Raw genomic sequence first — 57671 nt, forward strand, 5'->3', positions numbered from 1 at the left:
GAAGCTAAGACTGACTGCGCCGATGGTACTGCACTCGGGAGGGTGTGGGAGAGTAGGACACCGCCGGACACCTTTTAGAAGGGCCTCAGATTGTGCACCAGTGATGGTGTCACGATCTGGGGCCTTTCGCATACCCGGAATCAATCCGTTTCTCATAGTGGACGTGGGCCCAGCGGCCCAGGTGACGCGCCGTGGCCGGGCGGATTTCCAGCCTCACCCGAGCCCGTCCGCTAAGCTTATTTCCAGGAACAGACGACGGAACACAGATGGAAGCGGGCCGCCTATGGGAGCGATGATGAGCGTGCTCCTTGGCCTCGCACTCGTCGCTCTCCTTGCGCATCCCCTCGTCCGGCGCTTCAGCCGAGACGCATTCTTCGGCTTCGCCGCCGTGCTCGCCGCGGCCTTTGTCGCGCTGCTCGTGATCTCGCTCCCGGTATTCCAGGGCGCAGTCATCGTGGAGTCGCTGCCGTGGGTCCCGCAGCTCGACCTCACGCTCACGCTCCGACTCGACGTCCTCTCGGCGTTGTTTGCGCTCCTCGTGACCGGCGCCGGCGCGCTGGTGCTCCTGTACTGCTCCCGCTACTTTGACGAGGGGGAGGCCGGCCTGCCGCGCTTCGCCGCGGTCTTCATGGGCTTCGCGACCTCCATGCTCGGGCTGGTGCTCGCCGACGACGTCTACCTGCTCTTCATCTTCTGGGAAGCGACGACGATCTTCTCCTTCCTGCTCATCGGTCACGTGACACGACTGCGCACCTCCAACGCTGCGGCGCTGCAGGCGCTGATCGTCACGACGCTGGGCGGCCTGGCCATGCTCGTCGGATTCGTGCTCCTCAGCCACAACGCGGGCTCCTCGCTGCTGTCCGACATCGTCGCGACGCCGATCAGCGGTCCGGTCGCCACGACGGCGGTGTACCTGGTGCTCGCCGGCGCGCTCTCGAAGTCCGCGATCTTCCCGTTCCACTTCTGGCTGCCCGGCGCGATGGCGGCACCCACGCCCGTGAGCGCGTACCTGCACGCCGCGGCCATGGTGAAGGCCGGCGTCTACCTGATCGCGCGGATCATGCCCGGCTTCGGGGACGTCGTCGGCGTGCGCGAGACGCTCGTGATCCTGGGCGCGGTGACGATGCTCAACGGCGGCATCCGCGCGCTCAAGCAGTTCGACATCAAGCTGATCGTTGCACACGGGACGGTGAGCCAGTTGGGGCTGCTCGTCATGGTCTTCGGGGTGGGGGACCCGCGGGCCTCGTTCGCTGGACTGGTGCTGTTGTTTGCGCACGCCCTCGCGAAGGCCCCGCTGTTCCTCGCCGTTGGCGTGATCGACCACGCGACCGGCACGCGTGACTTGCGACGGTTGAGCGGTGTCGGGCGAGAGTTCCCGCTGTTGACGGTCATCACGGCGGTGGCCGCCGCGTCGATGTCCGGGCTGCCGCCATTCCTCGGCTTCGTGGCCAAGGAGGCCGCGTTCACCGAGCTCCTCGAGATTCGCGAAACGTTGCCGATCGCCGGCCTCGCCTTCTGGGTCGCCGCGATCGGCAGTGCCTTGACCGTGGCCTACATGGTCCGCTTCCTGTGGGGCGCATTCGCCCGAAAGCCCGGGGTCGCTGACTGCGGGATCGGCCACCGCCCGCGGTTCGTGTCGCTCGCGGTCCCCGGCGTGTTCGTGGCGCTCACGCTCCTGGGCGGCCTGTTCGCGCCGGCGCTCGATCCGCTGTTCCAGGCGACGATCACGGGCACCGCGACGCCCGAGCATCTCGCGCTGTGGCACGGCGTCACGGTGGCGCTCGGCGCCTCGATCGCCGTGATCGTCTCCGGGGTCATCCTCGGTGCGCTGATTTCGCGCCCGAGCTTCACCTTCGCGACGGTTCCAGACCGCTTCTCCGCGTCTCACGCCTACTGGGTGGTGACGCACCGCGTCGACACGCTCGCGGTGCGCGTGACCTCGCTCACGCAGCGCGGTTCGCTGCCGTTCTATCTTGCGGTGATCCTCATCGTGCTGGTGCTCGCCGTGGGCGGGACGCTGCTCGCCACGTCGGAGTGGCCCGGCCAGTGGGAGATCGTGAGCTCGCCGGTCCAGATCCCGATCGCGATTGTCATGATCGTGGCGGCGATCGCCTCGCTGCGGGCGCGGACCCGGTTCCAGTCGGTGGTGCTCGTCGGCCTGACTGGGTACGGCATGGCCGCCATCTTCGCGATGCACGGTGCGCCGGATCTCGCGCTCACGCAGGCGCTCGTGGAGACGGTCACCATGATCGCGTTCGTGCTCGTGATCCGCCGCCTGCCGCAGCGGATCGGCTCCCCGCCCTCGAAGCGCGTGCGCTGGGTGCGCGTCCTCATCGGCGTCTCCGTGGGTCTCGTGCTGGGCGCGGTGGCAGTGATCGCGCTCGGATCCCGGATCGCGGAGCCGATCTCCCTGCAGATTCCCGAGATGGCCTACCTGGGCGGCCACGGCTCGAACGCGGTGAACGTGATGCTCGTGGACATTCGCGGGTGGGACACGATGGGCGAGCTCTCGGTGATCCTCGCCGCGGCTACCGGCGTCGCCTCGTTGGTGTTCCTGAACACGCGTGCGGACCTCCGCCCGAAGCTGAGCCGTCGCGACGCGCGCTCGCAAGCTCAGCAGCACCTGCAGCAGGTTGCGGATCCGAATCACCCCGCGAGCCGTGTGTCCTGGCTTCTCGCCGGACGGCAGCTGAACCCGGCCCGACGCTCGATCATCCTCGAGGTTGTCGTGCGGCTGATCTTCCACGCGCTGATCATCCTCTCCGTGTACTTGCTGCTCACCGGGCACAACACCCCGGGCGGCGGCTTCGCGGCGGGACTTGTCGCGGGCCTGGCGCTCGTGGCCCGGTACCTCGCCGGCGGTCGGCACGAGCTCGGCGCCACGGTTCCGCTCGATGCGGGTCGGATCCTCGGGACCGGGCTGGGCCTCGCCGTGACGATGGCGCTGCTGCCGATGTTCTTTGGCCAGGCGGCGCTCGCCTCGGCCTGGGTCGACGTCGACCTGGGTCCCTTCGGCACGCTCCCGCTGGTCACGTCCACGCTGTTCGACATCGGCGTGTACCTGGTGGTCTTCGGCCTGATCCTCGACGTGCTGCGCAGCCTGGGCGCCGAGATCGACGAACACGAGGAGGCCGAGGCAACCGCGTTTGAGGAAGAGGTGAACCGCTCATGACGATGCCCCTGGTTCTGGTCGCCGTCATGGTGGTGCTGTACGCCTGCGGGGTGTACCTGATGCTCGACCGCACGCTGACCCGGCTCTTGCTCGGCTTCCTCCTCGTGGGGAATGCGACAAACCTGCTGATTTTCCTCATGTCGGGCTCATTCGGCAACGCCCCGCTGTACGGGGAGAGCTCGGCCGAAGACATGAGCGACCCGTTGCCGCAGGCGTTTGTGCTGACCGCAATCGTGATCACCTTCGGGGTGAGCGCGTTCCTGCTCGCGCTGATCTATCGCTCGTGGCGCCTGGCCGCGGGCCGCGACGACACGGTCAAGGACGGCGATCCGGATCTCGACTTCGCGGATGCCGACGAGCTGAGCTCGGACGAGGTCACGGAGGAAGGCCTCGCCGGGACTCCCGACTACACGGACGACGACGACATCCCGGACGGGCCCGACGGCACCGAGGTGCCGCTCGGCCCCACCGGCGCGGGGCACGCCGTCGGTGCCGCCGAGGCGAACCCCTCCGGACACTACCGCGTCGCCGACTTCACCGAGTTGCCCAGCGCAGGGGAGGACCGCCGATGATTGCGCTGGTCCCCCTGGTTGTGCTCATCCCGCTCGCGGGCGCCGCGTTGGCGCTCGCCGTGCCCGGGCACCGGCGGTTGCAGCAGGGAATCACCCTGTGCGCGCTGATCGCGGTGCTGGTGATCAGCGGCGTGCTCATGTGGGCGGTCGATTCCCAGGGCTTCCTCGTCATGGAGGTGGGCGGGTGGGCCGCGCCGTTCGGGATCGCGCTCGTCGTGGACCGCGTGTCGGCGTTGATGCTCACGGTGTCTTCGATCGTGCTCCTCGGCGTGTTCCTGTTCTCGAGCGGGCAGGGCATCGCTGACGGCGACCGCGATACTCCCGTTTCGATTTACTACCCGACCTACCTCGTCCTCGGAGCGGGCGTCTTCAACGCCTTCATCGCGGGCGACCTGTTCAACCTGTACGTCGGCTTCGAGATTCTCCTCGTGGCGAGCTACGTGCTGATCACCCTCGGCGGGACCGCGCAGCGGATCCGTGCCGGGGTGACGTATGTGATCGTTTCGCTCGTGTCCTCCGTGTTGTTCCTGGCGGCGATCGGCATGATCTACGGGGCGACGGGCACCGTGAACATGGCGCAGCTCACGGTCCGGATCGCGGAGTTGCCGAGCGAGGTGCAGCTCATCCTGAACCTGCTGCTCCTGATCGCGTTCGGGATCAAGGCGGCCGTGTTCCCATTGTCGTTCTGGCTGCCCGATTCATACCCCACGGCCCCGGCCCCCGTGACCGCGGTGTTCGCGGGCCTGCTGACGAAGGTCGGCGTGTACGCGATTATCCGCAGCCAGACGATGCTGTTCCCCACCTCCAGCGTCGACACGGTGTTGATGGTGGTCGCGGGCCTCACGCTGATCGTCGGCATCCTGGGCGCGGTGTCGCAGCTCGACATCAAGCGCTTGCTCTCGTTCACGCTGATCAGCCATATCGGCTACATGATCTTCGGCATCGGCATGGCCAACGCCGCCGGATTCGGCGCGACGATCTTCTACATCGCGCACCACATTATTGTGCAGACGACGCTGTTCCTCGCGGTGGGGCTCATGGAGCGCCACGCGGGGACGACCTCGCTTTCGGGCCTCGGCGGCATGCTGCGCACCGCTCCGGTGATCGCGGTACTGTTCTTTATCCCGATGCTGAACCTCGGCGGGATCCCGCCGTTCTCGGGATTCATCGGCAAGCTGGGCCTGTTTACGGTAGCGGCGGACCTCGCGACCCCCGCCGCATACTGGCTCATGGGCATCGGCGCGCTGGTCTCGCTGCTCACGCTCTACGCGCTCGCCCGCGCGTGGGTGTTTGCGTTCTGGCGGCCCAAGAAGCGCGCCGACGCCGCCGCCGAAACGCGGAGCACGCGGAAGCCGAGCACCGAAGCCCTGGTCCTGCGCCAGCGGGAGGAAGCGCTGTTCGAACAGCTGCACGACGCCCCCGACGCGGTCCCGCAGCAGGAACAGAAGGAGATCCCGCGCCTCATGATCGCGGCGACCGCCGGCATGGTGGTCGTGAGCGTCGCACTGACCGTGTTCGCCGGGCCGCTCTACGCGTACGCTGATCGTGCGGGCGAAAACATGGCCGAGCCCGGACGCCTCGTGAACACGATCCTGGGGGAGACCCCGGGGCAGCTCGGCGGCGGCAGCGGCACGACACGACCGGACGGGGAGGGAACTCATGACTGAACCCGGGTCTGAGCCGACGGCCACGCCCCCCGCGCCGCGTGCGGGACGCCGGCTCGAGTGGGGCGTGCGACTCCACGAGTTGCCGTTGCTCGTGGGACTTGTGCTGCTCTGGATGATGCTGTGGCACGAGGTCTCCCTGCTGTCGCTCGTCAGCGGCGTGGTGCTCGCGATCGTCGTGATGCGCGTCTTCTACCTGCCGCCCGTGGAGCTCGCCGGACGCTTCAACCCCTGGTACGCCCTGCGGTACTTCGCCTACTTCCTGTGGCACCTCGCCCTCGCCTCCTGGCAGGTCGCGTGGCTCGCGGTCCGGCCGGGGCCGAGCCCACCGACGTCAATCATCGCCGTGCGCCTGGTGACCCGCAACGACTTCATTCTCACGGCGGTGGGACTCACGATCTCGCTGATCCCGGGCTCCCTCGTGGCCGAGGTGGACCGTTTCGAATCCACGCTGTACCTCCACGTGCTGAACACGCCCACGCAACGCTCGATCACGCAGATGCGCCGCGACGTGCGGCACATCGAGCGCCTGCTGCTGCTTGCGCTCGGATCACGGCAAGAGATTGAGGCACTGGCATGAGCGCGGTGATGGTGTGGCTGCTGATCGCGGCGGGCGTGGGCCTGACGCTCACGGCGCTCGCGGCGATCGTCCGGATCGTGCGCGGACCCACGATTCTCGACCGGATGATCGCGTCGGATGTGCTGCTCACGACGCTGATGCTTGCCGTCGGCACCGACATGGTGGTGCGCGGACACACCGATTCCATTCCCCTGATGACCGTGATCGCGGCGACCGCGACGTTTGCCACGATCGTGGTGGCGCGGTTCGTGAAGCGCCGCACCGAGCAACCGGTGCGCGAGGCGCCCCCCGAGGAGGCCGGCTATGTCTGATGTGACACTGTGGGAACAGATCCTCGATCTCGCGGCCGTGATCTGCGTGTTCCTCGCCGCGGTCCTCTCGGTCGCGGCCGGGATCGGGCTGCTGCGGTTCTCCGACGCGCTGAGCCGCCTCCACGCGGCGACCAAACCGCAGATCTTCGGGCTGTTGCTCATCATCGCTGCCATCGCGCTGGATCAGCGATCGTTCGCCACGCTGCTCGCGCTCGTGCCGGTGTTCGTGTTCCAGTCCCTGACGGCGCCGGTCGCGGCGCACATGGTGGGCCGCGCCGCGTATCGTACGCGGCAGCTCGACGAGAACTCCCTGGTCGTCGATGAGCTCGGTCCCGCCATCGAGCGCAGCGATACCCTCTACGGGTAACGCCGCGCTCGGGCGGCCGGGCGGCCCGGGAGCCAGGGCGGCCCGGCTACCCGGGCGGCACCCCCACCGGACTACAACTCGGCGACGATTTCCGCGGCGCGGTCGTTCTGGCCGGTGGCCCGCAGCACGTCGATGAGCTCGCCAGCCGCGAGTGCGCGATCTGCGCGGTTGCGGGCCAGGGTGAAACCCTCGAACGCGGATTCCAGCGCCCACACCGCGTCCGCGGCGGCGCCGAGCCCGCGGTGCACGCGACCCGCAAGCCAGAACGCGTGTGCGGCATCGCTCACCCGCCCGAGCTGCGCGTACGCCGCCCCGGCGCTCAGCGCCTCCGCGACGGCTTCGCGCTGGCGCGCCGCGGACGCCTCGGCGTCGACGCTGGCCTCCGCCGCGAGCGCCCGCGCGAGCGTGTCGCGGAGATGCGCCTGCCGGAGCCGCCACTCGGCGAGGCGGCGCTCGGCGAGGTCCGCGCTGAGCCCGCCGGTGTCGGGCTCCGGGTCCTCCGCGAGCGCCTGCCGGATCGCCGCGATGAGCCCGGCAGCGTCGGCCATCCGCACCGCGATCGGGGCCCAGGCCGTCAGCACGGCAACCAGAAGTTCGGACTCGGCGTGGTCGAGCTGGAGGCGCGCGACCGCGGCCGCGAAGTGGCCGTGCGCGCTGGCGTCTTCCTGATCGAGCACGGCGCACTGCGCGGCCTCCGCGTAGGCGGCCCCGGCGCGCGCGATCCAGCCCTCGGCTTCCAGCCGCTCGGCGGCGGTCACATACGCCCGGCTCGCGCCGTCGTAGGCGCGATAGGCGGCCAGCTGCTCGGCAGCCGCCCACAGCGCGTCCCCGCTCGAGGCACCTGCGGCCGAGGCTGATCCCTCGGCGGCCTCGCGGCCCTCGGCCGACTCGACCGGAGGCGTCGGGGTGGCGGGGGTCCCGCTCGGTGCCGCGCCGGCGGTCTCGGCCTCGCCGGGCAGGGCGACTGAGGTGCGGCTCGCGGCGGCCGCCCGCGCGAGCTTCCTCGCGTACATGTCCGTCCCGTTTCGCGCGTCGAGCGGGGCCGCGAGCACGCGTGCGCGATCCTGCACCCACCGGTGGAGCTCGCCGACCGTGTGCCACTCGGGCTCGGCGAAGCCCGTCGGCTCCGCGGCCCGGTCGAGGTTCGCGGACAGCCCGGCGAGCACGCCGAGCAGGAACCGGAGCTGCATGGCGGGGCTCCCGCTGGCCCGCAATGCGCCGGGATAGTCGCTGCGGAGCACGCGCAGGGCCTGGTCGAGGCGACCGCCGCGGGCGAGCATCTCGAAGCCCTGCCCACGCGCCGCCGGGAAGTCGGTCGTGCCACCGTCATCGCCGGCGAGGGCGCGTTTGTGGCTGCGCAGCGCGAGCTCGGGGTCCCCGGCCATGAGCGCGGCGAGGCCGAGGCCGTAGTGCGTCCGGGCCGGCTCGAGATTGCACCGGTCGTCCTGTGTGCGCCCCAGCGCGACCGCCTCGTCGTAGCGTTCGGTGTCCACGAAGAAGTCCACCTGTTGGCCGATCGTGCACGCGCGGCAGTCCTCATACTCGTCGCGCAGCCCCGTCACCCAGGCGAGGCGTCGCGCTTCGGCGTCGGCCTGACCCGCGTGCCACGCCCAGCGGAAACGGCTCATGCGGACTGAGGACAGCCCGTGCCCGGCGAGCTCGAAGCGGCGCTCCATATCGGCGAGGAACGCCTCCGCCTGGGCGGCGCTGATCTGCGGGAACTCGGGGAGGTCGCCGGCGACCCACTTGAACTCCCAGAACAGGTTCCGTTCGTCTCCCGCATCGAAGAGCTCGGGGCTCTCGTCCCAGAGCCGGAGGGCGCGGGCGAAGACGACAAAGGACTTCGCGCCCTCATCCGCGAAGGAGTAGGCCTCCACGAGGTCGAGCAGCGCCTCGGCGAGGAGTTCGCGGGGGCCGTCGCTGTCGATCCGTCGGGTGACGGCCTCGCTCGCGGCGATCCGGGCGGTGCCGTACGGCATGCGCCGGATCGCGATCAGTTCGCTGCGGTCAGCTGCGCTCATGCGGGGTTCTCCTGTGCGGGATGGTCGGGGGCGGTGCGGCCGAGCGCGGTGTCGAGGAGGACGCCGAGCGCGTCCGTGAGGGCGGCGGATTCGTTCGCACGGAGGCCGTCGCCGGCCAGCATGACGGCGGAGAGATAGAGCGAGCGCAGGCCCGCGTCGAAGACGTCGCCCGCGGGGGCACTGAGCAGTCGTCGCGCCACGGAGGAGTCGTCGTTGAGGACCAGGGTGCGGCTGCGATGCTCACGATCCTCGGCAAATGCATCGAGCAGGCCGCCCCAGAGATCCGGGCTGGCCGCACGCTCGCGGTCGCGCTCGCGCCGATGCTCGCCTTCCGCGTCACGGAGCAGGATCGCGGGGACCGTGCTGGGGGAGAAGGTGCGCACGATCACCTCGCAGTCCTCGGCGTCCAGGAGGGCGCGGGCGCGCTGCACGGCGTCGGCGAGCTGCCATTCGCGGTCCATGCTGAGGATCCCCAACGCGTGGACCAGATCGGCGCTCTGCAGCTCCCGCACGCGCCAGTCGGGCCGTGCCTCGAGCTGCGACAGCAGGTCCGCGTCATAGACGTACCCCGCATTGAGCACCACGATATCTTGCGCGCGGGCGACCGCGGCGACCCGGCGGTACGCCTCCGTGGTGGTGGTGTAGACGACCTCGCCGCGCTCGCGCAGCTCGGCAAGCGTGCGGGGGCCGTCGGTGGTCTCAAACGGCAGGATCGCTGCCGCGAGGTCGAGCATCTCGGGGTCGGTGAGCGCGAGGCCGCGGAGGGCCAGGTGATGCGTTGCGATGACCTGGTGCGCGAGCCGGGACCCGCTCGCGAGCTCCGCGTGTGCCCAGCCGCGCAGCTGCGCCCCGATCGCCTCGCGGACGCCGAGCAGCACCTCGTCGTCGTGGAGCTGCTCTCGCGACGCGGTGGGGGAGAGCGCCTCGGTGTCGAGCACCGCGCGGACAAAAAACGCCCATTCGGGGAGCACCCGGTCCACGCGCGGCCCGAGCAGCATGCGCTTCGTGTAGACGCGGTGCCCGCCACCGCCCGGGGCGACGGCCAGCGGGAGGATGAAGGCCACCCCGCTCACCCCCGCGACCGGCAGCTCCAGGTCGATGTGCCCGAGCGGCGTGAAGCCGAAGGTCAGCTCGCAGTACTCCGCGAGGGCGCGCGCCCGCGCCTTCGGGGACGCGTGTGCGATCCGCCAGGGCAGCTCGGGCTCGGAGATCCGCTGCCAGAGCTCCTCCCCGCCCAGTTCCGTGCGCACCGCGATGTCGAAGGGGAGCAGCGAGCCGTAGTCACGGGTCAGCGTCAGAACCGTGTCGTGGGCAAGCCAGTGGCCGGTGTCGCGCCGCGCGGCGAGCCGCACCGTCGTGCCGATCGGGATCTCGGGAGACTCGGGAAGCTCCGTGACGCGGAATGTGCCGTTCGCGTGCCCCTCCCACAGAATGGGACGTGCCCCGGGTGTGGCGGATCGCGACGTCACGGCGATCCGATCCGCCACCATGAAGGCGGCGAGCATTCCGATGCCGAACTGCCCGATGAACTCCGCGCGTCCCGCGCCAAAGTCGGCGTCTCGCTTCGAGGACCGGCCGATGGTGGCGAGCAGCTCCCGCGCCTCCGCGGCGGTGAGCCCCACACCCGTGTCGGTGACCTCGAGCGTCGGGGTGCCGTCCGCGTCGTGTCCCGGGGTGAGCCGGATCTGATCGGGTGCCTCCGGGTCACGTTCGCGGCGGGCGGTCACCGCGTCGATGGCGTTTTGGATGAGCTCGCGGATATACACCTGCGGGCCCGAGTAGAGATGGCGGGAGAGCAGGTCGACCATCCCGGTGAGGTCGACCTGGAAACGTTCAGTCACAGTGTCCAGATTATTCGGCGGGCTTTGCCTGTGCCCACGCTTCGGGGAATGCCTCGTTCAGCTGCTCGTAGAAGGACATGCCGGTGTTGATCGCGCAGATCAGCTGCTGCGAGAGCTGGCCGTCCGTGATGCCCTGCTCGTAGTCCACATTGTGTTCCGTGTGAATGCGGACCATGCCCTCGTCGTCGCGGCGGGCGTACGTCTTGGGCCACAGCTTTTCGGCATTCCAGGTGTTGCAGAACTCCACGGCCTGCAGGAAATCCGTGCCCGGGAGCTGTCCGCGCCAGCTCCCGCGAATGCAGAGCAGCTCGTTCTCTTCACCGTTGGTGAAGAAGAAGAACGAGCCGTACTCCCATCCACCGCCGATGTCCCCGTCGGAGTCGACGCTGTACGACCAGCCCTCGCGCTCCAGTCCAGCCTTGATGCGCTCCTTCGAGAGCGGCGCGAGTCCGTCCGCACCGCCGGCCGTCGGCGCGCTGTCTTTCGTGAAGAATCCCATGTGACCCGTGTCCTCTCAATTGGCAAGTCTCCACAGCAGAATGCCACACGGAGGCCGCGTGCGCCCACCGCTCCGCGCGCTTCCGCAGGAAACTCCGCGACACTCCGGGGAGAACCGCGGGAACGCGTGTGTGCGGTGGCGGCCCGGAGCGGGCGGCCACCGCACACACGGGGGACTCAGGCGTCGACGAGGTAGCGGCTGTAGGCGGGCACCGTGAGGAAGGTGGGGAAGTCGTCCCCGAGCGCGACGTCGGTGAAGAGCTCCGCGGCATCGTCGTAGCGATCCCCGTCGAAGCGCTCGAAGCCGGCCACGGCCTCGCGGAGCAGCTCCGCGACCCACTGGCGCGTGATGCGCGTGCCCTCGGCGGTGGACTGATCCTGGTGGATCCACTGCCAGATCTGCGAGCGGCTGATCTCCGCGGTCGCGGCATCCTCCATCAGGTTGTCGATGGCGACCGCGCCGTTGCCGCGCAGCCACGCCTCGATGTACCGCAGCCCGATCGAGACGTTGTCGCGCACGCCAGCCTCGGTGATGTCGCGGCCGATGTGGACGTCGAGCAGCTGAGCGGCGGTGACCTCCACGTCATCGCGCTGACGCGCCACCTGGTTCGGTCGCTCCCCGAGTACGGCGTCGAACTCGGCCTGCGCCACCGGGATCAAATCCGGGTGCGCCACCCAGGTGCCGTCGAAGCCGTCGCCGGCCTCGCGCTGCTTGTCGGCGCGCACCTTCTCCTCGGCCCGCGCGGTGACCTCGGCATCGCGACGATTCGGGATGAACGCGCTCATGCCGCCGATGGCGTGCGCCCCGCGCTTGTGGCAGGTCTTAACGAGCAGCTCGGTGTAGGCGCGCATGAACGGAACCGTCATCGTGACCTCGCTGCGATCCGGCAGCACGAAGCGGGCGCCGCGACCGCGGTAGTTCTTGATGATCGAGAAGATGTAGTCCCAGCGGCCCGCGTTGAGCCCCGCGATGTGGTCCCGCATCACATACAGGATCTCTTCCATCTCGAACGCGGCCGGCAGCGTCTCGATGAGCACCGTTGCGCGGATCGTGCCGTGGGGGAGCCCCAGCTCCTGCTCGGTGAACGTGAAAATGTCGTCCCAGAGCTTCGCCTCTTCGCTCGATTCGAGCTTCGCGATGTAGAAGTAGGGGCCGCGGCCGCGGGCGACGAGCTCGCGCGCGTTGTGGAAGGCGTAGAGACCGAAATCGACGAGGCTGCCCGAGGCGGCCCCGGCCTGACCCTGTGCGTCGACGAAACGCATGTGCTTCTCCACGAGGTGCCAGCCCCGGGGCCGCATCACGATCGTCGGAGTCTGCGCCGCGGTGACGCGGTATTCCTTGCCCTCCGGGCTCGTGTACTCGAGCTGTTCCCGGATCGCATCGAACAGCGACAGCTGTCCGCCGATCACGTTGTGCCAGGTCGGGCTCGTGGCGTCCTCCTGATCGGCGAGCCACACGCGCGCCCCCGAGTTCATGGCGTTGATCGTCATCTTCGGGTCGGTGGGTCCGGTGATTTCCACGCGGCGGTCCTCCAGTCCGGGACCGGCACCCGCGACCTGCCAGCTCGCGTCCTCGCGAATCTGGCGGGTGTCCTCGCGGAACTTCGGATCGCGGCCGTTTCCGATCTCGTAGCGGCGACGCTGCCGGTCCGCGAGGCGCTCGTGGCGCGTGCTCGCGAAACGGTGGTGCAGCTCGGTGAGGAAGGCGAGCGCCTCGGCGGTGAGGATCTCCTCGCTCCGGGAGAACGGGCGGCCGGTGACCTCGATGCGGGGGCCGAAGAACTGGGGGGTGGCGGTCTGCGACTGCTGCGGGGCCGCCTGCGTGGTGGTCATGGTGTGTCCTTTGTGTGAGGTTGAGGAAGCCGGGTGACGGTGCGGTCGGCCACGACTTCGGGGTGTAGTTCCATTTTGGGGGCCGTTGCGGGCCGGGTTTCGGGGTTTCCGGGGGTGAAGTTCTGCATTTTTTCTGCTTGAGGGAAGAATCGCGGTCTGGCATGATGAGTGCATGACACTCCTCGCCCCCGGCACCGCATCCGGAACCGGCTCGTCCCGCCCCGCCGATGCCGAACCCGAAGACGGCGGCGACGCGCTCACCCTCGGGCGTCGCGTGCGCGAGCAGCGGATGCACCGCGGCCTCACGCTCGAACAGCTCGCCGCCGCGGTTGACCGCGCGCCCTCGCAGCTCTCCGCCATCGAAAACGGCAAGCGCGAACCCCGCCTGCCACTGCTGCGCGCGCTTGCCGCCGCGCTCCAGGTCAGTGTCGATGACCTGCTGCTCGACGAGGCACCGAGCGAGCGTGCCGCGCTCGAGATCGCGGTGGAGCGCGCGCAGCGCGGCACCGTGTTCGGCTCGCTCGGGATCCAGCCGATCCGGGTCTCGAAGGCGACGAGCGATGACACGCTGAAGGCGATCCTCGGGCTACATCAGGAGGTCGAGCGCCTGCATCGGGAGCGGGCAGCGACCCCGGAGGAGGCCCGGCGGGCCAACACGGAGCTGCGTGGCGAGATGCGCGTGGCGGGGAACTACTATCCGGAGCTCGAGCGCTCCGCCGCCCAGCTCCTCGATAGCGTGGGCTACACGGGCGGCCCGGTCTCGCAGCAGACGATCGCGAGCGTCGCGGAGAAGCTGGGATTCAGCCTGCACTATGTCTCGAACATGCCGCACTCGACGCGTTCGGTGATCGACCGCCGCAACGGCCGCATCTATCTCGGGACGAACCTCCCCTCGCGCGACGCCCGGGCCCCGATCCTGCGGGCCCTTGCGAGCCTCGTGTGCGGCCACGAAGAGCCGCGCAACTACGCCGACTTCCTCCGCCAGCGGGTCGAGGCGAACTACCTTGCCGGTGCGGTGCTGCTGCCCGAGGCCGCCGCCGTGGAGCACCTCGCGGAGGCCAAGAAGCAACGCCAGATCTCGATGGAGGATCTGCGCGACGCGTTCGGGGTGTCATACGAGATGGCGGCGCACCGATTCACGAACCTCGCGACGGAGCGGCTCGGGCTCCAGGTGCACTTCATGAAGGCGCACGAGTCGGGCACGCTGATTAAGGCCTATGAGAACGACGGGGTGCGCTTCCCCTCCGACGCCCTGGGGAACTTCGAAGGGGCGATGGTGTGCCGCAACTGGACCGCGCGCACGATCTTCGCGCAGTCCGACCGCTTCAACCCCTGGTACCAGTACACCGATATGTCCGCCGGGGGCACGTACTGGTGCACTTCGCGCGTGGAGAAGGCGAAGGAGGGCCTGTACTCCGTGAGCGTTGGCGTGCGCTTTGACGACGTGAAGTGGTTCCGCGGTCGCGAAACCACTCACCGCTCGCGGTCGTTCTGCCCGGACGACCGGTGCTGCCGCCAGGCGTCGAGCGAGCTCACCACGAAGTGGGCGGCGGCTGCCTGGCCGGAGGCGGCGACCCCCACGAGCCTGCTCGCTGCGCTTCCCACGGGAACCTTCCCCGGGGTCGACAACAACGAGGTCTACGCCTTCCTCGAGCAGAACGAGCGACGCGCCTGATTCAGGGAAGCCTCAGCTCCCCGTCGCGCGGCGTGATCGCACCGGTTCCGGCGGTCGCGAACGCTCCGGTCGGGGCGGTGAGGTGCGCGCCGACCCCTGGCTGCGGTAGCGTAGAGGGACTGAGCCGTCTGGCTCACCGAAGCCCCGAGATCAGGAGTGGGTGAGCACGTGAACACCGAGAATCACGCCCGTAGTTCCGAGCACACTGAGGTGCGTGCCACGCAGCAATTCCGCGAGGACCTCGGTGCGATGATCCGCAGCCGCGCGACGGATCTGACGATCGACGAACGCGACGCCGTCGAAGCACTGCCCTCGGGGGCCGCGCTGCTCGTGGTGCGTCGCGGACCAGACCAGGGCGCGCGGTTCCTGCTTGACCAGGACGTCACCGTCGCCGGCCGGCACCCCGCCGTCGATATCTTCCTGGACGACGTGACGGTCTCGCGGCGGCACGCCGAGTTCCACCGTTCCGGGACCGCGTTCAGCGTGGTCGACCTCGGCTCGCTGAACGGGACGTTCTGCGACGGCACCCGGATCTCCGGGGAGGTGCCCCTCGAGGACGGTGCCGAGGTGCAGGTCGGGAAGTTCCGCTTCACCTTCTTCGCCTCACGATTCGACCTCGCTGAAGGCGCCTAGTATGGCGGGGTCGGCGGCCCGCCAGCTTCCGAGCGGTCTCCTGAGCATCGGGCAGGTCCTGGCGCGGTTGCAGGACGACTTCACGGACCTGTCGCCGTCGAAGCTCCGCTTCCTCGAGGAACAGGGGCTCGTGACGCCGGAGCGCACCAAGTCCGGCTATCGGAAATTCTCCCAGACGCACATCGAGCGCCTGCGGCTCATCCTGACGCTGCAGCGCGATCACTATCTCCCGTTGAAGGTCATCGCGGAGGTGCTCGAGGAGCTCGACGCGGGCCGCGACCCGGTGATCCCCGGGGCGGCATCGCGCAGCGCCTCCAGCATCCTCGCGCCGAAGCGTGTGCTGAGCAGCGACGAGCTGTGCCGCTCGACGGGCGCGAGCACGCGGTTCCTGGGCGAGGCGATCGCCGCGGGGCTGCTCCCCGCGGCCGAGGTATTTCCGCACGACGCGATCGCGCAGCTCACCGCGCTGCTCCGCCTCGCCGAACGCGGCGTCACGCCCCGCCACCTGCGCTCGTTGCGGGTCGCGGCGGAGCGTGAGGCTGAGCTGATCACCCGCGCGGTGAGCACGCGCGGGGTGAAGCACGGGACGCCCGCCGGGGCCGAAGAGGCGCTCGAGTTCGCCGGGTACCTCGACACGGTCCGCTCCGGCGTGTTGCGCCGGCGTGTTTCCGGGAGCTGATTTCGGCCCGCGGGACGGGTGACTTCCGCATCAAATCAACCTTCAAGTTTTGATTGAGGGCGACACGCGCAAAATGGCCCTCGCGGGTCGTTGCATGGGGCGCCTCGGGTCGGTAGCGTTGTCGGGAGTTGGGCGCGTCGCGCCCCCGAGAAAGGAACACGATGAAGGACACGCAGCACCCGTCTGGGGACGAGGGTTCTTCATCGACCTGGGGGCACGGGCTCGACGCGGAGCTGCTGTTCGATGACGGCCTCCCGCGCCCCAATCAGGACGGCGGGTTCAAGGGCGCGACCGCGGCCCGTGCGGCCGGGATCAGCTACCGCCAGCTTGACTACTGGGCCCGGACCGGGCTCGTCGAACCTACGGTGCGCGGCGCGGCCGGCTCCGGCTCGCAGCGGCTCTACGGCTTCCGCGACATTCTCGTACTGAAGCTCGTGAAGCGCCTGCTCGACACGGGGATCTCGCTGCAGCAGATCCGCACCGCCGTCGCGCAGCTTCACGAGGCGGGGGTGCACGACCTCTCCCAGACGACCCTGATGAGCGACGGCGCGAGCGTCTACCTCTGCACCTCGAACGACGAGGTCATCGACCTCGTCAGCCGGGGACAGGGCGTGTTCGGCATCGCGGTGGGCAAGGTGCTGCGCGAGGTCGAATCCTCGCTCGTGGACATGGACGAGCACCGCGAGCAGAGCGCCGATTCCGTCGACGAGCTTGCCGCGCGCCGCTCCTCCCGCAAGATCTCCTAGCCCGCCCGGCTGCGCGCGCTGCGCAGATACGCGTCTGGCCCGTACCGATCGTGATGTTCGGTACGGGCCAGACGCGTATCTGCGTGGGCCGCTAGTCGGCGACAGTGGTCGCCGCGGTGGGCGTGGTCGCCGAGCGTGAGGCGTCCATGCCCGCGGAGCGGAGCACCCGATCGAGGATCGTGTCGAAGTTGCCCGCCATCTCCTGCGACGGCTCGCCGGGCCACATGTGCACGGGCTTCGCCGCGCCCTGGGCCTGCTGCAGGGAGGGGCGCTCGGGCAGCTGCGGCGTGAGCACGAGCGGGCCGAACATCTCGCGGAGCTCGCGGATCCGGAACTGGTGCTCGATGGACTGCGGCTGCGTGCGGTTGATCAGGATGCCGAGGGGCTGGAGTCGAGGGCTCACGCCACGGCGGATCTCCTCGATCGCGCGCAGCGCACGGTCGGTCGCGGCAACGGCAAACAGGCTGGGCTCGGCGACGACGAGGACGCGGTCACTCGCGGCCCAGGCCGTACGCGTCAGTGCGTTGAGCGAGGGGGCGCAGTCGATGAGGACGAGATCGTACTCGGATTCGACAATGGCGAGCGCTTCTTCGAGCTTCCAGATGTCGCGTGCGGACGGGTGCGGCCCGTCGAAGTTGATGGAGGAGGGGCTGCCGACCATGAGGTCGATCGTGCCGCCCTCGTGATAATCGTTCCAGCCACTGTGCGCGATCGCGGCGCGCACCGTTTTCTCCTTGGGGCTCTCCAAAACGTCCGCGACGTTCAGGTAGCCCTCAGGGTTTACCGCGAGGCCGGTCGACACATCGGACTGGGGGTCGAAGTCCACCACCAGGGTGCGCAGGCCACGGGAAAACGCAGCCGACGCAAGGCCGAGGGTCACTGTGGTCTTGCCAACGCCGCCTTTGAGGGAACTCACACTCAATACATGCACGCCTTGAGTTTAGTCGATCTGGCTGTCGGAACGGCAGTTCCTGAGCGAACTGTTCGCGAAAAACGAAAGCGCGGCCCTCGTTCGGGGAAGAACGGCGCGGGCGGACACGCCGGAGGCCGGGAGGCCGCCCGCGGGGGACACGTCGATCGGGCCGACGTGTCCCCGGGCGCGTCCTCCCGGCCTCCGTGGCGGCTACCGCGCGGTGCGCCGGGTTCGGCGCGCAGCGATCAGCGCGGCACCGCCCAGGAGCAGGACGGCACCGAGGACGCCCGCGAGCAGTGGCGAGGTGCCGCCGGTCTCCGCGAGGCCGCCGGCGCCCGGCGTGCCCGTTCCTGGCGTGCCCGTGCCCGGCGTCGCGACGGCGACGGTGAGCGGCCCCCACCCGATGACCGTGCCATCGGGGTGCGCGACGGCCAGTCGATGCGCCCCGAGCTCCGCGTCGTGCGGGATCGTGAGCTCGATGTTGCCGCGCGCGTCGACGGTCGCGCTGCCGAGGTCGCGGGGCGCGGAGAACAGCCAGCCCGCAACCGTGGCGCCCGCGTATTCTTCGCCCAGGCCGACACTGATGCGCTGGCCCGGGGCGACCGTGCCCGGGAACGAGATCGCGCCGCGGAGGGCGTCGGTGAGCGCGTCCTCGGAGGGCGCGATCGGCCCCCCGGGTTCCGGCTTCGGATCCACGCGTGCGGCGCGCACCGTCTCCGTCGCCGAACTGGTGGCCGCGGTCGGGAGGTACCCCGGAGCGGTGCCCGTTGCCGTCACGGTGACGGTCTTCCCGAGCGCGGACTCGGGGATGACGAAGGTGGCGTCGTTCGCGCCCGGCACCGGCGCGCCGCCAACGTTCCACTGGTGCGCGAACACCGTGGACTCGGGCCAGCCCGCGGTGGCGGCCGTGAGCGTTGCACCGACACGCGCCTCACCCGCGATGGTGGGGGCGGGTGCGGGAGCGATCTCGTACTCGGACACGGCGAGCGACGTGCTGCACTCGGTGCACGTTCCGCCGAGCGTCGCGACGGTCGCCGCGGTGTCGATCGTGCCGCCCGATGCGGAATCGGTCACGGTCGCCGCAAAGCTGGCCGTGGCGGTTGCCCCGGCCGCCGTCTCGGGGACGGTCCAGCTGAGCGTGGTGCCCTCCAGGGTGAACCCGGCGGGCAGCGGGGTGTCGAGCGTGGCGGATCCGAGCAGCGACGTGACGTCGACGGTGATCACTGACGTCGCGAGCGGGGCCAGGCCGGTGTTCGCCGCGGTGAGCGTGAACTCGATGCGATCGCCGCGCTCAAGCGCCGCGCTGCGTGCAGGGGTCGTCAGGCTCGCGGTGAGCTTCTCCGGCCACGCGGGCTTCGCCGGGGTCAGGATCCAGGCCTCCCAGAACGCGCCGAGATCGCGCCCGGACACCTCTTCCGCGAGCGCTCGCAGATCCGCGCTCGCGACGCTGGTGCCCGCGTGGCGGCTCTGCCACTCTGAGATCACGGTGCGGAACGCCTCGTCGCCAATGGCGATCTTCAGCGCCTCCCAGAACTGGCCGCCGCGCGAATAGGTCTGGTAATCGTAGAGCGTTGCCGAGTCCGTCTGCGCGCCGGGCGCGATCTGCCACGCTTCGCTGTCCGCGGGGGTGCGCTGCCAGTCTTCGTAGAAGGAGAGCTCGGTGCGCTTCCCCTCGCCGAACCCGTCGGTGCTGTTCACGTGCCGGGGCGCCCAGGTGGCCATGCCCTCGGCGATCCAGATGTCGGTCCAGGTCGTGGGGGAGACGTTGTTGCCGTACCACTGGTGGGCGACCTCGTGGATGAGCGTGTTGCCGGCCACCGATCCCGCGGACGGGAAGAACGATCGATCCTGCGTCTCGAGCGCGTAGTTGATGGCGGAGGGCACCGTATCGACGACCACACCGGTGCTGTTCCCGGGGTACGGGCCGTAGAGCGACTCAAGCTGCTGCGTGACGGTCTGCAACCGGGCCACGGCGCCGCGCACGCGCTCCTTGTCCCGCTCGGACAGCTGCGAATCCATGAACGACCAGCTCGGGATCGTCCGCCCGTCGGTGAGCGTGATGTCGCCCTCGATGATGTCGTAGCGACCGATCGCGACGAGCGCCAACTCCGAGGCGAGCTGCTCGCGCTGCTGCCACACCCAGGTGGTGCGTGAGCCGTCCTCCGACGGGGTGCGCGAGAGCAGCTCGCCCGTGCTCACCGCTGCCGCGGGGCCCGGGTTCGAGCCGTCGGCGGCGCTCAGGGTGGTGGGAATGTCGAGCGTGAAGGTCGCGGTGGCCTTGTCGCCCGGCGTGTTGTTGTGCGGGTAGCCGGCCATCATCCCGACCGGCTGACCGAGCAGGATCGCCCCGTCGTTCGTGCGGCTCCAGCCCTCGGCCGAACCGTCCGCGTCGATATGGGTCACGGGGACGCCGTGATAGGCGATGGTCGTGGTGAACTCGCCGGACACCGCGGTCGCGGGCGTGATGATGAGCTTAAAGCTGATCGCGTCCGCATCCTGCACGCGGGTGAAGGTCGCGGGCGCGCCGTTGACGGTCACCGAATCAACCTCCATCCCCTCGAAATCGAGGGCGAAGGAACTGAGCGGCTGCGCGGCGCGCGCCGTCATCGTGGTCGTCGCGGCACCGATCGTGCCGTTCAGCAGGGGGCCGGACTGCGGCATGGCGTCCGGGCTCCACTCGATCGCGACCTGATAGTCGAGGGCGTCATAGCCTCCGTTCCCGACGTTCGGAAACACGGGATCGCCCGAGGTGAGGGGGCCGGGAACCGGCGCGGCGGGATCGTCGGCGAAGGCCGCCGGGGCGGGAATGAGGAGGAGGCTCGCGGCGAGGGTCGCCGCAGTGATGAGCCCTCCAGCCCGGCGCAGCTTCGCGCCGGGGTGCATGGTTGGGTCGGTCATATCGTCCTTCAGTAGGAGGAACAGGAGGGTGCGTGCGCGCGGTCACCGGTGACACGGGCGCAGGCTGTTTCACGATACCGCCGGACTCGGGGCGGGGGAAGGGGCCGCAAGATCTTCGGTGCGGGCAGATTCCGGGTGGTGCCGCGAACACTTCCATGTATCTTGATATCGAACGATTCGTGCGGTCTGGGCAACCGACGTTGACTGAATACAGAGAGGTGTTTCTGCATGTTTGAGAAGGTATTGGTTGCCAATCGCGGTGAGATCGCGATTCGCGCGTTTCGCGCGGCGCACGAGCTGGGTGCGCTCACGGTCGCGGTGTTCCCGTATGAGGACCGGAACTCCCTGCACCGCCTGAAGGCGGACGAGGCCTACCTGATTGGGGAGGTCGGGCACCCCGTGCGCGCGTACCTCGACATCGACGAGATCGTGCGCGTCGCGGTCGAATCGGGTGCCGACGCGATCTACCCGGGCTACGGCTTCCTCTCCGAGAACCCGGGACTCGCGGAGGCCGCAGAGGCCGCGGGGATCCGGTTCATCGGGCCGGGCAAGCTCGCGCTCGAGATGGCGGGAAACAAGGTGGCGGCGAAGGAGCACGCCATCGCGGCCGGGGTCCCGGTGCTGCGCTCGACGCCGCCGACCACGAACGTTGAGGAACTCGTCACGGGCGCGGCCGAGATCGGCTTTCCCGTGTTTGCGAAGGCGGTGGCCGGCGGTGGCGGCCGCGGGATGCGCCGCGTGGAACGACCCGAGGACCTGCGCGACGCGCTCGAAGCGGCGATGCGCGAGGCCGACTCGGCGTTCGGTGATCCGACGATGTTCATCGAGCAGGCCGTGCTGCGGCCGCGCCACATCGAGGTGCAGGTGCTCGCGGACGCCACGGGCGCCGCGGTGCACCTGTTCGAGCGCGACTGCTCCGTGCAGCGGCGGCATCAGAAGGTCGTCGAGATCGCCCCGGCACCGAATCTTCCCGCCGGAAAACGCGACGAACTCACCCGTGACGCGATCGCGTTCGCCCAGTCGATCGGCTACGAGAACGCGGGAACCGTGGAGTTCCTCCTCGACACCGAGGGCGAGCGCGCCGGCGAGCACGTGTTTATCGAGATGAACCCGCGGATCCAGGTCGAACACACCGTCACCGAGGAGGTGACCGACATCGACCTCGTCCGCGCACAGATGCAGATCGCGGCCGGCGCGACGCTCGCCGAGCTGGGCCTCACGCAGGATCAGATCCAGTTGCGCGGTGCCGCGCTGCAGTGCCGAATCACCACCGAGGATCCCGCCAACGGATTCCGGCCCGACCTCGGCCGGATCACCGCCTACCGCTCGCCGGGTGGCGGCGGTGTCCGCCTCGACGGCGGCACCATCAACGCGGGTGCCCAGATCAGCCCGCACTTCGATTCGATGCTCGCGAAGCTCACCTGCCGTGGCCGCTCCTTCGAGGACGCCGTCGTGCGGGCACGGCGCGCACTCGCGGAGTTCCGGATCCGTGGCGTCGCCACGAACATTCCCTTCCTGCAAGCGGTGCTCGCCGATCCGGCATTCCAGGCCGGGGACGTGGCTACCTCGTTCATCGAGGAGCGCCCCGAACTGCTCAGCATGAACAAGCCGAAGGACCGGGCCACGCGTCTGCTGCAGCACGTCGCGAACGTCACGGTGAACCAGCCGAACGGGCCGCGACCCGCGGGGATCGATCCCGCCGCGAAGCTGCCGGCCCTGGACCTGTCACAGCCCGCGCCCGCCGGCCAGCGCTCGCGCCTGCGCGAGCTGGGCCCCGAGGGCTTCGCCCGGGCGCTGCGGGCGCAGACCGCGCTCGCCGTCACGGACACCACCTTCCGGGACGCGCACCAGTCGCTCCTCGCCACCCGCGTCCGCACCAAGGATCTCGACCGGGTCGCGCCCTATGTGGCGCGCATGACCCCGGAGCTGTGGTCGGTGGAGGCGTGGGGTGGGGCGACCTACGACGTCGCGCTCCGCTTCCTGGGTGAGGACCCGTGGGAGCGGCTCGCCACGCTGCGCGAGTCGCTCGGGGACGTGCCGATCCAGATGTTGCTGCGGGGGCAGAACACGGTCGGGTACACGCCGTACCCGGCGAACGTGGCGCGCGCCTTCGTCGCTGAGGCCGCCGCGACCGGCGTGGACGTGTTCCGTATCTTCGACGCACTCAACGATGTGAACCAGATGCGCGTCGCGATCGACGCGGTCCGGGAGACGGGCACCGCGGTCGCGGAGGTCGCGATGGCCTATACCGGCAATCTGCTCTCTCCGAACGAGGACAAGTACACCCTCGATTACTACCTGCGCCTCGCGGACGAGATCGTCGGGGCGGGTGCGCACGTGCTCGCGATCAAGGACATGGCGGGGCTGCTCCGGCCCGCGGCCGCAGCGAAGCTCGTCACCGCGCTGCGCGAGCGCTTCGATCTCCCGGTGCACCTGCACACCCACGACACGCCGGGCGGACAACTCGCGACGCTGCTCGCGGCGGCGCAGGCCGGCGTCGATGCCGTGGACGTGGCGTCGGCGCCGATGTCCGGGACCACCAGCCAGCCGTCCCTGTCTGGCCTCGTTGCCGCGCTCGCGGATACGGAGCGGGACACCGGGCTCAGCCAGGACGCCGTGTTTGCGCTGGAGCCCTACTGGGACGCCGTGCGCGCGGTGTACCGGCCCTTCGAATCCGGGCTCCCTGCCCCCACCGGGCGGGTGTACACGCACGAGATCCCCGGCGGGCAGCTCTCGAACCTCCGGCAGCAGGCGATCGCGCTGGGACTCGCGAACGAGTTCGAGAAGATCGAAGACATGTACGCGGCGGCGGATCGGCTGCTGGGCCGGATCCCGAAGGTGACGCCCTCGTCGAAGGTCGTGGGCGACCTCGCGCTGCACCTGGCCGCCGTGGATGCCGATCCCGCGGACTTCGCCGCGCACCCCGAGAACTACGACATCCCGGACTCCGTGGTCGGCTTCCTCGCGGGCGAGCTGGGTGAGATCCCGGGCGGGTGGCCCGAGCCGTTCCGCAGCCGGGTGCTCGCCGGGCGGAGCGTGAACGTGGGCGTGACGCCGCTCGGTGCGGAGGATGAGGCGCTGCTCGCGACGGCCGGCGCGGCGCGGCAGCAGGCGCTGAACCGACTCCTGTTCCCGGCCCCCACGCAGCAGTTCGAGCGGGATCGCGAACAGTTTGGCGACCTCTCGGTCCTGGACACCCCCGACTATCTGTACGGCCTGGAAGCGGGCACCGAGTACGCCATCGACCTCGCCAAGGGCGTGCGCCTGTACGTGGGGCTCGAGGCGATCGGCGAGGCCGACGACAAGGGCGTGCGGACCGTGATGGTGCGCGTGAACGGGCAGCTGCGTCAGGTGTTCGTGAAGGACGAGCGCGTCGCGGTGTCGGCGCCGGTCGCCGAGAAGGCCGACCGCACGGCCCCCGGGCAGATCGCGGCCCCGTTCTCCGGCACGGTCACCGTCAAGGTCGCGGCCGGCGACACGGTCGAGGCCGGGCAGCCGATCGCCACGATCGAAGCCATGAAGATGGAGGCCGCCATCACCGCGCCGGTCGCGGGCGTGGTCGAGCGGATCGTGTTCAGCGGGACGCGCGGGCTTGAGGCGGGCGACCTCATCGTCGTCATCGCCTAAGCTGGGTGGGTGGCAGTACGAGACATCCGCCTGTTCGGCGACCCGGCCCTCCGCACCGTTTGTGATCCGGTCGGGGAGGTGGACGAGGGCGTGCGCGCCCTCGTCACCGACCTCCTCGACACGGTCGCCTTCGACGGGCGGGCCGGGCTCGCGTCGACACAGATCGGGCACCACCTGCGTGCCTTCTCATTGAACATCGACGGGAAGGTCAGCTACGTGCTGAACCCCGAGATCGTGGCGCTCGAGGGGGAGCCGGTCCCGACGGGCGAGGGCTGCCTCTCCGTCCCGGACCTCTGGTTCGAGGTGCTGCGCTACCCGCGCGCGACCGTTCGCGGCATGGACCTCGACGGTGCCGACGTGGTGATCTCGGGGGAGGGCCTGCTCGCGCAGGCGCTCCAGCACGAGTGCGATCACCTCGACGGCAAGCTCTACATCAGCCGCCTCGACCGCGAGGCGCGCGGCGAGGCGATGCGGCAGATCCGCACCTCGAGCTGGTTCTAGCGCGCCTCGGCGAGCTTCAGGATCTCGTCGAAGAAGAGCTGCCAGCCCTCCAGCGTCGCCGCCTTCTGCTCCTCGGGGAAACCCGGGGTCTCCTGCGTCATGTGCAGGGCCGCCCCGCCGTCCGCGGGAACGATCGTGACCGTGACCGGCACGGCGTCGGCGAGCGCATCCGCGCCGGGCTGATCCGTGAGCGTGAAGCTGAACGCGTGCGGTGGTTCGACGCGCACGAAGCGGCCGGCCCAGTCGATGGTGTTTCCGTCCGGCAACACCATCGTGGCGGACCAGGGCGCGCCCGGTTCCGCCGTGAACACGAGGCGATCGGCCGGCACCTCGACGTCGGGGCCGCCGAACCAGTGGGCGAACGCATCTGCCTCACTGAGGGCGGCGAACACCGCGTCGGGAGACGCGGCGGTGGTGCGGTCGATCGCAATGCCTGTTGCGGTGACACCGGTCATGGTGTGCCCTCCTTCGGAGTGATCGTGCGGTATTTCCCGTCCGACTCGAAGACGGAACCGTCCTCACGGGTGATCGTGACCTCGACGTCGAGGTCCTCGCCGTGCAGGAAGCGCTGCTCGAGCTCCGCGACCTCTTCCGCGTACTCGCGCAGTTGCCCCGCGTTGTCGGGCGTGGCGGGGGTGAATCTCACCGCGCTGCGGAGATCGGTGAGGACGTACAGGAACGCCCTGATGTAGTCGGGGTCGACCGTGTCGCCGCCTGGGACGAGCGCGGTGATCGTGCCGTCCGTGCGTGCCGCCCGGTACCGGTCGGCGGTATCGATGATGTACTGGGAGTCCTCGGCCGCCTGGGCTGCGAGCCCGGCGTCCTCCCCGGAGTGATCCGGGGCGGGCACGAGTGGTGCCTCCGGGGTCGCGAGCGGCCGTGCGGGCCCCGCCTCGCTGATCGCGCGGCCCAGGGCCGTGAGCCCCCAGATCCCGGCCGCCAGCATCAGGATCAGCAGGGCGGCGAGGGTGACGATGAGGCCGATCGCCCAGCCCGGGAGTCCCCGCTGCGGCGGCACCGGTTGCCCGGCCTGCGGGTGTGGCTCGTACGTCACGGGGACTCCCTCGGGTGGTGCGGCGACCGCCGCGCGGTTACTTCTGCGTGTCGACCGCTTCGGTCTGCGGGTTCTCCCCGTAGAGCTTCGAGATCTCGCCAGCGAAGTCGCGGAGAATCGCCTCGCGGCGGATGCTCATCTTCGGGGTGAGGTGTCCGTTGGCCTCGATGAACTCCGTGGGGAGCGCGACGAACTTCCGAATCGACTCGGCGCGGGAGACGTACTTGTTGCCCTCGTCGATCGCGCTCTGGACCTCCGCGAGCACCTTCGGGTGTCGCACGGCCTCCGCGAGCGTCATGTTCGGATCCTCGCCCTGGTTCTTCAGCCACGCCGGCAGCATCTCGGGGTCGAGGGTGACCAGCGCGGAGATGAACGGCTTCTGATCGCCCACCACCACGACCTGCCCGATGATCGTGTTCGCGCGGATCGGGTCCTCGAGCGCGGCGGGGGCCACGTTCTTGCCGCCCGCCGTGACGATGATCTCCTTCTTGCGGCCCGTGATCGTCAGGTACCCGTCCTCGTCGAGCGAACCCAGATCGCCCGTGCGGAAGAAGCCGTCCTCGGTGAACGCGTCGCGGGTCGCCGCCGGGTTGTTCCAGTACTCCTTGAAGACGTCGATGCCCTTGATCTCGACCTCGCCGTCGTCGGCGATGCGGATCGTGTGGCCGGGCAGCGCAGGGCCGACCGTCCCGATCTTGAACTTGTCCGGCAGATTCACCGAGACCGGGGCCGTGGTCTCCGTGAGCCCGTAGCCCTCGAGGATCTTCACGCCGAGGCTGCGGTAGAAGTGCCCGAGGTAGTGGCTCAGCGGCGCGGAGCCCGACACGGCGTACTTCACGTTGCCGCCCAGCTTCTCGCGGAGCTTTGCGAAGACGAGCTTGTCGAACACCTTGAACTTAAGCCCGAGCATGAACGGGACACGGCCGGCGTCGAGCGCCTCCGAGTGCTGCACGGCGACCTTGGCCGCGGTGCGGAAGATCTTGCCCTTGCCGTCGGCCTCGGTGCTCTGCTCCGCCGAGTTGTAGACCTTCTCGAAGACGCGGGGGACCGCGAGGAGGAACGTCGGCTTGAACGAGCCGAGCGCGGGCAGCAACTGCGTGGTGTCCGGCTCATGGCCCACCCGGACCCCCGCGTGCACGGCCAGCACCGAGATAAAGCGGGCGAACACGTGCGCCAGCGTGACAAACAGCAGGGTCGAAGCGCCCGGCTGGACCACCTGATCCAGCGCCGCCCCGGCGTTGCGGGCCAGGTCCACGAAGTTCGCGTGTGTCAGCACGCAGCCGCGCGGGCGTCCGGTGGAGCCCGAGGTGTAGATCAGCGTTGCCATGTCGCTGCCGACCGCGATGCTGCGACGGCGCTCGATCTCGGCATCGGGCACCTCGGCCCCGGCCTCCGTGAGGTGCGCGATCGCGTCCTCGTCGAGCCGCCACGTGAGTTCGAGGTCCGGGAGATCGCTGCGGATCTCGGCGACGCGATCCGCGTAATCGGCGGTCTGCATGACGATCCCGCGCGCGCCAGAATCCTCGAGGATCCAGTGGATCTGCAGCGGCGACGAGGTCTCGTAGACGGGGACCATCACGGCGCCCGCGTAGTGCAACGCGAAGTCCACGAGCGTCCACGGGTAGCTCGTCTTGCACATGAATGCGATCCGGTCACCCGGCTCCACCCCGGCGGCAACGAAGCCCTTCGCGAGGCCGACAACCTGGGCACGGAACTCGGTGGCGCTGATGTCGCGCCAGCCGCCCGCCTCGGGGACCGAGAAGAGCACACGATCCGGGCTCGCCGCGACACGCTGCTCCAGCAGATCGGAAATGTTGTCCTCGGGGACGGGTGGGATCAGGATGGGCATTTCAGACTGTTTCACGGCAGCTCCCTTGATACCTGGTACAGGTCTTCACGGTGTGCGGCTCTCGCAGCCGCAACGTCACATGATTGAGCCTATACGCATACCCGTGTGTGTCCGCTCTGTCGGGTAGTCTGGTCGCACTCGAGAGGAAACCACCCACTGTGCTCTATTGGATCTTTAAACACCTGATCATCGGGCCGTTGTTGAAAATGTTCTATCGCCCCTGGGTAGAGGGTGCAGAGAACATTCCGGCGACGGGGCCCGTAATTATTGTGGGAAATCACCTGTCGGTGGTGGACTCATTTTTCCTCCCGGTGATGATCGATCGCCGGATCTACTTCCTCGCGAAGAGCGACTACTTCACGGGGAAGGGCCTCAAAGGCTGGGCCGTGAAGACGTTCATGACCGCGGTGGGGCAGCTCCCGATCGATCGTTCGGGCGGCAAAGCCTCGGAGGCCTCGCTGAATACCGCGCTCGGCGTGTTGGATCGCGGGGACGTGCTCGGAATCTATCCCGAGGGCACCCGGAGCCCCGATGCGCGGCTCTACCGTGGGCGTACGGGCGTGGCGCGCATGGTGCTCGAGTCCGGCGCGACCGTCGTCCCCGCCGTGATGATCGACACCGAGAAGGCGATGCCCATCGGCGCGAAGATCCCCAAGATCCGTCGCATCGGCACGGTGATCGGCAAGCCGCTCGACTTCTCGCGCTTCGCTGGCATGAGCGCCGACCGCTTCGTGCTCCGGAGCGTGACCGACGAGATCATGCTCGAGATCCAGCGCCTGAGCGGCCAAGAGTACGTCGACGTGTACGCCTCGAGCGTGCGCGCCCGCACCGCGTAGCGCTCTGAGCGGAACGCCCGGCTCTGCTCCCGGAAGGGGAGTAAGCTGGGTGCTTGTGGCACCCTGCCACACGTGTACGCGAATTCACCCCAACGCAAGGGAATACTGATGACGAGCAACACCACTCTGACTGCGCAAACCGGAGCGTTCGCGGGGCTTGACGCCTATCGCGCGCTCGAGGCGAAGCAGCAGCCCGAGTGGCCCGATGCTGAGGCGGCCCGGCGGGCGTCGGCCGAGCTCGCCAGCCAGCCGCCGCTCGTGTTCGCCGGCGAAGCCGACCAGCTGCGGACCCGCCTCGCGGCGGCCGCACGGGGAGAGGCGTTCCTGCTCCAGGGCGGCGACTGCGCGGAGACCTTCGAGGCCGCCACCGCGGACAAGATCCGCGACCGCGTAAAGACGCTGCTCCAGATGGCGGTGGTGCTCACCTACGGCGCATCGATGCCGGTGATCAAGGTCGGGCGCATGGCCGGCCAGTTCGCGAAGCCGCGATCCAGCACCACCGAAACGCGCGACGGGGTCACCCTGCCCGCGTACCGCGGCGATATCGTCAACGGCTTCGACTTCACCCCGGAGTCGCGCACCGCGGACCCGCAGCGCCTCGTGCGCGGGTACCACGTCTCCGCGTCGACCCTGAACCTCATCCGCGCCTTCACGCAGGGTGGCTTCGCCGATCTGCGGCAGGTCCACGAGTGGAACAAGGGCTTCGTGTCGAACCCGGCGAATCAGCGGTACGAATCGCTGGCGGCGGAGATCGACCGTGCGCTGAAGTTCATGGACGCCTGCGGCGTGGATCACACGGCCCTCACGCAGACCGAGTTCTACGTGAGCCACGAGGCGCTGCTGCTCGACTACGAGCGGCCGCTGACCCGGATCGACTCGCGCACGGGCGATATCTACGACACCTCGAGCCACATGCTCTGGATCGGGGAGCGCACCCGGGATCTCGACGGTGCCCACGTCGAATTCCTCTCGCACGTGCGCAACCCGATCGGGGTGAAGCTGGGCCCCACGGCCACCGTCGACGACGCGCTGCGCCTGATCGACAAGCTCGACCCCGAGCGCGAGCCCGGCCGCCTCACGTTCATCACGCGGATGGGCGCCGGCAAGATCCGCGACGTCCTGCCCGGGCTGCTCGCCGGGGTGCGCGACGCGGGCGCGACGCCGCTCTGGGTCACCGATCCGATGCACGGCAACGGGATCACGACCTCCACCGGGTTCAAGACGCGGCGCTTTGACGACGTCATGGACGAGCTTCGCGGCTTCTTCGAGGCGCACCGCGAGGTCGGGACGTTCCCGGGCGGCATCCACGTCGAACTCACCGGCGACGACGTCACCGAGTGCCTCGGCGGTTCCGAGAACATCGATGAGGCGACGCTCGGGCAGCGCTACGAGTCGCTCTGCGATCCGCGTCTGAACCACATGCAGTCCCTCGAACTCGCCTTCCTGGTGGCCGAGGAGCTGAAGCAGACGGTTCGCTAGCGCGAACACGGGTGAGGGGGTCGGGGCCAGCGGGCACCGGCCCCCTCAGTCGTTAGAGCGAGATCGTGCTCTTCACGCGGATTTCCGTTCCCGCCTCCACGCGCTCGCCCGCAACCGGGTCTGTGGCGGTGGCCTTCGCGAGGCTGCGCAGCGGTTCGGGAACGAGCGTGCTCGGGGCGAAACCGGCCGCCGACAGCGTATCCATCGCCTCCTGAAGCCCCATCCCGGCGACATCCGGGATCTCAAAGAGCTCCGGGCCGAGCGAGACCTGGAGGCCCACGGCGTCGCCCGGGCGGACCGGGTCGGTCGAGAGGATCAGATCCAGCACGGTGCCCTTCGGGGCGTCGCTGCTGTGCGCCTCGGAACCGAGTCCGGCGTCGACAACGAGCCCCAGGTCGGTGAGCGCGGTGCTCGCCTGTGCCGCGTCGAGGCCGATCACGTCGGGAAGGGTCCCGGCGGAGACGACGAGGTCGATCCGAGCCTGCTCGGGGTAGTGCTCGCCGAGCGCCTCACCCTCGGGGGTGAGCGCTGCGAGCACCACGCCGGCAGCTGAGTCTGCGAAGCGCGTGTCGGAAACGGAGCCGAACGTGAACCCCGCGGCGGCGATCTCCGCCTCGGCGTCCTCGCGCGACAGGCCAACCAGCGTGGGCACGGCCTTCAGCTCGGGGCCCGTTGACTGGCACAGTTGCACGGTGCTGCCGCGATCCAGGCGCACACCGGCCTCCGGATCGGTGCCGATCGCGTCCCCGACGGGGATGGTGAGGTGCGAGCACTCGATGACGGTGACGTTGAGATCCTGCGCCTCAATGGCGGCCTGCGCGGACGCCAGGTCCGAACCCGCAACGTCGGGCACCGCCACCTGCGAACCGGGGCCCTGGCCGAACCACCATCCGACGCCGCCCGCGAGGATCACGAGCACGCCGAGCCCGAGCGCGAGGAGGCGGCCTCGCCGGGTCCGCCGCCGCGCTGCATCCGCGATACGATCGATCGGGGCCATCGGCCCGCCCGCGTCGCCGCCGCCGCTCTCGAACGGGTCCACGGATCCGACGGCGGCGTCGAGCACCGTGGTGCCGCCCGTCGCGCCGAGGGCGGAATCGTCCGACCCCAAGCCCTGAGCGTTGTCGAGGACGGTCGTCGCGGAGGTCGGGACCCCCACCGCGGTGGGCATGACGCGCGTGGCGTCCAGCGGCGGTGCCTGCCCCGCGCGAATCGCGGCGAGGTGCTCAAGCGCCTCGTCGGCGTTCGCCGGGCGGGCCTCCGGCTCCCGCTGCGTGGTCCAGCGGACGAATGCGTCGAGCTCGGGGCTCGCCTCGGCGCTCACCAGCGACGGCGCGGGCACCTCGGAGTGCGCGTGCTGATACGCGATCTGCATCGGCTGCTCGCCCGTGAACGGTTGGGTGCCGGTCAGCATTTCGTAGAACATGATGCCGAAGGCGTACAAGTCGCTGCGCGCGTCCGCGACGCCGCGGGTCACGAGCTCGGGCGAGAGGTAGGCGATGGTGCCGAGGAGCGCCTGCCCGGTGGTCGTATTCGCACTCACGGCGCGGGCGAGGCCGAAATCGCCGAGCTTGATCCGGCCGTCATCCGCGAGCATCACGTTCTCGGGCTTGATGTCCCGGTGCACAATGTCGGCGCGGTGCGCGGCGGCGAGGCCCGAGAGCACCGCCTCCCCGATCTCCATGGTCTGCTCGGCGGTGAGATGCGTCTGCTGCTTGAGGAGATCGCGGAGCGTGATGCTCGGCAGATATTCCATGACGAGATACGTGCGCCCGGCGTCCTGCCCCTGGTCGTAGACGTTGACCAGGTTCGGGTGCGAGAGCCGGGCCGCGCTGCGGGCCTCCTGCTCGAATCGGCGGGTGAAGTTCTCGTCCTCCGCGAGGTGCTGATGCATCACCTTCACGGCGACGCGACGCTCAAGCCGGAGATCGTTGGCGAGGTAGACCATCGCCATGCCCCCGCGGGCAATGCGTGAGCGAATCACGTACCGCTCATCGAGAGTCTGCCCGATCAACGGGTCTGGGGGCGCAGTTGTCACGAAGAGAGTCTACGGAAGAATCTTGGGGCAGCGCCCGGCGCGCGCCGGGGCCGGGCAGATTGCGCTCCGCCCCGAGCGGTGGCACAGTGGAACTGTGGCCGAGAACTTCGCACCCGAACCGTCCTATTTCACGATCCCCGAGCTGGTCGAGCGCTTTTCCCTGACACCGGGGAAGGTGCACCGCCTGATCGAGGACAACTACCTCGCCGCCGTGCGCGTCGACGGCGTCCTCAAAGTCCCAGCAGAGTTTGTGCAGGGCAATCAGCCGCTGCCGCCGCTGCGTGGCACGCTGCTCGTGCTGCTCGACGCGGGCTTCAGCCGCGACGAATCGATTGACTGGCTGTTCGCGGTCAACGAGGAGCTGGGGGAGCGGCCGATCGATTCCCTGATGGCCGGGCGTAAGAGCGCGGTCAGACGCGCCACGCAGGCACTCGCCTTCTAACGCAGAACGACGTCGGCCCACCCGCGCTGTGCGCGGGTGGGCCGACGTGTGCGTGGACTAGGCGTCCCGCCGCGCCGCGCGCTCGGACAGCTGCGTCAGCTGAGCGGCGGCATCGGGGTGGATCGGCGCCCCCGCGAGCGCGTGGATGGCGCGGTCGACGTTGCGCGAGATCATGTCCTCGACGCGCTCCACCGCACCGCTCTCGCGGATCGTGCGCTGCAGGATCGTGACCTGCTCCGGGTCCAGATCGGTGCCGAGCAGGTCGTCGAAGATCCGGCGCTGCGTCGCAGGCAGGTTCTCGCGGGCGAGCGTCACGAGGACGGTGCGTTTGCCCTCGATCAGGTCGTCGCCGATGGGCTTCCCCGTGATGTCGGGGTCGCCGAAGACGCCGAGCTGGTCGTCCCGGAGCTGGAAGGCGACGCCCACCGGCAGGCCAAAGTCCGCGAGCGCCTCCTCCGTTTCGGGGCTCGCCCCGGCCAGCGCCGCGCCGATGAGGAGTGGCGCCTCCACGCTGTACTTCGCCGACTTGTACACGAGGACTCGCGTAGAACGCTCGAGCTGTTCCTCGTGATCCGCGAAGGTGGGCTGCTGCTCTTCGAGCACGTCGAGATACTGGCCCACGGCCACCTCGCTGCGCATCCGGTTGAAGTGCTCCCGCGCCCGGCGGGCCGCGGCCCGGTCCTCGGTTGCATCGCACGCCGACTGCATGAGCTCGTCCGACCAGGACTGCAGCAGGTCGCCGAGCAGGATCGCCCCCGCCAGCCCGAAGTGATCCGCCGAGCCGCGCCACGCCGCGTTCCGGTGCAGGGCACCGAACAGGCGGTGCACGGAGGGGCGGCCCCGCCGGGTATCGGAGCGGTCGATGACGTCGTCGTGGATGAGGGCCGCGGCGTGGAACAGCTCAAGCGCGCAGGCCGCGTCGAGGATCCGTGCATACTCGGGCGTGACGTCGCCGTCGATGTCGAGTTCGCGTACGGCGCGGTAGCCCAGCACCGCGAACTGGGCGCGGAATCGCTTGCCGCCGGTCAGAAAGCCGAGGGCTTCGTCGAGCAGGGGCAGGGCGTCCGGCCCCAGCGGAGTCAGAGCCTCGCGGTGCCGCGTCAGCGTGGCACCGATTCGCTCCTGTATAAGGCCTGCGAGTCGCATCGTTTCTTGCACACAACTAGCCTACTCACGGGTGCGCAACGTAGACTGTAATGTACAGATCGTTAGAGTGTCGGGAGGATCGTCATGGCGCTGTCAGAACACGAGCAGCGGCTGCTTGACGAGATGGAACGCGGTTTCTATCAGAGTGAAGCTGACGTGATGCAGACGGGGTCGGTGCGTCGTCGCCGGGTGAGCTACCGGTCGCTGGTGCTGGGCATCATTGTGGTGCTGGTCGGCATCGGTGTGCTGATCGGGGGAGTCGCCGCACAGCAGCTGTGGTTGGGGTTGATCGGTTTCGCCCTCATGGTGGGCGGCGTCACCCTCATGATGTCGCGCGGCTCGGACTCCGTCACCGTCGAAGACGTGCTGAACGGTGCGTCGTCAGCTGGGTCGTCGTCACGCAATTCCACACGTGAGACCCTGAGCGAGCGCGCCGAGCGCCGCTGGGATGAGCGCATGGAGGGCGAGCGCTAGCAGCCAGTCCTGTGCGGGAGTCGCCCGCACCCACGCCCGCGGGGCCGTGAACCACTGAGGTTCGCGGCCCCGCGGGCGTTTCGCGTCCCCGCTGGCGTTTCGCGTCCCCGCTGGCGTTTCGCGTCCCCGCCTCGCCCCACCCGAGCTATTTTCGCCAGCGCGAGGCATTTTCTCCCGGATTTGGCTCGTGTTAGCGAAAATGCCTCGGGGAGGGCAGCGGGGAGAGCGGCGGGGCATGCGCCGGAGGCCCCACCCGCCCCCGCGCTCCACTTGCCTCCATCGACTCCACTTTCCTCCACAATTTGGCGAAATCTGTGCCAGATCATCCCCTGCGCGAGAATCCGGGCTTCGGTGGTCACAGGTTGCGGCCCCGCGAGCCGCGGTACTCCTCTCCAACTTCGGTGTCATTATGCGGAATTTCGGCGCAGTGGAAGAAAGTGGAGTGAAAACCCGATTCTGTGGAGGAAAGTGGAGTAAGGTGGACCCAAGTCGATCCGGCGGAGGGAGGAACCCATGTTCCTGGGAACCTTCACGCCCAAGCTGGACGACAAAGGGCGGTTGATTCTTCCGGCCAAATTTCGCGACGAGCTCGCTGACGGGTGCGTGATCACCCGCGGACAGGAGCACTGCCTCTACGTCTTCAGCGAGCAGGAGTTCACCGCAATGCACGAGCGCATCAGCCAAGCGCCGATGACCTCAAAGCATGCGCGTGACTACCTCCGAGTGTTCCTCTCCGGAGCGCACCCGGAGACGCCGGACAAGCAGCACCGGGTCACGATTCCCCAGGGCCTGCGCGAGTACGCGGGTCTGGACCGGGACCTGGCCGTGATTGGGACCGGCTCGCGCGCCGAGATTTGGGACGCGACCGCCTGGGAGACCTACCTGCGCGAGCAGGAAGCCGTATTTTCTGACACTGACGGGGAGGTGATTCCGGGCATGTTCTAGCCCGGACCCCCATATGACCACTGATACCCGCGACCCCAGCGAACTGCACGTGCCCGTGCTGCTCGACCGCTGCCTCGAACTGCTCGCCCCCGCGGCGAGCCGCGAGGGTGCGGTCGTGGTGGACGCGACCCTCGGCATGGGCGGCCACAGCGAGGCGCTGCTCGACGCGCACCCCGGGCTGACCCTGATCGGGCTGGACCGCGACACCGAGGCGCTCCGCCTCGCCGGCACGCGGCTGGCCCGGTTCGGTGACCGCGCGATCCGCGTGCACGCGGTGTACGACGAGATCGCCGAGGCCGTGCGCGGTGCCGGCTTCGACCGAATCGACGGCGTGCTCTTCGACCTGGGAGTGTCCTCGCTGCAGCTCGACGAGGCCGACCGCGGCTTCGCGTACGCGCAGGATGCGCCGCTCGACATGCGGATGGACCAGAGCCGCGGCGAAACCGCGGCCGATGTGCTGCGGGAGGCCCCCGAGGGGCGACTGCGGGCGATCTTCGAGCGCTACGGCGAGGAGCCGCTCGCTGGCCGCTACGCTCGCGCGATCATCGCCGCCCGGAAGGACGCGCCGATCGAGCGCAGCGGGCAGCTCGTCGAGGTGCTGCAGGAGGCGACCCCGGCGGCGGTGCGGGATCAGCGGCACCCCGCGAAGCGCGTCTTCCAGGCGCTGCGAATTGAGGTGAACGGCGAACTGTCGGTGCTCGAGCGCGCGATTCCCGCCGCCCTCGATCTGATCGCCCTCGGCGGCCGCGCGGTCATCATGTCGTATCAGTCGCTCGAGGACCGCCTGGTGAAGCGCGAGCTGACGCGGCGCAGCCGCTCGACGGCACCGGCTGGACTTCCGGTGGAACTGCCGGAGCATCGCCCCGAGTTCAAGCTGCTGACGCGCGGCGCGGAGCTCGCGGGCGACGAAGAACGTGCCCGGAACCCGCGGGCAATCCCGGTGCGTCTGCGCGCCGCCGAACGGACGAGGGATGGGCGATGAACAACACAGTTCCGGTCGATTTCGATCTCGCGGACCTGACCGCGCCCGCGCCGGTTCGCCCGGGCACGCCGCTCACGCCGGCGGCCCCGGGGGAGCGCCACCTGCGCATCGCCCCACAGCCGGCGGGCACTCCGCGGCGCGCGCTGCAGAGCCCGCTCATCGGCTCGCTGGTCGCCGTCGGCGTGATCCTCGTGATCCTGGCCGTGCAGCTCGGCCTGAGTATCGCGATCTCGCAGGGTGCCTACGAGACGCGCGCGCTCGAGATCGAGCAGCGAGACCTGAGCCGGGTGGAGCGGGTGCTGTCCCAGAACGTGGACAAGCTGTCCTCGCCCCAGAACCTCGCTGAGAACGCGACGGCGCTCGGGATGGTGCAGAACGCGCGCCCCGCAACCCTGCGCTTGAGCGACGGCGCGGTGCTCGGCACGCTCACCTCCGAGACCGCGGAGGCCCGAGGCAATCTCATTCCGAATGCAACGCTCGAAACGATGCCTGTCGTCGACGCCGCGGGACTGCTGGTGCCGCGGACGGCACCGGCAGCCACCACTCAGCCAGAGGCCACCACGCCGCCGGTACGGTTGAAGGGCAAACTGCCGGCTCCGGAGACCCACTAGCCGGCGCACCCCGGCGAGAGGAACAGCATGCGGACGTTGCGCACAGCACGGCGACGGCGCACGGTCGCACTCGCGATCGTCGTGATCGCCGCGATCGTGTTCCTCGTGCGGCTCGTGGATCTGCAGGTCGTGTCGGCGGCGGCGCTCAGCGAGGACGCGAAGGGCAAGCGCGCCGTGGAGGTCACGGTGCCGAGCCTTCGCGGCGACATCGTGGACCGGAACGGCGAGGTGCTCGCGACCACCGACGAGCGGTACGACGTGAACCTGTCGCCGAAGAACACCCGGATCAAGGGCGGCAAGTTCTGGCGGCCGGATCCGGATCGCGGCGGGGTGGCGACGGTCGAGGTGACTGCGAAGCAGGCATTCGCCGAGATCGGTGAGATCACCGGCCAGAGCGCCGCGGAGATCCAGAAGATCGTGGACGACGCGCTGGAGGAGAATCCGAAGTCCGATTTCGCCTACGTGAAACGCGCGGTGGATCTCACGCAGCTCAACGAGCTCAAGGCGCTCGGCATCCCCTGGCTGACCTTCGAGAGTCACCACACGCGGACGTACCCGAACGGCGCGGTCGCGGGCAACATCATCGGGTTCTCGGGCTTCGAGGACGTGCCGCAGTCCGGCGTTGAGGTGTCCCAGGACGAGTGCCTCACCGGGGTCAACGGCAAGGAAACCTACGAGCGTGGTGCCGACGGCGTGCCGCTGCCGGGGAGCGTCGTGGTCGAGCGGAAGGCCGAGAACGGCGGGACCGTGGAGCTGACGATCGACCGGGACCTGCAGTGGGAGGCCCAGCAGACGATCAACGCGAAGGTGCAGGAGACCGCGGCCGAGTACGGCTACATCGTCGTGATGGATATCAAGACGGGCGAGCTCGTTGCGGTTGCCGAGGACGGCTCGGTGGACCCGAACGATGTGGACGCCTCGGACCCCCTGAAGCGCGAGGCGCGATCGTTTGTGTCACCCTACGAGCCCGGCTCCACGTTCAAGGCGATCACGGCCGCCGCGCTGATCGAGGAGGGGGCGGCCACGCCCGCCACCCAGAACCTCACGCCCGATCACCTGGTGCCGGAACCGAACGTGAGTTTTGGTGACTCGTTCCCGCACGAGCCGATCCCGTGGACGCTCGCGGGCATCCTGACGCAGTCCTCGAACGTGGGCACCGCGACGCTCGGCAACGTGCTCAGCCCCGAGGTGCGCTACGACTATCTGCGCAAGTTCGGGATCGGCGAGGCGACGCAGGCGGGCATGCCCGTGGAGGATTCCGGCATGCTGATCCCCGTCGAGGATTGGGACCGCCAGACCTCATACAACACGATGTTCGGACAGGGGCTTTCCTCGACGATCGTGCAGACCGCGGCGGTCTACCAGACCTTCGCGAACGGCGGCGTGCGCGTGCCCCCGAGCATCGTCCGCGGCTGCGCGGAGCAGAACGGATCGACGGTGAAGCCGGAGCACGGCGAACCGGTGACGGTAATCAGCCCGGAGACCGCCGCGACGATGATGCAGATGCTCGAGACGGTCACGACCGAGGGCTGGTTCGCGGACATGCTCGCCATCCCCGGCTACCGGATCGCCGGAAAAACGGGCACCGCGGAGCAGTCGGATGGTCAGGGGAGCTACCGCCAGGACTACGTGCACTCGTTCGCGGGGATCTTCCCGGCCGACGACCCGCAGTTCGTCGCGGTAACATCGATTGGGTTCCCGGCGGCAGGGGATGGGAGTAATGCCGCGCTGAACAGCTTCCGCGAGGTGGCCGAGGCCACGATCCGCACCTTCCACATCCCGCCGTCGAGCGGGGAGTTCACCCCGCTCCCCACCGAGTATTGAGACACGCCCGCAGGAGGCACAGCCACGTGAGTACCGGAGATGCGTTGAGCATTCGCCCGCAGACCCCCACCCCGACCCCGCTCCGTGAGCTGGTGACGCAGTTTGGGCTCGAGGCGCGAGGCCTGAGTGAGGACGCCGCCGTGACCGGCGTGTCGCTCGATTCGCGCGATGTGCGGCCGGGAGACCTCTACATCGGCATGCCCGGCGCGAAGCGTCACGGCGCGGATTTCGCGGCGCAAGCGGCGGCGTCCGGGGCGAGCGCCATGCTGACCGACGCGGCCGGTGCCGAGCTCGCGACCGCGGCGGGCGTGGAGCTCCCGGTGCTCGTTTCCGCGCGGCACCCACGCGAGCTGCTCGGCGACGTTGCGGCCGCGGTCTACGGCACGGCGGACTTCGACGCGAAGCTGTTCGGGGTCACCGGCACGAACGGGAAGACCAGCGTGGTGTACATCCTCGCTGAGCTGATCCGGGCCGCGGGCCTGACGCCCGGCCTGAGCTCCACCGCGGAGCGACGCGTGGGCGAGGAAGTGATCCCCGCGAACCTGACCAGCCCGGAGGCCTCCGAACTGCACGGCCTGCTGGCCCGCATGCGCGAACGCGAGGTGGAGGGCGTCGCGATCGAGGTCTCCGCGCAGGCCGTGGTGCGTCACCGGCTCGACGGGGTCCACTTCGACGTGGTCGCCTTCAACAACTTCTCGCAGGACCACCTCGACGAGTTCGGGGACCTCGAATCGTATTTCGCGGCGAAGCTCGCGCTGTTCACCCCGGAGCGCGCGAGCCGCGGCGTCGTGGTCGTCGACTCGCCGTACGGCCAGCGGATCGCGAAGGAGTCGCAGATCCCCGTCACGCGTCTCGCGACGGAGTACGGCCAGTCCGCGGACTGGCACCTGGCCATCACCCGCCAGTCCCTCGACGGGGTGTCGTTTGTGCTGCAGGGACCCGAGGGGGCCCATTTCCGCGGCAGCGTCCCGGTGTTCGGCGGCTTCATGGCGGAAAACGCTGCGCTCGCACTGATCATGCTCCACGAGGCCGGAATCCCGCTCGCGCAGGTTGCGGCCGGGCTCGAGCGGGGCCGGATCCCCGTCTACATCCCGGGCCGGCTCGAGGAGATGACGGAGCCCGGATCCGCGGGGCCACGCTTCTTTGTCGACTACGGGCACACCCCTGGCGCCTTCGCGGCGATGCTCGACGCGCTCGGCGAGGTCGCGCCCGGCAAGATCATCTTCATGTTCGGGGCCGACGGCGATCGCGACACGACCAAGCGGGAAGAGATGGGCCGGATCGCCGCCGCCGGATCCGACACGCTCATCATCTGCGACTACCATCCGCGTTCCGAGCCACCGGAGGCGATCCGGGCACAGCTGCTCACCGGCGCCCGCGCCGCGAACCACGCGGAGGTGATCGAGGAGGGTGATCCCCGACGGGCCGTGCGCCTCGCCATTTCGCTGGCCGCCCCGGGGGACGTTATTCTGTATGCCGGTCCCGGACACGAGGACCACCAAGAAGTCGCCGGGCAATTCATTCCCTACTCGGCGCGTGATGAGGTCCGCGGTGCGCTCCGCGAGGCAGGATTGCTTTCGTGATTGATTTGACGCTCGCAGAAATTGCGGCAGCCATGGACGGCACCTTCGTGGTGGGTGCCAGCGGCGCGACGCCGGAGGACCGCATCGCCGGCGAGTCCCAGACGGACTCGCGAGAGGTGCAGCCCGGCCAGATTTTCTTCGCCCGCCGCGGCGAGGAGACCGACGGGCACCGGTTCGTGCCCCAGGCGGTCGCGGCCGGTGCGGCCCTGATCGTCGGAGAGCGGGAGACGGACGATTCCGTTCCGCAGATTCTCGTTGCCGACACGACCGACGCGCTCGGCGCCCTCGCCACGGAGGTCGTCCGTCGTGTGCGCGCCGCCGGGCAGCTCCGGATCGTCGGGATTACCGGGTCGAACGGAAAGACCACCACGAAGAACCTGGTCGCCGCGATGGCGGATCGCGTGGGCCCCTCCGTGGCCTCCGCGAAATCGTTCAACAATGAGGTCGGCGGCCCGCTCACGATGCTGCGCGTGGAGCACGACACGCGCACGCTCGTCGCCGAAATGGGCGCGAGCGCCGAGGGCGAGATTGCCCGGCTCACCGCGATGGCCCCGCCGCACATCGGCGTGGTGCTCACGGTCGGCCTCGCCCACGCGGGCGAGTTCGGCGGGATCGAGACCACGTTCCGCACGAAGAGCGAGATGGTGCGCGATCTCCCCGCGGACGCCGTCGCGGTGCTGAACCGCGACGACGCCTATGTGTCTCGCATGGGCGAACTCACGAACGCGCGCGTGCGCTGGTTCGGCCGCCACCCGGAGGCGGACGTGCGCGCGAGTGACATCGACTCTGACGCGAGCGGTACCCGCTTCACGCTCCACATCGACGGTGCCTCGCTGCCCGTGACGTTCCGCGTGCTCGGCGAGCACCACGTCACGAACGCGCTCGCGGCGGCCGCGGTGGGCAGCGAGCTCGGCCTGGCCCCCGCGGACATCGTGGCGGCCCTCGAGGGCGCGACCCGCGCGGCGCGTTGGCGCATGGAGGTGATGGGCGGCCGCGACGGCATCACGATCATCAACGACGCCTACAACGCGAGCCCGGATTCGATGAGCGCCGGGCTGCGCACGCTCGCGCAGATCGGGAAGCCGGAGGGCCGCACGGTCGCGGTCCTCGGTGCCATGAGCGAGCTCGGCGAGTACGCGATCGAGGAGCACCTGCGCATCGGGCTGCAGGCGGTGCGGCTGCGCATCTCGGAGCTCGTCGTGGTGGGCGCTGAGGCGCGCAACCTGCATATCAGCGCGATCAACGAGGGCTCCTGGGACGGCGAGAGCGTGTTTTTCGCCGAGCAGGACGAGGCGTTCGCGTACCTGGAGCGCACGCTCCGGCCGAACGACACGGTGCTCGTGAAATCGTCAAACGCCGCGGGGCTGCGCTTCCTCGGTGATCGCCTGGGGGAGGCCTTCGCATGATCGCGCTGTTGATTGCCGGCGGGTTCTCGCTCCTGTACTCGTTGCTGCTCACGCCCCTGTTTGTGCGGATCTTCAACCGCCTCAAGTGGGGTCAGCCGATCCGCGTGGACGGCCCGAAGGAGCACGAGGTCAAGCGGGGCACGCCCACCATGGGTGGCCTGATCTTCCTCACCGGCTCCGTGCTGGCCTACTTCGTGGGCAAGCTCGTCATGGGCGAGCAGCCGACCCCCTCGGCGCTGCTCGTGATCCTGATGGCGGTGGGTGCCGGCCTCGTCGGGTTCATCGACGACTTCATGAAGACGCGACAGCAGCAGTCCGCGGGCCTCGGCGGCTGGGCGAAGATCGCCGGCCAGGTCGTGATCGCGGTGTCGTTCGCGCTGCTCGGCCTGCAGTTCGCCAATGATGCCGGGCTGACCCCGGTCTCCACCCACATCTCGCTGTTCCGCGATCTGCCCTTCGACTTCATGGTGCTCGGCCCGATCGCCGGCATCATCCTGTTCATCATCTGGGTGATGGTGATCGTGACCGCCACGACCAACGCCGTCAACGTGACGGACGGCCTGGACGGTCTGGCGGCCGGGGCGTCGATCTTCGCGTTTGGCGCGTACCTCATCATCGGCTTCTGGCAGGCGGCGCAGAACTGCGCCACGACCGCCGGCGAGGCCGGCTGCTACGAGGTGCGGGATCCGATGGACCTCGCGGTGATCGCCGCGGCCTTCCTCGGCGGCCTCGCCGGCTTCCTGTGGTGGAACACCAACCCGGCGCACGTGTTCATGGGCGACACGGGATCCATGGGCATCGGTGGCGCGATCGCGGCTCTCGCGATCCTTACGCACACCGAGATCCTGTTGATCCTGATCGGCGGCCTGTTCATCATCGAGACCGGCTCCGTGATCGTGCAGCGCATCTACTTCAAGCTGACCAAGGGCAAGCGCATCTTCCTGATGAGCCCGATCCACCACCACTTCGAGCTGAAGGGCTGGGCCGAGGTGACGGTCGTCGTCAGGTTCTGGATCATCGCCGGGCTGTTCGTGATCGCGGGCGTCGGTTCCTTCTACGGCGAATGGTTGTTGCAGCAGTGACCGCCGCGCAGCGGCTCGCCGCCCTCACCAGCTGGCACCACGACTGGAGCGACCTCCGGGTCGCCGTGCTGGGCCTCGGCCCGGTCGGCTTCTCGGTCGCGGACACGCTTGTCGAACTCGGCGCGCGCGTGCGCGTCATCGCCGACGCGGCGGACGCGGACCGCGATCGCCTGCTCGACGTGATCGGGGCGGAGCGCTTCGCGGATCCGGATCCCGCCGCGCGGCTCGCGGATCTTGCCGCATATGCGCCCGAACTCGTGGTGCCGGGAGCGGAGGTCCGCCTCGACGACCCGCTCAGCCTGTGGGCCGCGGAGCACGGCGTCACCGTGTGGGGTGACATTGAGCTGGGCTGGCGGTTGCGGGACAAGACGTCGCGCATCGCCGACTGGCTCTGCGTCACCGGGACAAACGGCAAGACGACCACGGTGGAGCTCACGGCGCACATGCTCGCGGCCGGTGGCCTGCGCGTGACCCCCGCGGGGGCGAACGAGACCCCGATCCTGGACGCGCTGCGCGATCCGCAGGGCTACGACGCACTCGTCGTGGAGCTCTCCGGCTTCCAGCTGGCTCGCCTCGGCGAGATTTCCCCCTACGCGAGCGCCTGCCTGAACTTCGCCGAGGACCACCTCGACTGGCACGGCAGCGCCGACGCCGCGTGGGCGGCGAAGGCGAAGGTCTATGAGAACACGCAGGTCGCCTGCGTCTACAACCGCGACGACCTCTCGACCGAGCGCATGGTGGAGCAGGCGGACGTGGTCGAGGGCGCGCGCGCGATCAGCTTTGGCATCGATACACCGCCGCCCAGTGGGTTCGGCATCGTGGAGGGCATCCTCGTGGATCGCGGCTTCCATGAGGACCGCCGCGGCGAGGCCTTCGAGCTGGTGACGGTGGACGAACTCGGGCAGCACGGCTTCGCCGCCCCCCACACCGCGCAGAACGTGCTCGCCGCGGCGGCGCTCGCGCGGTCCCGCGGGGTGAGCCCCGGTGAGGTGGCGCAGGCGGTGCTGAGCTTCGCGCAGCAGCCGCACCGTACCGAGCGGCTCGCGGATCGTGCGGGACTGCGCTGGATCGATGACGCGGCCGCGACGAACGCGCACGCCGCCGATGCCGCGCTCCGCACGCTGAAAAACGTCGTGTGGATCCTGGGCGGGGTGCAGACGACCTCGGATCTGTCCGGGCTGATCGCCGCACACGAGCATCGCCTCCGCGGGGCGGTCGTCATCGGCGCGCAGCGCGCCGAAGTGGTCGCCGCGCTCCGCGAGCACCTGGGGGAGCGGCCCGTGATCGAGATCGCAGCGGACGAGCGCGACGCAGCCGGCGAGCGCGATGCGGCTGGCGTGCTCGCGGCCGCGGTCGCGGAGGCCGCCGCACTCGCGCAGCCCGGCGACACCGTGCTGTTTTCCCCGGCGGCCGCGCCGGGCGCGCAGTTCTCGGGCACTGCCGAGCGCGGGCGGCTGTTCCAGGCCGCCGTGTCCGAACTGGAGTAGCACGGATGGCTCAGGGACAGTCGAACGCCGCGGGCCGCGCCACGGGCCAGGCGCGTATCAGCCTCGGCGCGGTGCTGCGCCCCGGCAACGACCGCACGGTGATCGCCCTGTACGCGATCACGCTGCTGCTCGTTGGCTTCGGGTTGATCATGGTGCTGTCCTCATCGTCGATCACGTCGTACCTCGATGACCAGGGCTTCTTCGGCGGGTTCTGGAAGCAGGCGACGTTTGCGCTGATCGGCCTGCCGCTGATGCTCATCGCGGCGGCACTTCCCATCGCCTTCTGGAAACGCTGGGCGTGGTACCTGCTCGGGCTCGGCATTCTGCTGCAGTTGCTCGTGTTCACCCCGCTCGGCATCGAGGTCTACGGCAACCGGAACTGGATCCAGATCGGCAGCTTCGGCGCGCAACCGTCGGAGGCGTTGAAGCTCGCGCTGGTCGTGTGGATCGGCGCGGTGCTGCAGCGGAAGGAGCCGCTCCTCGGCCAGATGAAGCACGAGTTCATTCCCGTGATCTTCCCCGGCGCGATCCTCGCGCTCGGCGTGGTCCTCGCCGGGCGCGATCTCGGCACGGTGCTGATCATGGCGGCGATGGTGTTCGGCGCGATGTACTTCGGCGGGGTGAGCGGGAAGACGCTGGGTGTGACCGCCGCGGGCGGCCTGCTCGCGGTCGCGTTCTTCGTGCTCACGAGCCAGAACCGCATGGACCGGTTGTTCGGCCATGCCGCGGGGAACGACGACTACAGCGGCCTCGGCTGGCAGCCGCTCCACGGCCTGTGGGCGCTCGCCGGGGGCGGCCTGTTCGGCGTGGGCCTCGGCGGTTCGAAGGCCAAGTGGTCGTGGCTGCCCGCCGCCGACAACGACTACATCTTCGCGATCATCGGGGAGGAGCTCGGCCTCATTGGCGCGCTGCTCGTGATCGCCCTGTTTGTCGCGCTGACCGTGGTGATGCTGCGGATCATCTCCCGGGCGCGGGATCGCTTCGGGAAGGCCGTGGTGGGCGGGATCCTCGTCTGGATCGTGGGCCAGGCCTTCGTGAACATCGGCGTGGTGATCGGGGTGCTGCCCGTGCTCGGCGTGCCCCTGCCGCTCATCAGCGCGGGCGGCACGGCCCTGATTGCCTGTCTCGCTGCGATCGGCGTCGTGGTGTCGATCGCGCGCGACGGGGCCCAATACCAAGAGGAGCTGGCCGCAGCTGGCACCGAATCGACTGACCAGAGGAGACCGCGAACGCGATGACCAGCTACCTGCTCGCCGGCGGAGGCACGGCCGGACACGTCAACCCCCTGCTCGCGCTCGCGGACCTCATCCGCGCCACCGAACCCGATGCACAGATCCTCGTGCTCGGGACGCGTGAGGGGCTGGAGGCGCGGCTCGTACCCGAGCGGGGCTATGAGCTCGCGTTCATCGAGCGCCTGCCGTTCCCGCGCCGGCCGAACGCGGCAGCGCTGAAGTTTCCCGCGCGCTACGCGCGGGCCGTGAAGACGGTCCGCGAGCTGATCCGCACGCACCGCGTCGACGTGGTGGTGGGCTTCGGCGGGTACGCGTCGGCACCCGCCTACCGGGCGGGCGCCAAGGAGGGCGTCCCGGTGGTGGTGCACGAGGCGAACGCCCGGCCGGGCATGGCGAACAAGCTGGGTGCCCGCAGCACCACCCACGTGGGGGTCACCTTCCCCGGGACCCCGATCCGGCACGCCCACGTCACGGGCATGCCGCTGCGGCCCGAGATCACGGGCCTCGACCGCGCGGCGATGCGCGAGCCCGCACGCGAGCACTTCGGCCTCGATCCCGAGCGCCGCACGCTGCTGGTGACCGGCGGTTCGCTGGGTGCCCGCGCGATCAACAGGGGCATTTCCGGTTCCGCCGCGGAGATCGTCGCCGCGGGCGTGCAGGTGCTGCATGTCTGGGGTGGACTCACCGAGATCGAGGATCCGGGCGTGCCGGGCTACCACGTGATTCCGTACTGTGACCGCATGGATCTCGCGTTCGCGGCCTGCGATCTCGCGGTGTCTCGCGCCGGATCGACAACGGTGAGCGAACTGTCCGGGCTCGGTATTCCTGCCGTGTTCGTCCCGTACGCGGTGGGCAACGGCGAACAGCGCTTCAACGCGGCGAGCGTGGTTGAGGCCGGGGGAGCGCTGCTCGTCGAGGACGCCGAACTCACGCACGCCTGGGTCACCGGGACGCTCCTGCCGCTGCTGGCCGACGACGAGCGGCTGGCCGCGATGTCGGTGCGCGCGCGGAGCGCCGGCCGCCTCGACGGCACGGAACGCCTGTTCGATCTCGTGCGCGAGGCGCTCGCGAGCGCCTGAGCGCGTGGGCCCCGCGACGCAGGGGGATAGACTCTGAACCATGTCGGGCACGCTTCTCCTTCACCGCCGCGACGGGGTCTAAGCTGACCGGCACCCCGTCCGCGGAGGTGCTGGTGCGCCGGTTTCCCGTTTCGGCACTCGGAGACCCCATGAAGATTCCCTCTCGCCTGTGGGCGATGCTCGCCACGATGGTGTGTGCCCAGGCGGCGACCACGGTCGTCACCGCGGCACCCGCGTTCCTGATCCCGTTTCTGCACGAGCGGGCGGGGCTCAGTTTCGCGGAGGCCGGCCTCCTCGCCGGCGCGCCGAATCTCGGACTCGTCGCCTCGCTCGTGCTGTGGGGCGCGGCCACGGACCGCTGGGGCGAGCGCCGGGTGCTGCTCATCGGGCTCGGCCTCACAACGCTCGCGGTGGGCGGCAGCGTCGTCCTCGCCACGGGCGGGCAGGACGGCTCGGATCGGCTGTGGCCGCTGGCGATCGTACTCGGGGTGAGCGGCGCGCTCGCCGGCTGCACCAATAGCGCGAGCGGTCGCCTGATCGCGGGCTGGTTCCCGGCCGAACGCCGCGGCCTCGCCATGGGGATCCGGCAGACCTGTCAACCGCTCGGTATGGCGGTTGCCGCGCTCGCTGTGCCCCCGCTCGCCGCTGCCGGAGGCGTCCCGCTCGCGCTCGCGCTGGGCGGTGCGTTGACCCTCGCAAGCCTCATTGCGTGCGCGATCGTGGTGCGGGATCCGGCACGCACGGCGCGTTCCGGCGCGGGAGCCGGCACGGCGGCCGTCGAGAACCCCTACCGCGGGAGTGCCGACCTCGTGCGGATCCACGCCGTCTCCATGTTGCTCGTGATTCCGCAGTTCGCGCTGTCCACCTTCGGCCTCGTGTGGTTCACGGTGGGCTTTGGCTGGGACCCGCTCACCGCGGGCGCGCTGGTCGCCGGTGCACAGTTTGCGGGTGCGGGCGGGCGGATCCTGGTGGGGGTCTGGAGCGACCGGGTCCACTCGCGGCTCCGCCCGCTGCGCCAGATCGCCGTCGCGGGCGTCGTGGTGCTGCTCGCCGCCGCCGCGTGCGGCTGGGCCGAATGGGGGATCGCCGCGGCGGCGGTGTACGTGCTCGCGAGCTGCGTCAGCGTCGCCGACAACGGGCTCGCCTTCACCGCGGTCGCGGAGATTGCGGGTCCCGCGTGGGCGGGGCGCGCGCTCGGCCTGCAGAACACCGGCCAGTTCCTGGCCGCCGCGGCGGTGGGGCCCGGCGTGGGGCTGCTGATCGGGACGCTCGGTATCCCGACGGCCCTCGCGCTCACCGCCCTCGCGCCGGTGCTCGCGGTCCCGCTGATCCCGCGCGAGCGCGTCGCACACCCGGCTTCGGGGGAGCGCGCGATACGCTTGAGTGCTGACGCGCCGAGCGTCCCCGACCGTCTTCCCAAGGAGCACCGATGATCTATCCCGACCTCGAACTGGAGATCCCCGCCGAGCTGGGCCGCGTGCACTTCGTGGGCATCGGTGGCTCTGGGATGAGCGGGATCGCGCGCATGATGCACCAGGCCGGCGTGCGCGTGACGGGATCCGACCGCAGCGCGAACTACTCCACCGCGGCGCTTGAGGAACTCGGGATCTCCGTCGCGATCGGTCACGATGCCGAGAACGTGGGCGACGCGGACACGCTCGTGGTCACGGGTGCGCTGTGGCAGGACAACCCCGAGTACCAGCGGGCGCTCGCGACGGGCATGCCCGTGTTGCACCGCTCGCAGGCCCTCGCGTGGCTGGCCCGCGGGAAGCGGGTCGTCTCGATCGCAGGGGCGCACGGGAAGACCACCTCCACGGGCATGGTCGTGACGGGCCTGCTCGGTGTCGGTGCCGATCCCTCGTTTGTGAACGGTGGCATCATCGAGTCGCTCGGCGTGAGCTCCGGGCCGGGCACGGACGAGCTGTTTGTGATCGAGGCGGACGAGTCGGACAAATCCTTCCTGCTGTACGACACGGCCGTCGCGTTGATCACCAACGTCGACCCCGAGCACCTCGATTTCTACGGCTCGCGTGAGGCCTTCATGCAGGCGTTTGTCGATTTCGCGCGCGGCGCGCGCGAGCTGGTGGTCATCTCCGCCGACGATCCGGGGGCCCTCGAGGTGCTCGCGGCGCTGCGCGCGGAAACCGGCGACGCCGGCCCCGCGATCCGGACATTCGGCGAGGCCGCCGACGCGGACGTACGGATTCTCTCGATCGATGATTCCGGTCCGGTCCGGTTCACCGTGGAGATCGACGGTGCCCGATTCGACGCCCAGCTGTCCGTGTACGGCCGGCATAATGCGGTCAACGCGGTGGGCTCGCTCGCCGTCCTCACCGGGCTCGGCTTCGCGCCGGGGGAGGCGTTGGCCGCGATCGCCGAGTTCGGTGGAACCAAGCGCCGCTTCGAGTTCCACGCCGAGGTCGGCGGGGTCCGCGTCTACGACGACTACGCGCACCACCCGACGGAGGTCGCGGCGCTCCTCGAGTCCGCACGCGCCGTCGTGGGAGAGGGCCGCTTGATCGCGATCCACCAGCCTCACCTCTACAGCCGCACGAGCATGTTCCACCGCGAGTTCGCGGAGGCGCTCGAGTCCGGTGCCGACCACACGGTCGTGCTCGCCGTCGACGGCGCTCGCGAGGACCCGGTGCCCGAGGTCACGGGGGCGCTCGTCTCGAACGACTTTGTGGACGCCAGCCGGGTGGCGTACCGTCCGGAGTGGCAGGACGCCGCCGAGTACCTTGCTGAGTTTGCGCAGCCCGGCGATGTGATGGTGACGATGAGCTGCGGGACCGTGTATCGCATCATTCCGCAGGTGGTTGAGGCTCTGCGCGGTCGGTTCGAGGCCGCGGCACAGTGAAGCGGCCGAGCGGGTTCGATCGGGGGCCGGAACGCCCCGAATCGAGCGCGCCCGGAACCGACGCGGAGCGTGACACCGGGGATGTGACGCCGCCGCTGACCGGCGTCGATGCCCCAGGGCCGGGCGCCGGGGCACGGCTCATGGACCGCCTGCGCTCGCGCACCGCACGCGAGGCGGTCGCGCAGCCGGCGGAAGACGCGAGTGACGGCCCCGCTCCGGCGCAGGATCCCGCTCCGGCGCAGGGTCCCGCTCCGGCCCAGGATTTCGCTCCGGCGCAGGATCTCGCGCCGACGATTGATCTTTCGGCGGTGCGTGAGACGCGCGACGCCGAGGACCGCTCCGGAGGGTCCGAGCTCGCGCTCGATGAGCCCGAGCGGCCTGCAGGATCCGCGGTGTCCCGGTGGCGCGCCGCCCGCGAGGCGGACCCGGTCCGGGCGGCGGAGCGGCGGGTGCGTCAGGCAGGGAAGCAGCGCAAGGCGCGTATTCGGCGTGAGCGTCAGCGCTTTACGCTGCACGCGCGCCGCCGCCGGCGCGTCTGGTGGATCGCGCTCGGCGCCGTGGCCACGCTCGCGCTGTTCGTCGTCGTCGGAGCGTTCACCCCACTGATGGCGGTGCGCGAGGTGCAGCTCGTCGGGGCGTCGAGCGTCGACGAGGCCGCCGTGGCGGAGGCGCTCTCCCGCTTCGAGGGGGTGCCGCTCGCGCTCGTGGACGACGCCGATGTGCATCGGGCGCTCGAACCGTTCCCGCTGATCCAGCGCTACGCCGTGGAGCGGACGCCGCCGCACACGATGACCGTGCGGATCGAGGAGCGCGTCCCCGTCATTTCGCTGCCCGCCGAGGGTGGCATCGGCCAGTACGACGCCGCGGGGGTGCTGCTCGGCGTGCAGGAGGCCGCACCGGCTGGCGTGCCGCTCGGCGCGGAAGCGGTGACGGATCTGTCGTCCGCGGCGTTCCAGTCCGCCGCGCGTGCCTTGCGCGACATGCCCGCGGAGCTGCGCGCGCTCATCGTGAGCGTGAGCGCCACGAGCGGCCAGGACGTGACGTTTGTGCTCACGAACGGCATCGAGGTGCTCTGGGGCGATGCGGAGCAGACCAAGCGCAAGGCGCTGGTGCTGAGTTCGATGCTGGGTTCCCTCGGCGACCACCCGGTCGAACACGTGGACGTCTCCTCCTCGGAAGCTCCTGTTTTCCGCTAGTTCCCGCGTGTCTGCCGCGGCGAGCCCGGCTCGGGCCGTAGCGTGGGGTGCAGAAACGTATTCGGCAATACTAACTTTGAACTTCAGCTAGAGGTTGAGGGTTACGGGCGGAGGATCCAGGTGTCAGGGAACCAGAACTACCTCGCGGTAATCAAGGTCGTCGGAGTGGGCGGCGGCGGCGTGAACGCCGTCAACCGAATGATCGAACTCGGCCTCCGCGGTGTCGAATTCATCTCCGTCAACACGGACGCGCAGGCGCTGCTGCTCAGCGACGCCGACGTGAAGCTCGACATCGGCCGTGAACTGACCCGCGGGCTCGGCGCCGGTGCCGACCCCGAGGTGGGCCGACGCGCCGCCGAGGACCACGCCGAGGAGATCGAAGAGGCGCTGACCGGCGCCGACATGGTCTTCGTGACCGCGGGCGAGGGTGGCGGCACCGGCACCGGTGCGGCCCCGGTTGTCGCGCGCATCGCGAAGTCGATCGGCGCCCTGACCATCGGCGTCGTGACGCGCCCGTTCAGCTTCGAGGGGAAGCGCCGTGCCGCGCAGGCCGACTCGGGCATCAACACCCTGCGCGAGGCCGTGGACACCCTCATCGTGGTCCCGAACGACCGCCTCCTCGACATCAGCGAGCCGGGGATCAGCATGATCGAGGCCTTCGCCGCCGCCGACCAGGTGCTGCTCGCCGGCGTCTCCGGGATCACGGACCTCATCACGACCCCCGGCCTCATCAACCTCGACTTCGCCGACGTGAAATCCGTGATGCAGGGCGCGGGTGCCGCGCTCATGGGCATCGGTTCCGCGCGCGGCGCGGACCGCGCGATCAAGGCCGCGGAGCTCGCGGTCGCCTCGCCGCTGCTCGAGGCCTCGGTCGAGGGTGCCCACGGGGTGCTGCTGTCGATCCAGGGCTCCTCGAACCTCGCGCTGAGCGAGATCTACGAGGCGTCCACGCTCGTGCAGGACGTGGTTCACCCGGAGGCCAACATCATCTTCGGTACCGTTATCGACGACACCCTCGGCGACGAGGTGCGCGTGACGGTGATCGCCGCCGGCTTCGACGCCGATCAGGCCGCTGCGGCCCCGAGCCCCGAGCGCGGTCGCCGCGGCAGCCATGTCGAAAGCCTCGACGAGGTGCCGAACGGCCGCACGGTGGGCGCGACGGCGGAGGCCACCGGCCTCGGCTTCCCCGGGTTCAACGCGGTCACCGCGGAGAAGCCGGCGGGCGCGACGGAGCCGGCACCCGCCACCGGGCAGTTCGGTGAGGTCATTGCGCACCCGCCGGTGGAAGCGCAGCTCAAGGATCCGGCGTTCGATGGCGATGATGACGGCGACGATCTCGACATTCCCGAGTTCCTGAAGTAATCATCGTGGCGCAGCAGGAATGGAGCGATCCCGGCCTGAGTGACCGCCTCGACGCGGTGCAGGCAGGGGTCGCCGACGCGTGCCGCGCGGCTGGCCGGCCGCGCGAGGACGTGACGCTGATCGTCGTCACGAAGTTCCACCCGCCCGAGCTCGTTCGCGCGCTCGCCGGGCTGGGCGTGCGCGACGTCGGGGAAAATCGACACCAGGAGGCGCAGGCCAAGGCGGAAGCCCTCAGCGACCTCGATCTGCACTGGCACTTCATCGGCCAGCTCCAGACGAAGAAGGCGCGTCAGGCCGCGCGCTACGCGCGATCGATTCACTCGATCGACCGACCGCGGCTTGTCGACGCGCTGACAGATCTTGAGCGGCCGATCGATGTGTTTCTCCAGGTCAATATGACCGACGATCCCGGCCGCGGGGGAGTCGCGCCCGCAGAGCTTGAGGCGCTGGCCGAACACGCCCTCGAGAATCCGTCGCTCACGCTTCGCGGAATCATGGCGGTGGCCCCGCTGGACGAGGCACCCGCACAGGCCTTCGCCCGCCTCTCGGACTACTCGGCGCGCGTCCGCGCCGTCGCGCCTGACGCCACCGCGATCTCTGCGGGAATGACGCACGACTACGTCGAGGCCATCGCCGCGGGTGCGACACACCTGCGAATCGGCAGCGCAATCACCGGCAATCGGCCCGACCCCCGATAGTCTCGAACCACCGCACCGTTGGGAGAGAAAATGAGCAACCCGCTGAAGAAGACCATGGTGTTCCTCGGCCTCGCCGAAGAAGAGCTCGAGGAGCAGGCCGCCGCGACGCAGCCGGCCCCCGCCCCTCGCGCGACCCCCGCAGCCGCCGCCTCGGCTCCGGCCGCCGCGAAGCCGGAGCCTGCGCGGCCCGCCGCGCAGCGTGCTGCCGTGACGCCGCTGCGACGAGTCACGCCCACGAAGCCGGCCGCTGCGCAGCCGCTCAACGAGATCCTGACGGTGCATCCGACGGAGTACCGGGACGCCAAGATTGTCGCCGAGAGCTTCCGTGACGGAGTTCCCGTGATCATTAACCTCTCGCGCATGGACGAGGCCGATGCGAAGCGGCTCATCGACTTTGCGAGCGGCCTGTCGATGGGCCTGCACGGCCGGATCGAACGGGTGACGAGCAAGGTGTTCCTGTTGTCGCCGGAGCACATTGAGGTCGCCGGGGACGACTCGCGGGCGAACGACAGCGGTTCATTCTTCGTCTCTCCCACGGCGTAACCGGTGGAGTTTGTACTGATCATTGGGACCATTCTGAAGGTGGTCCTCCGGATCTACACCCTGGTCCTCTGGGTGCGATTCGTGCTCGACTGGATCACGGTGCTGAACCGAAACTTCCGCCCTCGGGGCGGACTCGCGCTGGCCATTGAACTGGTCTATACCGTGACGGATCCGCCGATTCGGATGTTCCGGAAGCTCCTGCCTCCGATCCGTCTCGGGCAGGTCTCCCTGGACCTCGGCTGGATGCTCGCAATGCTCTCCTGCTGGATCCTGATTGCAATTATTCCCGGGTGGTAACGCGTCAGTTCTGCAAGAACACGGCATTATTTGCTAGCGTGGAACTAGACCACGTGCTTGTGAGCGTTGTCACAGACCACGTCAGTGGTCCCGAAGCGAAAGAGACGTAACGATGGCCCTGACTCCCGAAGACGTCGTGAACCAGAAGTTCACGATCACCAAGTTCCGCGACGGCTACGATCTGGACCAGGTCGACGACTTTCTCGACACCATCGTCGAGGTGCTCCGCGAGCACGAAGAAGAGAAGTCCGGCCTGCAGGCGCAGATCGACGAGCTGACCGCGAAGCTTGCGGCCTGTGAGGCAGGGAAGGGCGAGGACACGGCGGGCGCCGCGTCCGAACAGACCATCGTGGTTGAGGCACCCGCCCCCGCACCGGTGGAGACGCCGGCACCGGCGGCCCCGGTTGCCGCTCCGGCCGGCGCGACGCAGCCCGACGCCGTGAAGTCGAGCGCCATGCTGCAGCTCGCACTCGAGCTGCACGACAAGCACGTCCACGAGGGTGAGACCACCCGTGACCAGCTGATCTCCGACGCCGAGGCGAAGCGCGACCAGATGATCCAGGACGCCGAGCGCACCGCGAAGCAGCTCGTTGAGGAAGCCCAGCAGCAGCGCGCGGACGAACTGCGCGAGCTCGGCGAAGAGCGCGGCGATCTCCAGTTCAAGATCAAGGACCTGCGCCAGTTCGAGAGCGAGTACCGCTCCACGCTTCGCTCCTACATCCAGTCGCAGCTGCGCGGCCTCGACGGCTCGCCCGAGCCCGCCGGTGCCCCTGACGGCCTGCAGTAGCGCGGAGCGTGTCCACCGCTTCTGAGGTTTCCAGCGACGCCACGGCCAATCGGCCGTGGCGTCGCTGGGTCCCGATCATTCTGTTCTGTGTCGCCCTCCTCGTGTGGGCGACGGATCAGCTCGTCAAGAACTGGGTCGTCACGAGCTTGCCCGAGGGCGTCACCGTGCCCGTGCTCGGCGATGTGCTGCGTTGGCACTTCGTGAGGAACCCGGGTGCCGCGTTCTCGCTCGCGAGCGGCTCCACCTGGATTTTCACGATCCTCGCGGTGGTTGTGGTGTGCGTGATCCTCTGGCAGATCCGACGACTGCGTTCGATCGCGTGGTCGCTGTTTCTCGGTCTGCTCCTCGGCGGGGTGCTCGGCAACCTCACGGACCGGCTCGCGCGTGAGCCAGGGTTCCCCGAGGGCCACGTCATCGACTTCATCTCCACGCCGTGGATGTGGCTCGGCTTCAACGAAGCGATCTACAACATCGCCGACATCGGGATCGTTTCAGGCATGCTCCTGTTCATCCTGATCACCCTGCTCGGACTGCCGATCGACGGGCGCACCCGGGCGCAGGCCCGCGCGGACGAGGCGGCGCTCGCCGAGGCGAAGCTCGCGGCGGCAGGGCCCGCTGCGGCACATCCCGCCGCGGAAGCGCCCAACCCGGGGGATCCCGACGTTCCGCGCCCCGACTCTGAGGATGGTCATGCAGCACCGTAGTCTCCCGGTCCCCGACGGTCTCGCGGGAGAACGCGTGGATGCCGCGCTCGCGAAGCTCCTGGGATTCTCGCGAAGCTTCGCGGCGGAGATCGCGCAGGGCGGGGGCGTCAGCCTGGACGGGCAGGTCCTCGGCAAGTCCGATCGGCTCGCCGCGGGCGGCTGGCTCGAGGTGTCCTGGACGGAGAAGCGCGGCCCGGAGATTATCCCGGTGGATCTCCCCGAACTGGGGATCGTGCACGACGACGACGACATCGTCGTGATCGATAAGCCCGCCGGCGTTGCCGCGCACCCCTCGCTCGGCTGGGACGGTCCCACGGTGCTCGGCGCGCTCGCCGGGGCCGGGTTCCGGATCGCCACCTCCGGTCCTCCCGAGCGGCAGGGCATCGTGCACCGCCTTGACGCGGGAACGAGCGGCCTGATGGTGGTGGCGAAGAGCGAGCGGGCATACAGCGAGCTCAAGCGCGCGTTCAAGGAGCGCGAAGTCTCGAAGATCTACCACGCCGTGGTGCAGGGGCACCCGGACCCCTTCTCCGGCACGATCGAGGGGCCGATCGGTCGGCACCCCGGCCACGAGTGGAAGTTCGCGGTGACGCGCGATGGGAAGCCGTCGGTGACGCACTACGAGACCCTCGAAGCGTTCCCGTACGCGACGCTGCTGGAGATCGAGCTCGAGACGGGGCGCACGCACCAGATTCGCGTGCACATGTCGGCGCAGCGGCACCCGTGCGTGGGCGACGGCATGTACGGCGCGGACCCGACGCTGTCGGAACGGCTGGGGTTGTCGCGGCAGTGGTTGCACGCGATGCGGCTCGGCTTCCGGCACCCGGGGACGGGCGAGGCCGTTGAGTACTCATCGGTCTATCCCGCGGATCTGCACCACGCGCTCGACGTGCTGTCGGGGTCGGAACCCCGCGACCTCTGACCGTCGCCGTCTCCTGAACCGCTCGCGCGCGGATCGGGTCTGTCCGCGCGGAGTGCGCCAGGGACCCGGGGGACGTCCCCGGGGCGGTTCGGCGCGACCAAGTTTCACCCCCGCGGAGGCACGCGCGGCGGCAGCTGCGACGGCCAGCGGTCAGCGTACGTATGACGAGCCCCTGCTCCCCTCACAGGCTGTTCATGGCCTTCTCCGAGGAGGCTCCTCGCCTCGCGGGTATTCGTTTGGATTGGCTGTTCGGACTTTCCGGAAACGTCCGGTTCGGCCCGGAACGACGCGGTTTTCTCCGCCCGGATGCTTCACTCATCACAGGGCGCTCCCGACTTCTGTGGGCCGCCCGGGGAGCGAGAGGAACGAGGCACCACGTGCATACACAGGCAAGCGAGCGGCACAGTGAGGCGCCGCTGACGGTCACGACCCGCGCGGCGAAAGTCAGCAGCGACGATTGGCACTTCCGTGCCATCTGCACACGGTGGCACACCGTCTTCAAGCGGACCGCGCAGCCGCAGGCGGCGTACAGCTGCCCGTGGTGCGACGCCGACGTGCGGTAACCCCCCGAAGACGCCGTCGCTCGCGCCCGACACGCGCCACCGTTCCCGTCCTCGGGGCGCTCCAGCCCGGCACGGGGTACCCTGGAGGGGTCGGTGAAAGGGGCCCATTCGGTGTCAGACAAAGACGGGTTCGTGCACCTGCACGTGCACAGCGAATACTCGATGCTCGACGGCGCGGCGCGCGTGAAGCCGTTGATCGAGGCGACCGCGGCGCAGGGGATGCCTGCGATCGCGGTGACGGATCACGGCAACACCTTCGGGGCGTTCGACTTCTGGAAAACCGCCCGCGATCACGGCGTGAACCCGATCATCGGCATCGAGGCGTACGTGACCCCGGGCACGCACCGGAGTGATCGCACCCGGGTGCGGTGGGGCGACGGCGGCGGCGACGACGTGTCGGGCGCGGGCGCGTACACCCACATGACCCTGCTCTCCGAAACGACGGCGGGCATGCACAACCTGTTCCGGCTGTCGAGTCGATCCTCGATCGAGGGGTACTACTTCAAGCCCCGCATGGACCGCGAGCTGCTGCAGCAGTACGCGAATGGGCTGATCGCGACCACGGGCTGCCCCTCCGGCGAGATTCAGACCAGGCTCCGCCTCGGGCAGTACGCCGAAGCGCGCGAGGCCGCCGCAGAGTTTCAAGCGATCTTCGGCAAGGAAAACTACTTCTGCGAGATCATGGATCACGGCCTCGAGATCGAACGCCGCGTCCAAAAGGATCTGGTGAAGATCTCGAAGGATCTCGGGATCCCGCTCGTTGCCACGAACGACCTCCACTATGTGCACGAGGCCGACGCGGAGTCGCACTCCGCGCTGCTGTGCGTGCAATCCGGATCGCGGCTTGACGATCCGAACCGATTCCAGTTCAGCGGATCCGGCTACTACCTGAAGACCGCCGCCGAGATGCGGCACATCTTCCGCGAGATGCCGGAGGCGTGCGACAACACCCTGCTCATCGCGGAGCGCTGCAACTCGGAGTTCAATACCTCGGCGAACTACATGCCGAACTATCCCGTTCCCGCGGGGGAGACCGAGGAAAGCTGGTTCATCAAGGAGGTTGAGCGGGGGCTCGAGTACCGCTACCCCGGCGGGATCCCGGACGCCGTACGCAAACAGGCCGAGTACGAGACGGGCGTCATCACCCAGATGGGCTTCCCCGGCTACTTCCTCGTGGTCGCCGACTTCATCAACTGGTCCAAGGACAACGGGATCCGCGTGGGCCCCGGTCGTGGCTCCGGCGCCGGCTCGATGGCGGCGTACGCGATGCGGATCACCGACCTGGACCCGCTGCAGCACGGCCTCATCTTCGAGCGCTTTCTCAACCCGGATCGCGTCTCCATGCCCGACTTCGACGTCGACTTCGATGATCGTCGCCGCGGCGAGGTCATCAAGTATGTCACCGAGAAGTATGGCGACGAGCGCGTGGCGCAGATTGTCACCTACGGCACAATCAAATCGAAGCAGGCGCTGAAGGATTCCTCGCGCGTGCTCGGTTTCCCGTTCGGCATGGGCGAGAAGCTCACGAAGGCGATGCCGCCCGCCGTGATGGCGAAGGATATCCCGCTCTCGGGCATCACAGACCCGGATCACCCGCGATATAAGGAAGCCGCCGAGTTCCGCGCGGTGCTCCAAGAGGATCCGGACGCGAAGAAGGTGTACGAG

Annotated in this window: 48 protein-coding genes (1 of these 48 running past the window's edge); 37 read left to right on the forward strand and 11 right to left on the reverse strand. The window is 69.4% G+C overall.

Features of this window, described 5'->3' with window-relative positions:
• Positions 1 to 295 precede the first annotated feature (295 nt).
• The 6 genes from D3230_RS00005 to mnhG are packed head-to-tail and all read left to right on the forward strand — an operon-like array spanning position 296 to position 6666.
• Complete coding sequence (locus D3230_RS00005) at positions 296 to 3172, forward strand: Na+/H+ antiporter subunit A (RefSeq protein WP_237466624.1); 2877 nt, start codon at positions 296 to 298, stop codon at positions 3170 to 3172.
• Positions 3169 to 3744 (forward strand): Na(+)/H(+) antiporter subunit C, encoded by a 576-nt coding sequence (locus D3230_RS00010; RefSeq protein WP_202342979.1) that lies wholly within the window; start codon positions 3169 to 3171, stop codon positions 3742 to 3744. Before D3230_RS00005 ends, D3230_RS00010 begins: the two co-directional genes overlap by 4 nt.
• Positions 3741 to 5411: a Na+/H+ antiporter subunit D gene (locus D3230_RS00015; protein WP_202342980.1), complete on the forward strand. Its 1671-nt coding sequence runs from the start codon at positions 3741 to 3743 to the stop codon at positions 5409 to 5411. The genes D3230_RS00010 and D3230_RS00015 overlap by 4 nt, the downstream gene beginning before the upstream one ends.
• Positions 5404 to 5988, forward strand: a complete 585-nt coding sequence (locus D3230_RS00020) for a Na+/H+ antiporter subunit E (RefSeq protein WP_202342981.1) — start codon at positions 5404 to 5406, stop codon at positions 5986 to 5988. Before D3230_RS00015 ends, D3230_RS00020 begins: the two co-directional genes overlap by 8 nt.
• Positions 5985 to 6299 carry an MrpF/PhaF family protein gene (locus D3230_RS00025; protein WP_202342982.1) on the forward strand — a complete coding sequence of 105 codons (315 nt, stop codon included), beginning with the start codon at positions 5985 to 5987 and terminating at the stop codon, positions 6297 to 6299. The genes D3230_RS00020 and D3230_RS00025 overlap by 4 nt, the downstream gene beginning before the upstream one ends.
• Complete coding sequence (gene mnhG / locus D3230_RS00030) at positions 6292 to 6666, forward strand: monovalent cation/H(+) antiporter subunit G (RefSeq protein ID WP_202342983.1); 375 nt, start codon at positions 6292 to 6294, stop codon at positions 6664 to 6666. The genes D3230_RS00025 and mnhG overlap by 8 nt, the downstream gene beginning before the upstream one ends.
• Before the next feature lie 71 nt (positions 6667 to 6737).
• On the opposite strand, the gene D3230_RS00035 is transcribed toward mnhG, so the two are convergent.
• The 4 genes from D3230_RS00035 to aceB form a co-directional block, all read right to left on the reverse strand.
• Positions 6738 to 8687 carry a hypothetical protein gene (locus tag D3230_RS00035; protein WP_202342984.1) on the reverse strand — a complete coding sequence of 650 codons (1950 nt, stop codon included), beginning with the start codon at positions 8685 to 8687 and terminating at the stop codon, positions 6738 to 6740.
• Positions 8684 to 10528: an HSP90 family protein gene (locus tag D3230_RS00040; RefSeq protein ID WP_202342985.1), complete on the reverse strand. Its 1845-nt coding sequence runs from the start codon at positions 10526 to 10528 to the stop codon at positions 8684 to 8686. The genes D3230_RS00035 and D3230_RS00040 overlap by 4 nt, the downstream gene beginning before the upstream one ends.
• Positions 10529 to 10538: 10 nt before the next feature.
• The gene (locus tag D3230_RS00045; RefSeq protein ID WP_202342986.1) at positions 10539 to 11027 is read right to left on the reverse strand and encodes a type III secretion system chaperone family protein; all 489 of its coding nucleotides are present in this window, start codon (positions 11025 to 11027) and stop codon (positions 10539 to 10541) included.
• Positions 11028 to 11203: 176 nt separating this feature from the next.
• Entirely contained in the window at positions 11204 to 12859 is a 1656-nt protein-coding gene (gene aceB / locus D3230_RS00050) for a malate synthase A (protein WP_202342987.1), read from the reverse strand.
• Positions 12860 to 13031: 172 nt separating this feature from the next.
• Between aceB and D3230_RS00055 the strand changes: the two genes are divergently transcribed.
• From D3230_RS00055 to D3230_RS00070, 4 genes are all read left to right on the forward strand, one after another.
• A complete protein-coding gene (locus tag D3230_RS00055; RefSeq protein WP_202342988.1) occupies positions 13032 to 14534 on the forward strand; it encodes a helix-turn-helix domain-containing protein in 1503 nt (500 codons plus the stop codon).
• A gap of 168 nt (positions 14535 to 14702) precedes the next feature.
• Positions 14703 to 15167 carry an FHA domain-containing protein gene (locus tag D3230_RS00060; RefSeq protein WP_202342989.1) on the forward strand — a complete coding sequence of 155 codons (465 nt, stop codon included), beginning with the start codon at positions 14703 to 14705 and terminating at the stop codon, positions 15165 to 15167.
• A 1-nt stretch (position 15168) separates the two neighbouring features.
• Entirely contained in the window at positions 15169 to 15846 is a 678-nt protein-coding gene (ftsR, locus tag D3230_RS00065; protein WP_202342990.1) for a transcriptional regulator FtsR, read from the forward strand.
• A 161-nt stretch (positions 15847 to 16007) separates the two neighbouring features.
• On the forward strand, positions 16008 to 16592 hold the full coding sequence (locus tag D3230_RS00070) for a MerR family transcriptional regulator (protein WP_237466626.1): 585 nt from the start codon (positions 16008 to 16010) through the stop codon (positions 16590 to 16592).
• A 91-nt stretch (positions 16593 to 16683) separates the two neighbouring features.
• On the opposite strand, the gene D3230_RS00075 is transcribed toward D3230_RS00070, so the two are convergent.
• Positions 16684 to 17523, reverse strand: coding sequence for an AAA family ATPase (locus tag D3230_RS00075; protein WP_202342991.1), 840 nt, complete (start codon positions 17521 to 17523; stop codon positions 16684 to 16686).
• A gap of 192 nt (positions 17524 to 17715) precedes the next feature.
• Entirely contained in the window at positions 17716 to 20403 is a 2688-nt protein-coding gene (locus D3230_RS00080) for a M1 family metallopeptidase (protein ID WP_202342992.1), read from the reverse strand.
• A 228-nt stretch (positions 20404 to 20631) separates the two neighbouring features.
• On the opposite strand from D3230_RS00080, the gene D3230_RS00085 reads away from it, so the two are divergent.
• Entirely contained in the window at positions 20632 to 24030 is a 3399-nt protein-coding gene (locus D3230_RS00085) for a pyruvate carboxylase (RefSeq protein ID WP_202342993.1), read from the forward strand.
• 9 nt (positions 24031 to 24039) lie between these two features.
• A complete protein-coding gene (gene def / locus D3230_RS00090; RefSeq protein WP_202342994.1) occupies positions 24040 to 24531 on the forward strand; it encodes a peptide deformylase in 492 nt (163 codons plus the stop codon).
• Here def and D3230_RS00095 read toward each other — a convergent pair.
• Genes D3230_RS00095 through D3230_RS00105 form a run of 3 tightly spaced genes read right to left on the reverse strand, consistent with a single transcriptional unit; the run spans position 24528 to position 27449 of the window.
• A complete protein-coding gene (locus tag D3230_RS00095) occupies positions 24528 to 24986 on the reverse strand; it encodes an SRPBCC family protein (protein WP_202342995.1) in 459 nt (152 codons plus the stop codon). The genes def and D3230_RS00095 overlap by 4 nt on opposite strands.
• Positions 24983 to 25585, reverse strand: coding sequence for a hypothetical protein (locus D3230_RS00100; protein ID WP_202342996.1), 603 nt, complete (start codon positions 25583 to 25585; stop codon positions 24983 to 24985). Before D3230_RS00100 ends, D3230_RS00095 begins: the two co-directional genes overlap by 4 nt.
• Positions 25586 to 25622: 37 nt before the next feature.
• Positions 25623 to 27449, reverse strand: a complete 1827-nt coding sequence (locus tag D3230_RS00105) for an AMP-binding protein (RefSeq protein WP_202342997.1) — start codon at positions 27447 to 27449, stop codon at positions 25623 to 25625.
• A gap of 143 nt (positions 27450 to 27592) precedes the next feature.
• Between D3230_RS00105 and D3230_RS00110 the strand changes: the two genes are divergently transcribed.
• Both D3230_RS00110 and D3230_RS00115 read left to right on the forward strand, forming a co-directional pair.
• Positions 27593 to 28270: a 1-acyl-sn-glycerol-3-phosphate acyltransferase gene (locus tag D3230_RS00110; RefSeq protein WP_202342998.1), complete on the forward strand. Its 678-nt coding sequence runs from the start codon at positions 27593 to 27595 to the stop codon at positions 28268 to 28270.
• Between the two features lie 108 nt (positions 28271 to 28378).
• Positions 28379 to 29749 carry a class II 3-deoxy-7-phosphoheptulonate synthase gene (locus D3230_RS00115; protein WP_202342999.1) on the forward strand — a complete coding sequence of 457 codons (1371 nt, stop codon included), beginning with the start codon at positions 28379 to 28381 and terminating at the stop codon, positions 29747 to 29749.
• A 52-nt stretch (positions 29750 to 29801) separates the two neighbouring features.
• Here D3230_RS00115 and pknB read toward each other — a convergent pair whose 3' ends face one another.
• Positions 29802 to 31784: a Stk1 family PASTA domain-containing Ser/Thr kinase gene (pknB, locus tag D3230_RS00120; RefSeq protein WP_337249016.1), complete on the reverse strand. Its 1983-nt coding sequence runs from the start codon at positions 31782 to 31784 to the stop codon at positions 29802 to 29804.
• A gap of 94 nt (positions 31785 to 31878) precedes the next feature.
• On the opposite strand from pknB, the gene D3230_RS15750 reads away from it, so the two are divergent.
• Entirely contained in the window at positions 31879 to 32226 is a 348-nt protein-coding gene (locus D3230_RS15750; protein WP_337249017.1) for an Rv2175c family DNA-binding protein, read from the forward strand.
• Positions 32227 to 32283: 57 nt separating this feature from the next.
• Here D3230_RS15750 and D3230_RS00130 read toward each other — a convergent pair whose 3' ends face one another.
• Positions 32284 to 33384: a polyprenyl synthetase family protein gene (locus tag D3230_RS00130; protein ID WP_202343001.1), complete on the reverse strand. Its 1101-nt coding sequence runs from the start codon at positions 33382 to 33384 to the stop codon at positions 32284 to 32286.
• Positions 33385 to 33456: 72 nt separating this feature from the next.
• Between D3230_RS00130 and D3230_RS00135 the strand changes: the two genes are divergently transcribed.
• The 22 genes from D3230_RS00135 to dnaE form a co-directional block, all read left to right on the forward strand.
• Positions 33457 to 33846, forward strand: a complete 390-nt coding sequence (locus D3230_RS00135; protein WP_202343002.1) for a DUF3040 domain-containing protein — start codon at positions 33457 to 33459, stop codon at positions 33844 to 33846.
• A 513-nt stretch (positions 33847 to 34359) separates the two neighbouring features.
• Positions 34360 to 34791, forward strand: a complete 432-nt coding sequence (gene mraZ / locus D3230_RS00140) for a division/cell wall cluster transcriptional repressor MraZ (RefSeq protein ID WP_202343003.1) — start codon at positions 34360 to 34362, stop codon at positions 34789 to 34791.
• 13 nt (positions 34792 to 34804) lie between these two features.
• Positions 34805 to 35773: a 16S rRNA (cytosine(1402)-N(4))-methyltransferase RsmH gene (rsmH, locus tag D3230_RS00145; protein ID WP_202343004.1), complete on the forward strand. Its 969-nt coding sequence runs from the start codon at positions 34805 to 34807 to the stop codon at positions 35771 to 35773.
• Positions 35770 to 36384 (forward strand): cell division protein FtsL, encoded by a 615-nt coding sequence (ftsL, locus tag D3230_RS00150; RefSeq protein WP_202343005.1) that lies wholly within the window; start codon positions 35770 to 35772, stop codon positions 36382 to 36384. The genes rsmH and ftsL overlap by 4 nt, the downstream gene beginning before the upstream one ends.
• 27 nt (positions 36385 to 36411) lie before the next feature.
• On the forward strand, positions 36412 to 38208 hold the full coding sequence (locus D3230_RS00155) for a peptidoglycan D,D-transpeptidase FtsI family protein (RefSeq protein ID WP_202343006.1): 1797 nt from the start codon (positions 36412 to 36414) through the stop codon (positions 38206 to 38208).
• A gap of 26 nt (positions 38209 to 38234) precedes the next feature.
• Positions 38235 to 39791, forward strand: a complete 1557-nt coding sequence (locus D3230_RS00160) for a Mur ligase family protein (protein ID WP_337249018.1) — start codon at positions 38235 to 38237, stop codon at positions 39789 to 39791.
• On the forward strand, positions 39788 to 41197 hold the full coding sequence (locus tag D3230_RS00165; protein WP_202343007.1) for a UDP-N-acetylmuramoyl-tripeptide--D-alanyl-D-alanine ligase: 1410 nt from the start codon (positions 39788 to 39790) through the stop codon (positions 41195 to 41197). Before D3230_RS00160 ends, D3230_RS00165 begins: the two co-directional genes overlap by 4 nt.
• The gene (gene mraY / locus D3230_RS00170) at positions 41194 to 42279 is read left to right on the forward strand and encodes a phospho-N-acetylmuramoyl-pentapeptide-transferase (protein WP_202343008.1); all 1086 of its coding nucleotides are present in this window, start codon (positions 41194 to 41196) and stop codon (positions 42277 to 42279) included. The genes D3230_RS00165 and mraY overlap by 4 nt, the downstream gene beginning before the upstream one ends.
• On the forward strand, positions 42261 to 43766 hold the full coding sequence (gene murD, locus D3230_RS00175) for a UDP-N-acetylmuramoyl-L-alanine--D-glutamate ligase (RefSeq protein WP_202343009.1): 1506 nt from the start codon (positions 42261 to 42263) through the stop codon (positions 43764 to 43766). Before mraY ends, murD begins: the two co-directional genes overlap by 19 nt.
• A 5-nt stretch (positions 43767 to 43771) precedes the next feature.
• A complete protein-coding gene (locus tag D3230_RS00180; protein ID WP_202343010.1) occupies positions 43772 to 45004 on the forward strand; it encodes an FtsW/RodA/SpoVE family cell cycle protein in 1233 nt (410 codons plus the stop codon).
• Complete coding sequence (locus tag D3230_RS00185; protein WP_202343011.1) at positions 45001 to 46077, forward strand: UDP-N-acetylglucosamine--N-acetylmuramyl-(pentapeptide) pyrophosphoryl-undecaprenol N-acetylglucosamine transferase; 1077 nt, start codon at positions 45001 to 45003, stop codon at positions 46075 to 46077. The genes D3230_RS00180 and D3230_RS00185 overlap by 4 nt, the downstream gene beginning before the upstream one ends.
• A 149-nt stretch (positions 46078 to 46226) precedes the next feature.
• Positions 46227 to 47510: an MFS transporter gene (locus D3230_RS00190; RefSeq protein ID WP_202343012.1), complete on the forward strand. Its 1284-nt coding sequence runs from the start codon at positions 46227 to 46229 to the stop codon at positions 47508 to 47510.
• On the forward strand, positions 47507 to 48934 hold the full coding sequence (gene murC / locus D3230_RS00195; protein ID WP_202343013.1) for a UDP-N-acetylmuramate--L-alanine ligase: 1428 nt from the start codon (positions 47507 to 47509) through the stop codon (positions 48932 to 48934). Before D3230_RS00190 ends, murC begins: the two co-directional genes overlap by 4 nt.
• Positions 48931 to 50130 (forward strand): cell division protein FtsQ/DivIB, encoded by a 1200-nt coding sequence (locus D3230_RS16275; protein WP_202343014.1) that lies wholly within the window; start codon positions 48931 to 48933, stop codon positions 50128 to 50130. The genes murC and D3230_RS16275 overlap by 4 nt, the downstream gene beginning before the upstream one ends.
• Before the next feature lie 120 nt (positions 50131 to 50250).
• Positions 50251 to 51492 carry a cell division protein FtsZ gene (ftsZ, locus tag D3230_RS00205; protein WP_202343015.1) on the forward strand — a complete coding sequence of 414 codons (1242 nt, stop codon included), beginning with the start codon at positions 50251 to 50253 and terminating at the stop codon, positions 51490 to 51492.
• A gap of 5 nt (positions 51493 to 51497) precedes the next feature.
• Complete coding sequence (locus D3230_RS00210; protein ID WP_202343016.1) at positions 51498 to 52190, forward strand: YggS family pyridoxal phosphate-dependent enzyme; 693 nt, start codon at positions 51498 to 51500, stop codon at positions 52188 to 52190.
• A 30-nt stretch (positions 52191 to 52220) separates the two neighbouring features.
• Positions 52221 to 52733: a cell division protein SepF gene (locus D3230_RS00215; protein WP_202343017.1), complete on the forward strand. Its 513-nt coding sequence runs from the start codon at positions 52221 to 52223 to the stop codon at positions 52731 to 52733.
• A 3-nt stretch (positions 52734 to 52736) separates the two neighbouring features.
• Positions 52737 to 53030 carry a YggT family protein gene (locus D3230_RS00220; protein ID WP_202343018.1) on the forward strand — a complete coding sequence of 98 codons (294 nt, stop codon included), beginning with the start codon at positions 52737 to 52739 and terminating at the stop codon, positions 53028 to 53030.
• 112 nt (positions 53031 to 53142) lie between these two features.
• Positions 53143 to 53817, forward strand: coding sequence for a DivIVA domain-containing protein (locus D3230_RS00225; RefSeq protein ID WP_202343019.1), 675 nt, complete (start codon positions 53143 to 53145; stop codon positions 53815 to 53817).
• Positions 53818 to 53825: 8 nt separating this feature from the next.
• Complete coding sequence (gene lspA, locus D3230_RS00230; protein WP_202343020.1) at positions 53826 to 54521, forward strand: signal peptidase II; 696 nt, start codon at positions 53826 to 53828, stop codon at positions 54519 to 54521.
• On the forward strand, positions 54508 to 55443 hold the full coding sequence (locus D3230_RS00235) for an RluA family pseudouridine synthase (protein WP_202343021.1): 936 nt from the start codon (positions 54508 to 54510) through the stop codon (positions 55441 to 55443). Before lspA ends, D3230_RS00235 begins: the two co-directional genes overlap by 14 nt.
• A gap of 725 nt (positions 55444 to 56168) precedes the next feature.
• Positions 56169 to 57671, forward strand: the beginning of a protein-coding gene (gene dnaE / locus D3230_RS00240) for a DNA polymerase III subunit alpha (protein WP_237466701.1). Its footprint extends 2010 nt past the window's final position; the window shows 1503 of its 3513 coding nt (coding positions 1-1503); its start codon is at positions 56169 to 56171; its stop codon lies off the right edge, out of view.

Origin of the sequence: Leucobacter chromiireducens subsp. solipictus (assembly GCF_016758195.1) — a bacterium.
GTDB lineage: Bacteria > Actinomycetota > Actinomycetes > Actinomycetales > Microbacteriaceae > Leucobacter > Leucobacter solipictus.

What these genes read in the sequence shown, in the direction of transcription:
- D3230_RS00005 (WP_237466624.1), top strand. Translation starts at nt 296, where the DNA reads ATGAGCGTGCTCCTTGGCCTCGCACTCGTCGCTCTCCTTGCGCATCCC.
- D3230_RS00010 (WP_202342979.1), top strand. Translation starts at nt 3,169, where the DNA reads ATGACGATGCCCCTGGTTCTGGTCGCCGTCATGGTGGTGCTGTACGCC.
- D3230_RS00015 (WP_202342980.1), top strand. Translation starts at nt 3,741, where the DNA reads ATGATTGCGCTGGTCCCCCTGGTTGTGCTCATCCCGCTCGCGGGCGCC.
- D3230_RS00020 (WP_202342981.1), top strand. Translation starts at nt 5,404, where the DNA reads ATGACTGAACCCGGGTCTGAGCCGACGGCCACGCCCCCCGCGCCGCGT.
- D3230_RS00025 (WP_202342982.1), top strand. Translation starts at nt 5,985, where the DNA reads ATGAGCGCGGTGATGGTGTGGCTGCTGATCGCGGCGGGCGTGGGCCTG.
- mnhG (WP_202342983.1), top strand. Translation starts at nt 6,292, where the DNA reads ATGTCTGATGTGACACTGTGGGAACAGATCCTCGATCTCGCGGCCGTG.
- D3230_RS00035 (WP_202342984.1), bottom strand. Translation starts at nt 8,687, where the DNA reads ATGAGCGCAGCTGACCGCAGCGAACTGATCGCGATCCGGCGCATGCCG.
- D3230_RS00045 (WP_202342986.1), bottom strand. Translation starts at nt 11,027, where the DNA reads ATGGGATTCTTCACGAAAGACAGCGCGCCGACGGCCGGCGGTGCGGAC.
- aceB (WP_202342987.1), bottom strand. Translation starts at nt 12,859, where the DNA reads ATGACCACCACGCAGGCGGCCCCGCAGCAGTCGCAGACCGCCACCCCC.
- D3230_RS00055 (WP_202342988.1), top strand. Translation starts at nt 13,032, where the DNA reads ATGACACTCCTCGCCCCCGGCACCGCATCCGGAACCGGCTCGTCCCGC.
- ftsR (WP_202342990.1), top strand. Translation starts at nt 15,169, where the DNA reads ATGGCGGGGTCGGCGGCCCGCCAGCTTCCGAGCGGTCTCCTGAGCATC.
- D3230_RS00070 (WP_237466626.1), top strand. Translation starts at nt 16,008, where the DNA reads ATGAAGGACACGCAGCACCCGTCTGGGGACGAGGGTTCTTCATCGACC.
- D3230_RS00080 (WP_202342992.1), bottom strand. Translation starts at nt 20,403, where the DNA reads ATGACCGACCCAACCATGCACCCCGGCGCGAAGCTGCGCCGGGCTGGA.
- D3230_RS00085 (WP_202342993.1), top strand. Translation starts at nt 20,632, where the DNA reads ATGTTTGAGAAGGTATTGGTTGCCAATCGCGGTGAGATCGCGATTCGC.
- D3230_RS00095 (WP_202342995.1), bottom strand. Translation starts at nt 24,986, where the DNA reads ATGACCGGTGTCACCGCAACAGGCATTGCGATCGACCGCACCACCGCC.
- D3230_RS00115 (WP_202342999.1), top strand. Translation starts at nt 28,379, where the DNA reads ATGACGAGCAACACCACTCTGACTGCGCAAACCGGAGCGTTCGCGGGG.
- D3230_RS00135 (WP_202343002.1), top strand. Translation starts at nt 33,457, where the DNA reads ATGGCGCTGTCAGAACACGAGCAGCGGCTGCTTGACGAGATGGAACGC.
- mraZ (WP_202343003.1), top strand. Translation starts at nt 34,360, where the DNA reads ATGTTCCTGGGAACCTTCACGCCCAAGCTGGACGACAAAGGGCGGTTG.
- rsmH (WP_202343004.1), top strand. Translation starts at nt 34,805, where the DNA reads ATGACCACTGATACCCGCGACCCCAGCGAACTGCACGTGCCCGTGCTG.
- ftsL (WP_202343005.1), top strand. Translation starts at nt 35,770, where the DNA reads ATGAACAACACAGTTCCGGTCGATTTCGATCTCGCGGACCTGACCGCG.
- D3230_RS00155 (WP_202343006.1), top strand. Translation starts at nt 36,412, where the DNA reads ATGCGGACGTTGCGCACAGCACGGCGACGGCGCACGGTCGCACTCGCG.
- mraY (WP_202343008.1), top strand. Translation starts at nt 41,194, where the DNA reads ATGATCGCGCTGTTGATTGCCGGCGGGTTCTCGCTCCTGTACTCGTTG.
- murD (WP_202343009.1), top strand. Translation starts at nt 42,261, where the DNA reads ATGGTTGTTGCAGCAGTGACCGCCGCGCAGCGGCTCGCCGCCCTCACC.
- D3230_RS00180 (WP_202343010.1), top strand. Translation starts at nt 43,772, where the DNA reads ATGGCTCAGGGACAGTCGAACGCCGCGGGCCGCGCCACGGGCCAGGCG.
- D3230_RS00185 (WP_202343011.1), top strand. Translation starts at nt 45,001, where the DNA reads ATGACCAGCTACCTGCTCGCCGGCGGAGGCACGGCCGGACACGTCAAC.
- D3230_RS00190 (WP_202343012.1), top strand. Translation starts at nt 46,227, where the DNA reads ATGAAGATTCCCTCTCGCCTGTGGGCGATGCTCGCCACGATGGTGTGT.
- murC (WP_202343013.1), top strand. Translation starts at nt 47,507, where the DNA reads ATGATCTATCCCGACCTCGAACTGGAGATCCCCGCCGAGCTGGGCCGC.
- D3230_RS00215 (WP_202343017.1), top strand. Translation starts at nt 52,221, where the DNA reads ATGAGCAACCCGCTGAAGAAGACCATGGTGTTCCTCGGCCTCGCCGAA.
- D3230_RS00225 (WP_202343019.1), top strand. Translation starts at nt 53,143, where the DNA reads ATGGCCCTGACTCCCGAAGACGTCGTGAACCAGAAGTTCACGATCACC.
- D3230_RS00235 (WP_202343021.1), top strand. Translation starts at nt 54,508, where the DNA reads ATGCAGCACCGTAGTCTCCCGGTCCCCGACGGTCTCGCGGGAGAACGC.